Below are 56,673 nucleotides of genomic sequence, written 5' to 3'. Positions count from 1 at the left end.
CCTGCCCGGTGCCGGAAGGTTAATTGATGGGGTTAGTTTTCGGACGAAGCTCTTGATCGAAGCCCCGGTAAACGGCGGCCGTAACTATAACGGTCCTAAGGTAGCGAAATTCCTTGTCGGGTAAGTTCCGACCTGCACGAATGGTGTAACCATGGCCACGCTGTCTCCACCCGAGACTCAGTGAAATTGAAATCGCAGTGAAGATGCTGTGTACCCGCGGCTAGACGGAAAGACCCCGTGAACCTTTACTACAGCTTGGCACTGAACATTGAACCTACATGTGTAGGATAGGTGGGAGGCTTTGAAGCAGAAACGCTAGTTTTTGTGGAGCCGTCCTTGAAATACCACCCTTGTAGTTTTGATGTTCTAACGTTGGCCCCTAATCGGGGTTACGGACAGTGCCTGGTGGGTAGTTTGACTGGGGCGGTCTCCTCCCAAAGAGTAACGGAGGAGCACGAAGGTTGGCTAAGTACGGTCGGACATCGTACGGTTAGTGTAATGGTAGAAGCCAGCTTAACTGCGAGACAGACACGTCGAGCAGGTACGAAAGTAGGTCATAGTGATCCGGTGGTTCTGAATGGAAGGGCCATCGCTCAACGGATAAAAGGTACTCCGGGGATAACAGGCTGATACCGCCCAAGAGTTCATATCGACGGCGGTGTTTGGCACCTCGATGTCGGCTCATCACATCCTGGGGCTGAAGTCGGTCCCAAGGGTATGGCTGTTCGCCATTTAAAGTGGTACGCGAGCTGGGTTTAGAACGTCGTGAGACAGTTCGGTCCCTATCTGCCGTGGGCGTTTGAGAATTGAGAGGGGTTGCTCCTAGTACGAGAGGACCGGAGTGAACGAACCGCTGGTGTTCGGGTTGTCATGCCAATGGCATTGCCCGGTAGCTACGTTCGGAACTGATAAGCGCTGAAAGCATCTAAGCGCGAAGCAGGCCTCGAGATGAGTTCTCACTAGACTTTTAAAGTCTCTGAAGGGCCGTTGAAGACTACAACGTTGATAGGCAGGATGTGGAAGTGGTGTGAGCCATTAAGCTAACCTGTACTAATTACCCGTGAGGCTTAACCATACAACGCCAAACGCGTTTTATGACAGCGTAACAGACAGAAGTTAAGTTACTAAAGTAGACATTTACTTGATATCAGAATTCCAAATTTTAGTTAATTGCTAGAGCGATTAACGAACCAAATTTGCTTGGTGACAATAGCGTTTTGGACCCACCTGACCCCATGCCGAACTCAGTAGTGAAACGAAACAGCGCCGATGATAGTGTAGCAGCTGCTATGTGAAAGTAGGTCATCGCCAGGCTCCAAATTAAAGAAAGCCCGATTCGAAAGAGTCGGGCTTTTTTGCGTCTGGGAGCTGTTAGCTTTCAGCCGTCAGACGTCAGCTGAACTGTGGGGTTGTTTGGTACAGAGTCATCCTCAGCATTCACCCTGTTCATTCTCCTGGTTGGGTAGAGCGGAGCGAAACCCAACATGAGTTAGCGAGTTTCTAGTTTGCAAGAGTAAAGTTGAACTGAGGGGTTGTTTATCACAGTGCCTCCCTCAGCAACAAACCCCGTAGGAGGCACTTCAGTGCCGAATCTAGACCAAAAAATATATTCATGGCTAAAGCCATTCCTACAAGTACACTTTGCCTAGAACCTAGAACCTAGAACCTAGAACCTAGAACCTAGAACCTAGAACCTAGAACCTAGAACCTAGAACCTAGAACCTAGAACCTAGAACCTAGAACCTAGAACCTAGTACTCTTTCACATATATTTTGATCAGTTGCCCCTACTTAAATTCAGGTAACTGATCTTTTTCAATCAATAATTCAATACTCCTGCTTTTTCCAGTAACTGATGTTATAAATTTCTTCTTTTTAAGAACTGAAATCATTGAATGAACACTTGAAGATGCGGTTCCAAAGTAGCGCTCAAAATCACTTTCAGCAGGCGCAATCCCATTCACTTTTGTGTAGTAATAAATAAATGCTAAATACTGACCTTGCTTTGCTGTAAACAGTGGCGACTCTTCTTTATTCATAATGAACTTTTACCCTAATCAACGATCCTTTAACTCATATAAACTTACTTAATATTGTTATGAACCGAAAGTATATTGTTGAATTATCGGAAGAAGAAAAACAAGAATTAATAGACTATTGCAAAAAAGGCATGGTCAATGTTCGAAAGTACAAGCGTGCTGCTATTTTATTAAAAGCTGACCGTTGTAGATATACAACAGAGCAAATATGTGAAGCAGTTCAAGTGAGCTCTTCTACCGTATTTCGAGTCAAACGCCAGTTTGTTGAAGAAAATCTAGCGGCAGCTTTGAATGAAGGTGCACGAAGTGGTGCAATGAGAAAAACTTCTGCGAAAGATGAAGCAACCTTAATCGCCACAGCTTGTACTAAGCCACCAACAGGTCACGCTAGATGGACATTATCTTTACTTGGAGAGCGATTAGTTACACTAACAGATTTAAATAGTATCTCGTATGAAACAATACGGAGGCGTCTTAAAGAGAATGCACTAAAACCATGGCAAAAAAAGATGTGGTGTGTGGCGACAATGGATGCCGAATATATCGCGCGGATGGAACATGTGCTCGAGTTGTATGCTGAGGCAGCAGACGAGTTAAGCCCCATAATCAACTTTGATGAGGCGATGAAACAACTTGTAGATGATACTCGACCGGCACAACCAATGAAGCAGGGGCAGACTAAGCGGTTAGATTATGAATATAAACGTGTAGGTGTGGCCAACTTATTTGTATTCTTCGATCGCCATCGAGGGTGGCGGCATGTTAAAGCAACAGAAAGAAAGACGAAAATTGACTTTGCTAATTGTATGAGGGATTTAGTTGATCTTCATTATCCACATGCGAACAAAATAAAAGTTGTGTTAGATAACTTATCAACTCATACAGAAGGAGCGTTATATAAAGCATTTTCTCCACAGGAAGCACGCCGGATTTTAAATAAACTAGAATTACATTACACACCAAAACACGCGAGTTGGTTGAATATGGTCGAGATAGAAATTGGTAATATGAATAAGCAATGTTTAGATAGACGTATAGCAAGTATGGAAGAACTAAAGACAGAACTCGCGGCCTGGGAATGGAGCAGGAATAAAGAAAGAACAAGTATAAACTGGATGTTTAATGTTGAATTAGCTCGTGAAAAACTTCAGAGGGCCTATGGTGCCCTCAACTAGTCAGAACTTGTGTGATGAAGTACTAGAACCTAGAACCTAGAACCTAGAACCTAGAACCTAGAACCTAGAACCTAGAACCTAGAACCTAGACCTCCGGCAAAGGGATACGTAGCACCAAACACACACACCGCGCGGCTGAACGCTGACGGCTGAAAGCTGAAAGCTGATAGCTCTGTGTTGGGTTTCGCTTCGCTCTACCCAACCTACGCCAGACTTGCAAACTTTACTCTTGCTAACTTTACTCTCGTAACTCACGAACTCGCTCAGCTACCGTTCATTAAATTAACTTTGCTTTGTTTATGGCTTTGATTTAGGATCAAATCAGTTTAAAAGCAAGAACTAATGGCCTGTGTCTAGATTACTTATTTGTTTATTATTATTTTTTTCGAGTGCTTCAACCTTTGCTGCTGAGGTGACTAATTTATATCAAGATACCCTTAAAGTTGCAGACAAATCACGTGATGCGCGTTTGGCAGCAAGCCGTGAAGCACTGCTAAATGTGCTAGTGAAAGTGAGTGGTGACACAAGCGCAGATCAAAACCCTGTTGCGAAGCAGCGCACTCGCGACATTTCAGATTACATGCTCAAATTTGAATATGACGAAAAAGCAGATGGCAGTTTAAATCTGGTTGTTAAGTTTGAAGCAAATAAGATTAATGCATTAATCAAAGATCTTGGTCTGCCATTATGGGGGACACGTCGTCCTTTAGTGGCTATCTGGTTAGGTATTGAAGATAACTGGCGCCGTGAACTGGTTACCCAAGAGTCTTACCCGCAGCTCGAACAGCTTATATACGACAAAGCAGGTCGCCGTGGTTTACCTGTGGTTGTGCCATTACTAGATTTACAAGACCGCGCCATTGTTGGTATCCCAGAAGTGTGGGGTAATTTCTCTGAGCCTGTAGAGCGAGCTTCAAGCCGTTATAGTGCAGAGCGCAGTATTACTGCAAGAATGTATCAACAAGCTGATTCAGAAACTTGGATCCTTGATTGGCGTTTTACTAATGCGGAATTATTCGATACCAATCGTTTGATGGGTGATAAGCAGCAAATTGTTGCAGATATGATTGACAGTTTAGCGGGTGGCTTAGCAGCAGAATATGCCATTGATCCAACGATGATTGGCCAACTTGCTACAGCTACTTTCTATCTTAAAGGTATCAATAACTTTGTTGATATTGAATTTGCTAAACGCCGTTTAGAAAGCTTAAGTGTTGTTACTCGCGCTGTGATATCTGTACGTACGCCTGATACCGTACAATTTATAGTTAATCATACTGGCAGCATGAACGACTTTAGAAAAGCGTTAGAACTTGATAGTGCCTTTAAAGCCTATCAAGACCCGCGTGATTTTTATCAAGTGGTCGATAGCGACGAACTTGAATATCAGTGGCAGGGGCTTTAATCGCAGTGCTAGAACCAATGCAAATGGCATTGCCAGTTACTTTGCCTGATGATGAAACATTTACTTCTTATTTTGGTGGCGAAAACTCTCTTGAAGTGAGTCACCTTAAAGATGCGTTCACAAAGCTCAGTAATAAATTTCAATATACCTACTTATGCGGTTTAGGTGATTCAGGTAAATCGCACTTATTGTACGCGACCTGTATTCACGCCCAAGAGCGCGGTTTATCAACCATGTTACTTTCAATGCGTGAAGTGATTGATTATGGTCCTGTGGTGCTTGAAGGCCTCGAAAATCTTGATGTGTTATGCATCGATGACGTGCACTTGGTGGCAGGGAACGATGCGTGGGAAAAAGGGTTATTTAACTTTTTCAATCGCTTTAATGAGCCGGGCAAATACCTTGTGGTCACAGCTGATTTATTACCTGACATGCTGCATATTAACTTACCGGATTTAGTATCGCGTTTGAAGTGGGGCACAACATTACAAATTCGCTCAATGAGTGATGATGATAAAGCAGAGGCCCTCGTACGTCGTGCTCACATGCGCGGCCTAGAACTGACCGATGAATGCGCGCGATTTTTATTAACGCGATTAAGCCGCGATATGCGTGCATTATTAGACGTTTTAGACAAACTTGACCATGCCTCAATGGCTGCGCAAAGAAAATTAACAATTCCTTTTATAAAATCAACGTTAAAGCTTTAGTAGGGCTAGAATCTAGTCCTTGCTTTCAGTTATCATTAGCTATTACAAAAATCCTTCTGTGAAAGACCAGGTACTCAATGAACTTAGAAAATATTTTAGCGCAAGCACTTGAGGCTGTTGCCAGTGCGAACGAAATCGCGCAATTAGAAGATATCAGGGTTAATTACCTTGGTAAAAAAGGTGAAATCACCAGCTTACTTAAAACGCTAGGCAAGATTGCCCCTGAAGAGCGTAAAGAAGCAGGTCAAGTGATTAACCAAGCAAAACAAGAAGTACAAACAGCCATTAACGAAAAGCGTGAGTTACTAGCAAGTAAGGCTCTTGAAGAGAAACTAGCTGCAGAAACGATCGACGTAACTTTACCGGGTCGTGTTATGCCAACAGGTGGCTTACACCCAGTAACTCGTACTATTGAACGTATTGAAAGCTTTTTTGGTGAGTTAGGTTTTGCGGTTAAATCAGGTCCTGAAGTTGAAGATGATTTTCATAACTTTGATGCGCTAAACATTCCTGAGCATCACCCGGCGCGTGCTGATCACGATACTTTCTATTTCAACCCTAAGCTTGTGTTACGTACACAAACGAGTGGTGTACAAATCCGCACCATGGAAACTGAGCAGCCACCACTGCGTATCATCTCTCCAGGTCGTGTTTATCGTAACGATTATGACCAAACACACACGCCGATGTTCCACCAAGTGGAAGGCTTAATGGTTGATACAGATGTAAGCTTCACTGAGTTAAAAGGTATTCTGCACGATTTCTTGCGTAACTTCTTTGAAGAAGATATGGAAATTCGTTTCCGTCCTTCTTACTTCCCATTTACTGAGCCTTCAGCTGAGGTTGATGTTATGGGTAAAAACGGCAAGTGGTTAGAGGTATTAGGCTGTGGCATGGTTCACCCTAACGTTCTTAAATCAGTGGGTATTGATCCAGAAAAATACACAGGCTTCGCATTCGGTATGGGTGTAGAGCGCTTAACTATGTTGCGTTACGGCGTAAACGACTTACGTGCATTTTTCGAAAACGATTTAAAATTCCTAAACCAGTTCCGTTAAGAGTGAAGATATAAAATGAAATTTAGTGAAAAGTGGTTAAGAGAGTGGGTTAACCCAGCAATCGACACACAGGCTCTTTCGGAACAGTTATCAATGGCTGGTCTTGAAGTTGACGGTGTTGAGCCTGCAGCAGCAGAGTTCACAGGCGTTGTAGTTGGTGAAGTGGTTGAGTGTGGTCAACACCCTGATGCTGACAAATTACGTGTAACTAAAGTAAACGTAGGTGGTGATGAGCTACTTGATATCGTGTGTGGTGCACCTAACTGTCGTCAAGGTTTAAAAGTAGCTGTTGCGACTGTTGGTGCTGTATTACCAGGCGACTTCAAAATCAAAAAAGCCAAACTTCGTGGTCAACCTTCACACGGTATGCTATGCGCATTCGTTGAGTTAGGTATCAGCGAAGAAGGCGATGGCATCATGGAATTACCAACTGATGCACCAATCGGTACTGATTTACGTGAATACTTAAGCTTAGACGACAACATCATTGATGTTGACTTAACACCAAACCGTGGTGATTGTTTAGGTATTAAAGGTCTAGCGCGTGAAGTGGGCGTACTTAACAGTGTTGATGTTAATACACTTGAAATCGCACCAGTTGCTGCAACGATTGAAGACAAAGTATCAATTGAGCTTGTAAATGATGAAGCGTGTCCCCGTTATTTAGGTCGTGTAATCAAAGGTATTAACCTTGATGCAGAAACACCTCTTTGGATGGTAGAAAAGCTGCGTCGCAGTGGTATTCGCTCAATTGACCCTGTTGTTGATGTAACAAACTACGTGTTATTAGAGCTAGGTCACCCAATGCACGCATTTGATTTAAATGCGATTGAAGGTGGTATTAAAGTACGTAGCGCAAACGCGGGTGAAGAGTTAGTTCTGTTAGATGGCAACACAGCGAAACTAAACGAGTCTACGCTTGTTATTGCTGATCACAACAAAGCGCTTGCTATTGCAGGTATTTTTGGTGGTGAAAAATCAGGTGTAACTGAAGAAACTTCAGATATCTTATTAGAAAGTGCGTTCTTTAACCCTGTCGCTATTGCGGGTCAAGCACGTAGCTACGGTCTGCACACTGATGCGTCACACCGTTACGAGCGTGGTGTCGATTTTGCACTGCAAAAAGATGCGATGGAACGTGCAACAGCATTACTTCTTGAGATTGTTGGCGGTGAAGCAGGCCCTGTTGTTGAAGCAGTAGCAACTGACAAATTACCAAAAGTAACAGAAGTGCGTTTACGTCGTGAGCGCTTAGACCGTGTAATTGGCCACCACATTGATGATGCAAAAGTAACTGATATCCTAACGCGTTTAGGTTTAGACGTGAAAATTGTTGATGGTGTATGGAGTGCTGACGTACCTAGCTATCGCTTTGATATTCGTATCGAAGAAGATTTAATTGAAGAAGTTGCGCGTGTTTACGGCTATAACAGCATTCCTAACGTTGCACCAACTGCTAAATTAAAAATGACTAACCATGACGAGTCGCATGTTGCGGTCACTAAATTCCGCAATACGCTTGTAACTCGTGGTTATCAAGAAGCAATTACTTACAGCTTTGTTGATCCAAAAGCACAAGCAATTTTACACCCGCAAAGTGATGCGCTTGTATTGCCACACCCAATTTCGGTTGAAATGTCGGCAATGCGCGTGAGCTTGATGCCGGGTCTATTAGCGTCATTAGTTTACAATCAAAACCGTCAGCAACCACGTGTACGTTTATTTGAGCACGGCTTAAAATTCTTAAGTGACGAAAATGCTGAAAACGGTGTAAACCAAGTTGCTGTCATTGGTGGTGTAATCTCAGGTCTTGCACACGGTGAACATTGGGTTCAAGAAAAGCGTAGCGTTGATTTCTATGACTTAAAAGGTGATGTTGAAGCACTTTTAGCGATTAGCAATGATTCATCACGTTTTGAGATAAAAGCAGAGCAGTCTGATGGCTTACACCCAGGCCAATCAGCCGTTATTTATGTTGATGGTAAAAAAGTAGGTTTCTTTGGTGCCGTGCACCCACAAGTGCAAAAGTCACTAGATATCAACAACACAGCATTTGTGTTTGAAATCGAAATGTCTGCACTAGAAAAAAGAAAATTACCAGAAGCAGTAGCAGTGTCGAAATTCCCGTCAAACCGCCGTGATATCGCGATTTTAGTGGAAGATCACGTAAAATCTGGCGATATTTTAAATGTCATAGAAAAAGTTGGCGGAAATCAATTGGTTGACCTAAACTTATTCGATGTGTATAAGGGCAAAGGTATTGAGCCAAATTATAAGAGTTTGGCGATTGCTCTAACACTGCAAGCGGTTGATAGAACGCTCGAAGAGAAAGATATCAATCAAGTAGTTGATAATGTGGTGGCCGCACTGGCCGAACAATTTAACGCATCGTTGAGGGACTAGATATGGCGCTTACTAAAGCCGACATAGCTGAACACCTATTTGAAAAACTCGGGATCAATAAAAAAGATGCCAAAGATTTAGTTGAAGCGTTTTTTGAAGAAATCCGCTCAGCGCTAGAAAAAGGCGAGCAGGTTAAGCTCTCTGGATTTGGTAACTTTGATCTTCGAGACAAGAAAGAACGTCCAGGCCGCAATCCGAAAACAGGTGAAGATATTCCTATTTCGGCGCGCCGAGTTGTGACTTTTAGACCAGGTCAGAAGCTAAAAACTCGTGTAGAAGTTGGCACAAGCAAAGCAAAATAAGAAAAGGCAGCGTTAGCTGCCTTTTTTATTTGTTTAAGCATTTTACTTGCGAGTTGTTAAAAGCTAAAACCCGCGTGGTGATACGAAGCTTCCTTCTTGGATACTGTCGTAAGTTTTTTGTGCTAAATCATCTAAGCTGTCCAGGCTTTTGCCTGCGGCAGCGAGTTGATGCTCGATAGGTAAAATATCGACATCTTCATACCCTGATAATTGTGCTACACGTGCAAAGGTGTAGGCATGCTTATACTTTTCATGTTTGTAGAATAAGCTAACAAGAGTAGGGTAGATCTCAGGGTTGGGTGCTTCACCTGCTTTGTTTAGCTCTAGCGTTTTGTATAGCAAATCAATGGTTTTTTCATCATCAAACTTCACGTAGTAGCTTGCTAAGAAAAACTGCATTTCGGCATCTTCAGTTACGCGTTTATCTTGTTTTTCTTCAAGAGCGAGTAACTTAGTTAACGCTGATTGGTCGTTATTACGTGACCAATGGTAATACAACAAACCTGGGTGGTCAGTGTTTTTGGTATCTTGAAAAATTCGTGTCATTTCTTTGATGCTTGTTAAATGACCTTCAACACGTGACGTGGTTTTTTCTTTTAGTTTTATGTGCTCAATCTTGGCGGCAAGCGACACACATTGATCGTATTTCTCAAAGTCTTTTAATAATTGGTATTTGTTTTCGTCTGTTGGTGACTTATATTCAACATAACGTTGAATGATAACCTCGGCACGTTGCTCTTTACAGTGACTATCTTTATTTAAATCACTGCAGAAGCCAGGTGTTTCGTCGCACACTTTCGCAAGTGTAAGCGGATCTTCACAACCTGCTAATGCCAATAAACCAAGCAACACGCTTGCTCTTAATAACATTCCTTAACCTCTACTTAATTTGTACTACTTTATTCTAGCGCAATGATTTGTTCTGTAACAGTGGAGAATCGTTCGAGTTTAAATTAGAATACCCCTGCCTGAGATGTGTTGCTCTCAAATCACAACACATTTTTTAAGGCTATCCGTTCAAAATTGTTTAATTAGGTAAAAAAAATGACCTCATCTCACGAGTTAGAATACACAAGCAGCTGGCAAGAACGTCAAGATTACGCAGAAAGTATGCAACCAATTATTGGTAGACTTTACCGTAATCGTGGAATCGAAATCGCTGTATATGGCCGTCCTCTCGTTAATGCCAGTACAATCGATATCATCAAAGCGCACAAAACAGTTGCTCAGTTTGAAGGTACAAAACTACGTTTACGTGAAAGCTTCCCTTTCTTAGAAGCAATTAGCAAAATGGATTTAAACTCAGCGCGTATCGATATTGGTAAACTAGCGTATGGTTATTTGTTTAACGATGCTGCGAAAGGTCGTTCAGTTGAAGAATACTTAACTGACGAATTAGCAGAAATCGCAAACTCAGAGCGCAAAGAACCACGTGATGTTGTGTTATACGGTTTTGGTCGTATCGGTCGTTTATTAGCACGTCTTTTAATCGAAAAGTCAGGTCCATACGCAGACCTACGTTTACGTGCAATTGTTGTACGTGGTGGTAAAGATGGCGACCTAGAAAAGCGTGCAAGCTTACTTCGTCGTGACTCTATCCACGGTCCATTCAATGGCTCAATCACAATTGATAAAGAGCGTAATGCGATTAAAGCTAACGGTAGCTACATTCAAGTTATCTATGCTAATTCACCAAGCGAAGTTGATTACACAGCTTACGGCATCGAGAATGCGCTTGTTGTTGATAACACTGGTATCTGGAAAGACGAAGCAGGCCTTGGTCAGCATTTAGAAGCAAAAGGCGCAGCAAAAGTATTATTAACTGCACCAGCTAAAGGCAACATCAAAAACATCGTATACGGTGTAAACAATCAAGATATCAAATCTGAAGATAAGATTGTGTGTGCAGCAAGCTGTACAACCAATGCTATTACCCCTACGTTAAAAGCACTTAACGATAAGTTTGGTATCAAAAACGGTCACGTTGAAACAGTTCACTCGTACACAAATGACCAAAACTTAATTGATAACTACCACAAAGCTGAGCGTCGTGGCCGTGCTGCTGCACTTAACATGGTTATTACTTCAACGGGCGCTGCAAAAGCGGTTTCTAAAGCTTTACCTGAGCTTGAAGGTAAACTAACTGGTAACGCTATCCGTGTTCCTACACCAAACGTATCAATGGCTATCTTGAACTTAAATCTTGAAAAAGGTACAACTGTTGAAGAACTAAATGCGTTCTTACGTGAAACAGCACTTCATTCAGACCTTCGTGATCAAATCGATTACACAGCGTCTACTGAAATCGTATCGACTGACTTAGTAGGTAGCCGTTACGCAGGTGTTGTTGATTCACAAGCGACAATCGTAGATGACAACCGCGTTGTACTTTACGTTTGGTACGATAATGAGTTTGGCTATAGCTGTCAGGTAGTACGCTGTATGCGTGATATGGCTGAAGTAACTTTCCCAAGCTTACCTCGCTAATACCTAAGTTATAAAGAATCTAGAAGCCAGCATTATGCTGGCTTTTTTAGTCGTGAAAGTTTTTGCAAATTTTCAGCATGTGATAGGCTGTTAAGGGTCTACACCATATTACTAACAAAACGTTCTAACTACAGAGCGTTGACTTAATTCTTAACTAACAAGCGAATAGCTAAGAATTATTTTTAACCAATAGGTTTATAGAATGAAAATCACCAGCAATTTTGACAGTGGTAATATCAAGGTTATTGAAGCCGTTGATCCACTGAATATTCAATTAGAAATCAATAAAGACAATCAGTCTGATTTTTTCCAGTGGTTTCACTTTCGTCTTGAAACAACTGCGTTTCAAAACCATAAATTACACATTAATAATCTAGAGAACTCAGCATACCCTGATGGCTGGGAAGGTTATCATGCGGTTGCATCATACGACCGTCAAACTTGGTTCCGTGTCCCATCTGAGTACGCAAACGGCACACTATCATTTGAAGTAGAGCCTGAGTGTAGCAGCATGTACTTTGCTTACTTTGCGCCTTACAGCTATGACCGCCACTTAGATTTATTAGCATGGGCACAAAGTCAGCATGCTTGTGAATTAGAAACATTAGGCGAAACCCTTGATGGTCGCGACATGAGTGTTTTACGTGTGGGCATTCCTAGCAGTGAGAAGAAAAAAATCTGGATCACGGCGCGCCAGCACCCAGGCGAAACTATGGCTGAGTGGTATGTTGAAGGTTTACTTCATAAATTACTTGATGATGAAGACCCACATGCAGCGGCATTATTATCTAAAGCTGTATTCTACATCGTGCCAAATATGAACCCAGATGGCAGTGTGCGTGGTCACCTACGTACTAACGCGAAAGGCGTTAACTTGAACCGTGAATGGCAAACACCGAGCATGGAAAATAGCCCTGAAGTTTTCTTAGTGCTTAACAAAATGCGTGAAACGGGCCTTGATATGCACTTAGATATTCATGGTGACGAAGCAATTCCTTATAACTTTGTTGCGGGTAGTGAAGGTATTCCAGGCTACGATGATCGCTTAAAAGAGTTAGAAGACAGCTTTAAAGCTGCGCTTTTAACTGTGACGCCTGAGTTCCAAGACGAACATGGTTATCCAAAAGATGAGCCGGGCCAGGCTAACCTGACTGTCGGTTCTTCTGCTGTCGCGCATGAATTTAATGCATTAGCGTATACGGTAGAGATGCCATTTAAAGATAACGATGATTTACCAGATCCAGATTACGGCTGGTCAGATCGTCGCTCGTATCAATTTGGTCAAGATACGTTAGCGGCAATCGTTAACGTGGTTGATAAATTAAGATAACAAACCTTACGGGCATCAGCAAAACTGATGCCCGTAATTGTATCTGGGAACAAATAAACCAATCGGTGTAGTGCAGGATTTATAAAATGATAATTTTGTAGGTACATTTGTCATATTGAAAATTAACTGTTAACAAACTTGGTGGGTTTAAGTTAATATCCAATATGTTCAGCTGTGAAGTAACAAAATCTCATTTTTATTTCTCACAGTCATCGTGATGCATTCTCACAAGCTCACGCTGAAACAATAAAAAATATAATCATAGAGGATATATCCATGGAAGCTTTAGTAAGCGCCGTTAACGACATAATTTGGAGTAGTGCACTCATTTATTTATGTCTAGGTGCAGGTCTGTTTTATTCTATTTTAACCCGATTCGCACAAGTTAGACATTTTAAAGAAATGTGTAAGTTATTGCTTAGCTCTAATAATTCAGATACGGGTATTTCTTCGTTCCAAGCACTTGCTGTATCGTTATCAGGCCGTGTTGGTGTAGGTAATATTGCCGGTGTTGCTGCAGCAATCGGCTTTGGTGGCCCGGGTGCGATTTTCTGGATGTGGATAGTTGCGTTTTTAGGCGCAAGTACTGCGTATGCCGAGTCAACACTCGGTCAAATTTATAAATCAGAAGAAGACGGCCAGTATCGTGGTGGCCCAGCATTTTACTTCGACCGTTGCTTACAGCAAAAGTGGCTAGCCGTATTATTTGCAGTATCAGCGATTATTGCTTGTGGCGTGTTTCTTCCGGGCGTTCAAGCAAATGCGGTAGGTAATGCATTCACACAAGTCTTTGGTGAAGGCACATTAGTAAGCACTAGCTTTGGCGAAGTAGGTAGCTTCAAGCTAGTTGCGCTTGCAATTATCTTAATTGTGCTAGCATTTATCATCTTTGGCGGCATTAAACGTATCGCAAACTTCACACAAATAGTGGTGCCATTTATGGCGCTAGGCTACATTGTACTAGCTTTAATCGTGGTGTTCTTAAACCTAGATAAAGTGCCAGGTATTTTCTCAATGATCTTATCTGATGCATTCACAGCGCAAGCCGGCTTTGGTGCTGCTATTGGTTGGGGTGTTAAACGTGGTATTTATTCAAACGAAGCAGGCCAAGGTACGGGCCCGCATGCAGCTGCTGCAGCTGAAGTTGATCACCCAGCTCAACAAGGCTTAGTGCAAGCTTTCTCTGTTTATGTTGATACAATTTTTGTTTGTACAGCAACCGCGTTAATGATTTTAATCACAAAACAGTACAATATTGTGGGTGAATTACCTGCAGGTCAATTCATTGTGCAAAACGTTGATGCTGCAACTGAAGTTGGCTCTGCTGCTTTTACTCAAATGGCATTATTTAGCGTATTTGGTGGCTTTGGTGAAGCATTCGTTGGTATTGCTTTATTCTTCTTCGCATTTACCACAATTCTTGCTTATTACTATATTGCTGAAACTAACGTTGCTTATTTAAACCGTTATTTCAAAGGCAATATTCCACTGGTTATTGTTAAGCTTGTCATCATGTTTATGGTGGCTTACGGTATGGTAAACAGCTCAGGTTATATCTGGAATATTGGTGATATTGGCGTAGGCTTAATGGCGTGGATCAACATTGTGGGTATTTTGGCTATTTTCTTTGTCGCAAAACCTGCTCTTAACTGCTTACGTGATTACGAAGATCAAAAGAAAGCCGGTGGCGAAATCACTTTTGATCCCGTTAAATTAGGCATTAAAAATGCGACTTTCTGGGAAAAGCGTCTAGCTGAAAAGGCGAAACAGAAACAATAAATCAGGTTTTTGAGTTTTTGTAGTGAATTTAGTTGTGCAGGTTTTCGAATCTTCACAAATGAATGAAATTCAAATAAGACATCGACTCATAAAACAAGTACAATAAAGGGCGCCTAAAGGCGCCTTTTTTATGCGTAGTATGGAGAAAGATATGGCGATTATTAGTTGCCCGCAGTGTGCAAAATCAATATCTGACAAACATAAGCAATGCCCGCATTGTGAATGCCAAGTCACCGATCTAAGCAATGAGCAATTGCAGCAAATGCAAAATGAAACGCGTATTCGTAGACAACAAAAGTTTATGAATCAGTCTTTCCTCGCACTGATTTTATTTTTAGGGGGCTTTTTCTGTTATTACTTTATGCACCCCGAAGCAAAGTCTCTTGAGTGGTATGCCTATACATCAGCAATGGCAGTAGGTTTTGTGTGGTATCTTGTAAGCCGCATCTATTTAGTTGTTTTAAAAAAGAAAAAGTAACATGAATATTGATCACATCGTTAAAAATATCACCCCAGAAGTATTTGAACGTCTTCAGTATGGTGCCTCAACGGGTAAGTGGCCTGACGGCACTCCTTTGTCTGAAGAACAAAAACAACAAACCGTTCAACTCGTGATGCTTTATCAAGCTAAAGTTTCGCAAAGCAATGAGCAGTTTACCATTGGCGCAAATGGTGAAATGGTGCAAAAGAGCAAAGCTCAATTGCAAAAAGAATTCGCATCAGAAAATGAAATAGCTAGGTTTAGTGAAAATGATCTTTAAACACCTGTTTACTCCAAAATGGAAGCACCCTAAAAACCAAGTGCGTTTGGCTGCGGTTGAACGTCTTGATACAGAGCGTGACCTTAGCATCTTAAATAGCATTGCCCTTGAAGACAGCTCAGCTGAGATCCGCAAAAAAGCATTAAACAAAGTCAACGATATTGTTTTATGGTGGCAAGCATACAAGCAAGACCAAGCACTTAAAGACGTTGCAGAACAGCATATTAACCAAGCGGTTTTAAATACCGACAGCCAACTAGATGCAAATATCAAAAATGAGTTTATTGAGCGTTATGCACCTGTAAAAACGCTTGAGAAACTCGCCTTTGCAGAAAAAGAACTTCAAGTTCGCGTTAAGTTATTAAAGCGTTTAGCTAACCCAAGCCTAATTGATAAAGCGTTTAAAGAAGGCCGTGAAGAGCTGCAATTGCAACTTGTTGAGCTTGTGATTAATCATCAACTTGCTAAATCACTATTAAAGCATGCAAAAGGTGAAGCGCATACTCAACTGGCTACTCATCTTGACAATGAACGCTTAGCGATAGAAATGCCTGCCAAAGTAGAAGCTGATACACGTGTGGTATTAGCAAAGCTTAATGCGCTTCGTGATAAAAATGACTTTCAGTTAGTGTCGATGCAACATGCTGAGTTATTACAGCAGTGGCAAGCTATCGAGCTAAAATGGCTGAGCGATGAGCAAGTAAGCACACTAGATAAAAAATATTCAGCGATTACGCAAAAGCTTGAGTCTCATATTGCAATTCTAAGTAAAGAGCATGAAGCAGCCCAGCAAGCGTTAGCTGAGCAACAACGTCAGGTATTGGCACTGGCAAGCCTTGAAGCAATTGGCGAAGAAATTGAAAATGCATTGCAATTAGGCTTAGAAACGCCAGAGCAAATTCAGCAAGATTGGCTCGAGGCAAAAGTTGCAGAGGCAAAAGATACGTTAGCAGAGGCGGACTTAGCTGATAACAAAACTGTGCGTGATGTAAAGCAACATTTAACAAATTTATTTAACCAAGTTGAGCAGTTACCGCAACTGGTTAGTGCTATTGCTGAGTTTAAAGAGGCATTTGATCAATTAAATATCGTTGCGACAACTGAAGACGAAAGCGAGTTTGACGAGCTAAAACAGCAGTTTGAGCAACAGCAAAAATTAGCACGTAAAAAGCTGGCAAGTATTCCTAGTCGTTTACAAGGTCGCTTTAAAGCTAATTTAGCTGAAGCAGTAAACAGCTGGCAGCAAGCGATGGCACCGCTGACTAATAAGTTTGAGAAAAACCAGCAAACAGCGAAGCGCAAAGCCCGTGATGTAAAACGTTTAATTGACCAAGGTCGCTTTAATGTTGCCTTTGGTGTATTCAAAGGTTTTGAAGAGCTATACGCAACACTTACAGACTATTACAAGCAGCCATTAAATAGCCTTAAAGCTGATTTAGAAGCACAATTAGCAGAAGCTAAAGATTGGCAAAAATACGCATCGGCACCAAAACGTGATGCATTACTTGTTGAAGTAAATGAACTTGTAGCAACCGAGTGTACTGACCCCAAACAACGCGCAGAGCAAGTTAAACAGTTCCGTCGTCGTTGGAATGAGTTAGGGCGTTTAGATACTGATGCAGAAAAGCAACAAGGCGAGTTATTCGATCAACAAATTGAATTACTGTTTGCGCCGTGTCGGGAGTATTTCGCAGAGCAAGAGCAACAACGTGAGCAAGCTAAAGCACAGCGCGTTGATTTAATCTCGCAAATGCAGCAGTTAACAGACCTTGATAGCTCTTCTGATGAGTTTGATTGGAAGCAGTTTGAAAGCAAGTTCAACCGTACCGCGAAAGCGTGGCGCTCTGCAGGTAATGTCGATCCTAAAACATACCGTGAACTACAAGCGCAATTCAAAGCTGCACAATCACAAGTTCAAGCTCAACTTGCTGCATTTCATAAAGCAAACGCTGAGCAAAAAGCGGCACTTGTTGAGCAAGCAACACAGTTATCGCAAAGTGATGATTTAGCTTCTGCGTGCCAAGAGCTAAAAGTGCTTCAACAAACTTGGCAAACTATTGGCTTTGCAGGAATGAAAGCTGAAAACACCTTATGGCAGCAATTCAGACGTGTTAATGACGACACCTTTGCTAAGCGCAGTGCCGAGTTTGAACAGCAAAAGCAAGTTCAGCAACAAAATGACGAAGTTATCGCAGAGCAGTTAAGTGAGCTTGAGTCTGCACTTGAGACCGTGGTGCATCTTGCACAGCTTAAAGATTTAACAGTGAAGCTAGCAGAGCTTGAATACTCAAAAGCATTATCGGCACGCGTGACCCAGTTAGAGGCAGCGATTAGCGCAAAAACAGCGCAAATCAGCAAACAAGCAGAGCAGTCTAAGTTAACGGCTTTATTTGCAGCTCTTGAGAGCAACAGTGAACTGCCTTCGCAGTTCCAAGCTTCATTAACAACTAAGCTAAACGCTGCGCAATTGTTAACTCGTATCGAAATTCTGGCAGGCGTAGAATCGGCTGATAGCCAGTTACGCATGACAGAGCAAGTTGCGATGTTAGATGATAAACACCGTGGTGAACATGCAGATGTTTATTACTACTTAAAGCAATTACTTGCAGTCAGTGAGGGTTCAGTTTCAGCTGACACACTAGCAAGGCTTAAAGCAATATTTGCAATTTAACGAATAAAACCGCTTTTTACAGCGGTTTTTTTCCGTGTGTTTTTGAGGAAAACAATGAGAATTTTATTACTACTTACCTGTTTATTTTTAGGGGCATGTAAAACGACAGATCAAGGGATGTCTGTTTACTCGTTTACTAATTCTGAAATTGAAGCAGCCCTTGCTAATCAATTACCAAAACTAAGTGAACAGATTAAGCTGATGGGCTTACCTGTTGATTTTGCAGTAAACGACCTGAGTGTCAATGTTGGCCCAGATAAGCGTGATGTGGTGGTTTTAGGGGCCGATTCTAGTGCTGTCATCAAAGCTTTCGCGCTTAAGTATCCAGTACGCTTAAGGCTTCAAATTGAAGGTAGCCCATTTTATGACAGCGAGAAAAAAGCGGTCTTTTTACGTAATGTTAAACTGGTTGATACAACAATCGACACTGCGGGTTTTAAGGGCAGCTTAAACTTATTAGATGACCAAGCAATGCAAGTGATTAACGGTTTTTTAGCGGTTAACCCTGTCTATAAGCTAAATATGAATGATCCTAAAGTTGCACTGTTGAGCAAACTACCATTAGATATGAAAGTATCTCAGGGTGAAATTATATTAGTGCCAACACTGTAAAACTATTTGATATTTTAAAGCGGCTTCTAGCCGCTTTTTTTGTAATTGCTTGTTAAGCATGTTCAACCTTGTCATAATTGCTCGTGATATTTCGCGAATTGAGTGGTGGCTATGATCAAGGAATTTTTAAACGACCCCACATTACTGCTAAATGCCGTTGGTGAAGGTATTTATGGCTTCGATTTATCGGGTAATGCGGTTTTTGTAAACCCTGCTGCGGAGCGCATGACAGGCTGGAAAGCAGACGAACTCCTTGGTAAAAAAATACACCAATATCATCACCATACTCGTAAAGATGGCTCACCATATCCCGCAGATGAATGCCAAATATATTGCACTATGTTCGATGGCAAACACCGTCATGTAAACGATGAAGTATTCTGGCGTAAAGATGGAAGTTATTTTGCTGTTGAATATACATCAACACCCGTTTACAAAAACGGCGCTTTGATTGGGGCTGTCGCGATTTTTCGCGATGTATCAAAACAGCAGCAAACAGAAGCGGCGTTGCGTGATGCCTTAGCACAAGTTCAGCACCTATCTGAGCAGCTTCAAGCTGAAAATGCTTACCTTATTTCAGAGTTAAATGAAGATTGGCAAGATTCTGGTTTAGTTGGGCAAAGTCATTCATTTCAAAGTATGCTCGAGCAAATTACCTTGGTAAGCCAAACCAATAGTACTGTTTTGATTTTAGGTGAAAACGGCACGGGTAAAGAGCTGGTGGCACGAAACCTTCATCGTTTGAGCAATCGTGCTGAGCAACCTTTCATAAAAGTTAACTGCGCGGCGTTTTCAGCCAACTTAATTGAGTCAGAGTTATTTGGTCATGAGAAAGGAGCGTTCACCGGCGCTAATGAACGCAGAAAAGGGCGTTTTGAACTGGCTGATAAAGGCACTTTATTTTTAGATGAAGTGGCAGAGCTGCCATTAGAGGCGCAAAGTAAATTACTGCGCGTGTTACAAGAGCAAGAGTTCGAGCGCGTAGGGGGCAGCCAAACCATAAAAGTCGATATCCGAGTGTTAGCTGCAACAAATCGTAATTTGTGGCAAATGGTTGAGCAGGGCAGCTTTCGAATGGACTTGTATTATCGCTTAAATGTGTTTCCTATTCGTGTGCCTGCGCTTCGTGAACGAAAAGAAGATATTCCACTACTCGCAGCAAATATTATTACGCAGCTGAATAAGCGCTTAGGTAAACAGTTAAAAGGGCTAAGCAAAGCAACACTCACCAAACTGGCTAATTATGATTGGCCAGGCAATATTCGTGAGCTACAAAATATCCTTGAGCGTGAAGCTATTTTGTCTAAGCAAACGGTACTGCAGCTTTCAGCACCTTTGAGTAACGAGCAATCAAATGAGCAGGTGGTTTCTCTTGATGCAGTACAAAAGCAGCATATTTGTGAGGTGCTAAAGCGCTGTAACGGGCAAATATCAGGTGAAAATGGTGCCGCAACCTTGCTGGGCCTGCCAGAAAGTACTCTGAGATCAAAAATGAAAAAGCTAGCGATAAAGCGCTAATTCGTGATATATCGCGAGTGTTCGTGATATATCGTGCTTTTGACCGTTTAAATGTAAATTTAATCATTTAATATCAATGGCTTATTTTTTATTTGTGTTGGCCTGATTGTTGCTCTTTCAGGCTATTACCGACACAAAAGTAAGTAGCAAAATGAAATTTGATATTAAAGAGCAAGACTTAATCATCAAGCCCTACAACCAAGAAGGGCCAATTTATATTCGTGAGCAAAAGGGGTATTTCCAACGTATCCGCCGTTACTTAGGCTGGGTGCTAATGCTGACGTTCATCGCCATTCCGTGGATCCCCTATGATGGCCGTCAAGCTGTATTACTCGACGTAGCCAGCCAAAAATTTACTTTGTTTGGCTTAACGCTATTACCACAAGATTTTATGATCTTAGCCATGTTATTTATGACAGGGGCGTTTGCTTTGTTTTTCGTCACTAATTGGTTAGGGCGTGTTTGGTGTGGTTACACTTGCCCACAAACAATTTGGATGCTGATGTTTACTTGGGTCGAACATAAAGTGGAAGGTAACCGTAATCAGCGTATTAAACTTGATAAAGCTGATTGGTCAGTAAGTAAATGGCAAAAGAAAATCACTAAGCATGCAGCTTGGCTGGTGATTTCTTTGCTTACATCTATGTCATTTATGGCTTATTTTATCCCTGCTAAGTCTCTATACATGAGCTTATTTACTCTAGAAATGTCTGGGATCGTAAGCTTTTGGGTATTTCTGTTCGCTTTTTGTACCTATGGCAATGCGGGATTCTTACGTGAAAAAATGTGTACTGTCGCATGCCCTTATTCACGTTTTCAATCAGTGATGTTTGATAAAGACACGTTAGTTGTTACCTACGATCAAGCGCGAGGGGAGTCTCGTGGTGCGCGTAAGCGTAAAGCCGATCCTAAAGAGTTAGGCTTAGGTGACTGCGTAGACTGTAACCTATGTGTTGAAGTATGTCCGGCCGGTATCGATATTCGTAATGGCCTGCAGTATGAATGCATAAACTGTGGCTTATGTATTGATGCGTGCGATAGCACTATGGAAAAATTCAACTATCAAAAAGGCCTGATCAAGTACGCCTCAGAAAAACAAATGGAAGGCAAAACGACCAATCCATTTAGACTAAAACTGCTTGGTTATGGTGGTTTAACGGCGCTGTTTGTCGTTGGCATGGTTGTGTGGATGGCAATGCGTACACCTATTGAGGCATCTGTCATTCGTGACCGTAATGCCCTGTATCGTGTTAATTTTGAAGGCTTAGTAGAAAACCCATATACCTTATCAATTATCAACAAAACACAGCATAGCTTGAGCTATTCAATCGGTATCAGTGGTATTGAAGAAGCAAGCTTACAGGTGCCTGAGACTATTACAGTTGAGGCTGGGCAGATGAAGCGTGTGCCTGTCACTGTGGTTGCAGATGGCTACGATTTAAAGTCAAAAGTAACGCCTATCAGTTTTCACATTCAAGCATTAGAAGCTGCTGATATCGCAATAACTAAAGAAACTAAGTTTTACCGAGATTAACCTCAATCACGGCTTCAGAAACGAAAATGGCTTGTTTTCAACAAGCCATTTCTGCAAATTCGAGCTGCTTAAGCACATAAGCCTTAGCGCTGTCTAAATCATCAAATAAACAGTCCATTATTTGAATCGGTGATTGTGCTTGTGCAATGATGCGTTTCATCTGATTAAGCACAATAGACGAGCTGAACATATAAGCGGTGGCTATACAGTTAGTGCCTTGCAGAGCACGAAATAAATGCGTGAAACCACGCTCCGCATCAGGGGTGGTAGCAAGTAATTGGCTAGAATGACTAATATATGCCCACGGCTTTCCAGCTAAAGCAGAAATATGCTTTTTTAAATCGACTGCAAAGTCATTGACTAAACGTGCGTTAATATTACCTGAAAATTGTCCAATAATAATTGGACCATCAGTGATGATACTGACACTGCCATAGTGATTCTTAAATTCCAATTTGCTTCCCTTTTGAATTAAAAAGAGCGCGAATTTTATACAATTCTATGTATGTGTCTAGTTATTTAGTATACAAATTTCAAAAAACATAACTTTTTCATTAAATTTATTTGTGTGTAAATTTTATCTAGTTATTTAGGTTTGGGGTGGATAAATAATCCACCCCTAATTTAAAATGCAACTAACTATTTGTTAACAATATAGTTCAATGCACCGGTAATTGAGGCTACTTGTGCATCAATACAAATGTCATCATTTGCCTGTGGGCTATCAGGGTAAACCTCTGTTGTTGTGACATATTCTGCATCGGTTAAGCCCATACATAACCCCAGCTTTTTCGCTTGATAATTAATCACACCAAACTGAGTTTGTGGTACACCAATCAACTGGTTATTCTCATCACTTGGCGCGATGTGGGTTACTTTCTCAACTGATTTGATAATCGCTGTTTGAAATGCATCATGCGGACGCTCACTATCAGCGACAAGATAAAAGCCATCAGGGATATTCCAGTTGTCGTGGGTCGTTGCATCACGAGCTGCTAGAGCAGGGCGAAATTCACTATTATCAGTGTCTGTAGTTTCATGCAGATCAATATGCACATGAGGTGCAATAGCGTTGTCGGCTAAATACTGCATGATTGCTGCAGACTCTTCAGCTGGGCTATCTGCATAGAAAGAGCGATTTGGATCCGTGGCATTTGGATTCCAGCGGTTAATCGTTTCATAACCCCATGGGCTGATACACGGAGCCACTAAAATATTAAAATCAGCAAAGTAGTCTTTGGCACTTCTCTTAGCAAACGCTAAAGCACCATGCACGCCACTTGTTTCATAACCATGAACACCACCGGTAACCAGCACAATAGGTTTATCAGCTTGCCATTGCTTGCTCTTTAAAATGTAAAGTGGGTATTTGTCGCTGTCGTAACTTAATGCGCCATATTGCTCAATATTGAAATCGCTTGATAAAGAGTCTAGTTGCGATACAACATCATCTAAATAGCTACGCTTTACCGACTGTAATTCAAACCATGCTTTCTTATCTTCTTCGTTCCACGGTTTACCTGGGGTTCCAATAGGGTAACTCATAAAATACCTTGTTGTGACTTGCTGCAAAACGCCAAGCTTATCTAAGCTGTTAAGCTGCTGCAACTAGATAAGCTCAGTAGTAAAGTTACCTTGCTCGTACAGCTTTGCATGATGGTGCTTATGGGTCTCAAATAAGTATTTACGAAGTGCATCTTCACCTTGGCACACTTTTACTATTTTTCCAGCAATTCCTTTGCTGGTCGTTCGTATTGGCTTTACGCTAAGGATTACGTGTTCTTCACTTGGTAAATTAAATGCCAACAGTATCTCTTTATTAAGATCTGGTGATTGACGCTTTGGCTTGAGTAATACGCCTGTGCTTGATAAAGACAATATTTGAAATTGTTCGGTGTGTATTTCAAGATCAGGCGTACGCCAGCTGCGCTCAATACCTTTGGTATCTATTACTTCTGGTGCGCTAAGTACAGGGATCAGCTGGCCATTCTCGTCCTTGGTAAATTCAAGCGGAAACCACAACTGGTAAATCCCTACTTCAGCAAGTAGTGTTAGTTTGGCATTGGTAAGTAAGCCGTTTAATTTATCAGGCAAATTGAGCCTAACAGACATTTTTGTGTCGGTTGGATCGCTATTATTTTGTTCAGCCTCGAATAAACGGTTGAAGAAAGTGAGTTCTTGTTCAGATAAATGTGCCATATAAAGCTCCTTTTAAAGCACGCTTACTTATATGTATCATAAATTGTTCAAATTATGCACGTATAATGAGCATTAATTGTGCCAGCTGCTTTGTGATTTCTTTTGCGGCGTATTTCACTTACACTGATAAAAAAACTAACAAGGATTTTATTTTGTCGAGCCTGACTGGTGTAAATAAAAGTTTAGTGATATTTGCTGCTTTAGTCGTTGTTTTAGCGGGTATTAAAGCTGCAAGTGTGATTGTTATCCCATTTGTGTTGGCAGCCTTTATTGCCATTATTTGTAATCCCTTAATTCGTTTCTTTGCTAAATACGGTATCCCTAAAGGGATTGCCGTTGTGTTTGTGATGTTGATGATTGTTGGTGTAGGGATAAGCCTTGCCGGGTTGGTTGGGCAATCGATGACCGATTTTTCTGAAAAACTGCCTGAGTACAAAGCTCAACTAAAAGAAGAGTTTGTCTGGGTGGTTAATGTTGCAGCAAGTTATAACATCCTGATTGATAAAGAGCAGATTATTTCTTTATTTGATCCGGGCAAAATGATCGATGTTGCAACCAACATGCTCACTGGCCTCGGTGGCGTGATGGCGAACCTGTTTTTAATCATCCTAACCGTGGTGTTCATGCTGTTTGAAGGACCTATGCTGAGCAAAAAAGTGCATTTAGCACTGGACGATCCTGAAATGAAAATGCAGCAGGTTGATCGCTTTTTAGATTCAATTAATTCATATCTAGCAATTAAAACGCTGGTTAGCTTAGGCACAGGTATGCTTGCCGGCTTTATGCTTTGGGCACTTGATGTTGATTACTTTATACTTTGGGCTGTAGTGGCCTTTATGCTTAACTATATTCCTAATATTGGCTCTATCATCGCTGCTGTACCTCCTGTGTTACTTGCTTTGATAACCCAAGGCCCATTGGTCGCAGGATTTATTGCTGGTGGCTATTTAGTTATAAACACAGTGATGGGTAATATCGTCGAGCCGCGTTTTATGGGGAAAGGGCTGGGTTTATCGACCCTGGTGGTGTTTTTATCCTTGATTTTCTGGGGCTGGCTGATGGGGACCGTGGGCATGTTGTTGTCAGTTCCATTGACCATGATAGTTAAAATAGCCTTAGAAACTAGTCAAGAAGGGCGATGGCTTGCTACCTTGCTTGGCAATGGTGAAGAACTAAAACTTGAAGATTAAAAAAGGCGCTTAAGCGCCTTTTTACTTCTCAAACTGTGTGAGTTGCTATCACTTTAGAGGTCGCTGTAAAACCTGCACATGGTTTTTCAGGATCTCAATTTCACATTGCTTGTAGGCAATAGCGGCTTTTGTACCATTTGGCATTTTTTGTAAATAACGCCAACGACAGCTGTCTTCTAAATAACGCTCCTGGTTTTTGATACTGCGATTAAAAATCGGTAGCAATTGGCTGTTACCGGTATCTTCTTTAATTTTCTCAAGATCCATAGTGAGCTTATTAATCCACATCTTTTGGTCACGCTGAATATCGGCGATAACTTGATCAAGACATTGAATATAGCGTTTTGTGTCATCGGTATTGTTGCTCGCAAGCTCACACGTTTGCTCTGCTTGAGCATGCGATGTGCTTGCAATTAAAGCTAAAAAGCTGCACTTAACGAGAATTGATGTTTTATTTTTTATCATGGTAATTAAACTCTAATATAAACTCAGCACCGGCTAGTTTCTCTGCATCTTTAATGGTTAATGTGCCATTATACGAGTTGACTAAATCCGACACGATAGCCATGCCGACACCGTGGCCGCTTTCGTAGGTATCGAGTCTGGTACCGCGAGTTAGTAATGATTCACGCTTATGCTCAGGAACACCAGGGCCATCATCACTTATACTGAGCGTTAACTTTTTGTTCTGCTTAACCTTTATATCGACCTGTGAACGGCAAGCTTTACAGGCATTATCGATTAAATTACCAAGTAGTTCCATCAAATCTGTTTTATCACCCAAGAAATAGTCTTTTTCACTAACCTCTGAGGTAAAAATAATATCTTTGTCGCGATAAACCTTGCTCATCGCGCTTAGGATCGAATCAATAACAGGCTTGATATGAGTTTGTTTCTTCCAAGTGTCAGACGCACCTGTTGCAGCGCGCTTTAACTGGTGCTCGATCATCACATTAATTCGGTCTAGCTGCTCTTGTGCATCCGCATCATTGGCCAATGGGCTCGATTTAAGCACTGCCAATGGTGTTTTTAATGCATGAGCAAGGTCGCTTAACGATGCGCGATAACGCTCTTTTTGGCGCTGCTGCGATTCAAGCAATAAGTTTAAATCGGCTTTAATGGTTTGCAATTCAACCGGGTAAAGACCTTTAATTTGTTGGTTATCACCCGACTCAATGGCTTTAATTTCTTTATCGAGTCGTTGCAGTGGCCTTGCACTCCAAACAAAACCAATCGCCATAAGCGCAGCAATGGCCACACCCATGACATACATCCAATTTACGAGTGTTTGCTTAAAGCCATCCATCAGCCTCAGTAGGGCATCATTACGCTTTAATAGAATAAAACGTGCATGCTCTGATTGGTCAATGTTTTCTAAAATAACAGTAAGCGTTAATTGCCAGTAAACAGTATTGTTGTATTCAACACGGCGAAAATCCGCAGAGCCTGCAGGGGCTTCAAAGTTATCAGGAATAAAGTTGATATTGGTCGCCGATTCAGAGTACCAAACCGGCAAGTCACCGCGATAAACCATTGCATAGGTATCTGAATTTAGTCGGTTTAGCTCTGGCGTTAAGATAGTACTTGGCATAACGATGCCGCGTTCAGTGAAATCAACTTCAGAGATTAATGAATACAAGTGAGCTTCGAGGGTTTTTTCGGTCGCTTCGACCAAAGAGGCGTAGTAAGCCTTACCAATTGAGAAAAACAGAATTGGTAGGGCGACTAATAAAACAAAGACAAGGATAAATCCTTGCCTTACTTTAAGCGGTATTTGCGATGCTACCACTGACTTTTAAGCCTATAACCACGGCCGCGTAATGTTTCTACTGGGTTAAGGGTACCATCAGGGTCAAGCTTTTTACGTAAACGCAATACGAAAACTTCGATTACGTTTGAATCAAGGTCGAAGTCTTGGTCGTAAATGTGCTCTGTTAGTTCAGATTTAGAAATTACCTTTTGTGGGTTTACCATTAGGTATTCTAAAACTTTGTATTCGTATGCTGTTAAGCTAAGTTCTTTATCGTTAACCCATACTTGCTGTGAGCGAGTATGAATTTTAATAGGGCCAGCTGTCATTTCTGGGTTTGCTTTACCTGCGCTGCGGCGGATAAGCGCATTACAGCGGGCAATTAGCTCTTCAACGTGGAAAGGTTTAGTCAGGTAGTCATCTGCACCTGCATCTAAGCCTTCTACTTTATCTTGCCAACGGTCACGTGCCGTTAAAATCAAAATAGGAATGGTAATACCTTGTGCACGTGCTTTGGTAATTAATTCAATACCATCAACTTTTGGTAAGCCTAAATCTACTACCGCCATATCTAACGGGTATTCGGTAATATGGAATAAACCAGCTTCACCATCGTGACAAAGGTCAACGCTGTAACGCTCTTTTTCTAGCGCATTACGAAGGTTATCTGCTAAGTGTAAATCATCTTCAATAACTAAAATTCGCATTCTTAATCCTTTTTCACTTCGCCAGTCTTTTTGTTCACATGGACATCAACCACATGGCCGTTCGTTTTTAAAATTCTTACGGTAAATACTTTATCTTGCTCTGTGATTTTCAGGGTTCGGCCGTCTTCAGATTTTTTGGCGATCGTCACAGCCTGCTTTTTAGTCACTTCTTGGGCTTGTTTCTTATTGGCATCAGCATGAAAGCTAGATAATGCAAATAAAAGACTAAAACTGAAGGCTAATAATATGCGCATGACGGGGAACTCCTAAACCAGACCCATTTAGTTTAATTAACCAATTAACTAAAATTCAAGTAATTACGTTAAATTCTGTAATTCAATAGCCAAATCTTAGTTAATAAGCCGTGAACAAACACTGAATTATTGATTCAGTTAAGTTCAGAGGTTAACCAAATACTTTTTTAAATGGTTTTACGACTGAGTTGTCGTAAACACCCGCAGCAATATATGGGTCGTTTGCTGCCCATTCGCGTGCTGCTTCTAACGACTCAAACTCAGCAACCACTAATGAACCAGTAAAACCAGCGTCAGCCGGATCTTCACTATCAATGGCTGGCAATGGGCCTGCCGTAAATAAACGGTTTTGATCGTCTAATTCTTGAAGGCGTGCTAAGTGAGCAGGGCGTGCAGATTTGCGAGCTTCTAAACTATTTTCAACATCAGTTGAATAAATCATATACAGCATGGTGAGTTCTCAATGTAATTTTTAAAAAATAGTAGCATATTCTTAGCAATAGACGAGAGATTATTCGCGTAATAATCTTTACACAAACCCATATAACTTTAACTTATAAAGCTTGAAATACGCGGTGTAACACTGGTAGAGTCGCTGGGTTGAGAAAATAATAATAAGGTTTTTAAATGAGCGAAAAACGCGAGCATTTTAGCTCCCGCCTCGGTTTTATTTTAGCGGCAGCCGGTTCTGCTGTAGGTATCGGAAACTTAGTAGGTTTTCCGGTTTCAGCTACAAAAAACGGCGGTGGTGCTTTCCTTTTAGTCTATGCATTGTTTGTCATTTTTATCTGTTTGCCAGTGATGATGGCTGAAATGGCTATGGGTCGTAAAGCGCAAAAAGATCCACTTGGTTCATACAAATTTTTAGCGGGCAATGATCCTAAATGGAACTTTGCTGGTTTTTTAGCCGTATTAACGCCATTTATGATTGCTGTTTTTTATATGGTGATCACAGTATGGATTTTCGGTTATTTATCGCAAACCGCATTGGGGAATCTAGATGCCTTGGCCCAGCCAGATAATTTTGGCACCTTCATCAATAGCTATACCGTGTTTGGTTATATGGCCGTGGTTGCCATCATCGTTAACTTGATTTTAGTGGGCGGTGTTAAAGAAGGTATTGAAAAAGCGGCTAAGTTTATGATGCCAGCTTTATTTGTACTACTCACCGCGTTGGTTGTATACGTACTAACTCTTGATAACGCAATGGCCGGTGTTAAGTACTATGTTGTGCCTGACTTTTCAAAAATGGATGCCAGCGTATTAAATGGTGCATTAGCTCAAGCGTTTTTCTCGTTGTCACTGGGTATGGGTATCTTAATGACCTATGCATCTTATATTTCTAAGAAAGACGACATTGTTGGTAGTGCAAAAATGGTTGCAGTCACTGATTCATTGGTTGCGTTTATTGCTGGTCTAATGGTGCTTCCAGCTATTTTCAGTTTTAACCCAGATACCGACCCAAGTACTTTATCTGACTCGTCAGTATCGATGATTTTTGTATACCTACCAAAAATTTTATTAGCATTACAAGCTGATATTGGCTATGTGGGTGCATCAATTGTTGCGTTTGTATTCTTTTTACTTGTCTTTTTTGCTGCAATTACGTCACTTGTATCAATTGTAGAAGTACCAACAGCAACATTAAGTGACCGCAAAGGTATCAGCCGTAAAAAAGCTCTGGCAATCTTAACTTTATCTACAGGTGTATTAACTGTGCTGTGTACCATGTCATTTGGTATGGTTGACTCGCTTACAAAGTTTGTTAGCTATGGCGGTGCAGATAAGAGCTTATTTGATATTGTTTATGATGTGTTTTACGACACAATTTTACCGCTTAATGGTTTAATGGTGTGTTTATTCGTTATGTATCGTTGGAAAAAAGCAAACTTATCGGCAGAGCTAAGCCAGGGCTGTGAAGGCTATATTGGTAGCTTCACAGAGAAGTATGTCAACTTCTCGCTATCAACGTTTATCCCTGCCATTTTATTACTAATCTTTGTAAATACGGTGGCGACTAAGTTTTTTGCATTTAGTATTTTCGGATTTTAAAAACCAGTTCAATACTTAGCCGCGCACTTTGCGCGGCTTTTTTATGCCTACCTTTATTATTTTAAAAGGCTCCGGCATCGAGCACATCACCCAAGCCAAGGGTAAACATCCAAAGCCCCCATAAGCTGTGTTCAATCACACACACGAAGGTTGAGCGGCTTTGCGCGTAAGTATAAGAAAACAACAGCCCACCTAAAAATGCCAACAATACGGCCAATACATTCGCATAGACAATATGAGCCAACGCAAACACTGATGCGCTGACAATAATACGCACTGTTTTACTTGGCATAATGCGTTTATAGCGATGGAAAAAGTAGGTTCTAAAAATAAGCTCTTGTGGCATCACCGATAAGATAGGGTAGAGCAATAACAACATTAGCCAATCGTTAAATGAGTTTCGTGGCAGTGAAAACCAGTTTTCTTGATTCATGATGCCGTAAAACATTCCAGAAAATAGCGCCCCTAAAAAGAAGAAACTAAATAAGCGGCGTTTTACTGCACTAAATTGCCCAAGGCTAGTTAAACGAAAGCGTTTAAAATGGGGGTCAGACAAAAGCAACATGCCGCACACGGTCATTAAAATAATAAGGGCAGGAATAAGCCAGTTAGCAAGGTAGGCACGAAGAAAAAAGCCTAATAGCGGCAGAGAAACAAATATGAGGGTAAATTCAAGCCAGCGGTATTGGTTAGCGTTCAATGTCGTCTCAGCGTGTTTTTTGTTTACGCTAACAAGCTAAGACGACAGATTTATGACATTAAGATTGCTTTGGATCTTTCTCTTCGTCATCTTCAGGTAAGTATTTGAATAGGGTGATGATCGTTGCTAACACGCAAACAAAGGTAATGCCCATTAAGCCAAACACTTTAAAGTTAACCCAAAAATCGAGCGAGAAGTTATAGGCAATGTAGATATTCAGCGCTGAGATACCTGCAGTCACCGCAACCCAAAATAGGTTAAGCTTATTCCAGAGCGCTTCAGGTACGTTGATTTCTTGTTTACTCTCAGAGGCATTTTCTAAAATCGAGCTAAGTGCTTTTTTCACTAGGTTTTTGCCAAGTACATAGCGGCTTACTAACAAACTAACACTGAAAATGGCATACACAATGGTGGCTTTCCATTTCACAAACTGCTCGTCGTGGAACACTAAGGTGAGGGTACCTAACACCACCGCTATAGCAAAAAACACCCAGTGACGGGTTGGCACTTTACCATCTTTAAAATAACAGTAAGCAACTTGAATTAAGGTGGTCAGCATCAGCAAGGCTGTTGCCCAATAAATATCAACTAGCTTGAAAACCGCAAAAAACAGGATCAGCGGAATGTATTCAATAATCGCATGCATAAATTTATAAATGCTCTAATTTAAAAAGATACTGGGTTGTATCAAGTTATCGCGCAAGATACAAGGTTGACTTAGCAGCCCTGAAAGCTTAGCCTCCCGAGCCAATCTGGCCTAAACCTGCGCTTAGGTTGTTTTACCTTATCTTTTTCCGCTTAACCTCAGATGATTAAGCGGCGTATTTTGGAGCACTTTTTATGAATAAAGCCGCGTTAGTATCGCAAATGGCTGCCCACAGTGAATTAACAAAAAAAGACACACAAGCTGCCTTAACCAGCATGTTAAATGCTATCGAAAAGTCTCTTTCTGAGGGCGACCAAGTGCAAATTAATGGCTTTGGTACGTTTGCCTTAAGTTATTATCCTGCACGCAAAGGGCGCAACCCACAAACCGGTGAAGAAATTGAAATAGAAGGTGCTAACAAGCCAGTTTTTAAACCTGCTAAAGCACTCAAAGACGGTTTGTAAGCAGGATTTGCAAAGCGGTTGTAGTATTTACAGAGCATAAATAGAATACCTGAAAATTTATTCAATACTTTCAATCTATTAAGTTTGGCATGTTGTCTGCTGTTAATTGTTTAGGTTTACCTAAATAAGGAGATAACATGTCAAATTTAAACAGCCAACTTAATGGTAAAAAGATTGCCATTCTTGCAACCAATGGTTTTGAGCAAAGCGAGCTTTTGTCACCACGAAGCGCATTATTAGAAGCTGGTGCACTTGTTGAAGTTGTGTCACTTGAGCGCGGCGATATTACCGCATGGGATGAAAACCAATGGGGTGAGCGAGTCAGTGTTGACCGTGTAGTAAACGAAGCAGACTCTGCAGAGTATGATGCGTTACTTCTGCCTGGTGGCTTATTCAACCCAGATACGTTACGTCAAAATAGTGAAGCAAAAGCCTTTGTTGATGGTTTTTTCAGTGCCGGTAAAAATAAACCCATCGCTGCGATTTGCCACGGCCCATGGCTATTAGCCGAAATTAACAAACTACGCGATCGCAAAGTAACGTCATATCCAAGTATCAAAACGGATTTGATCAATGCAGGGGCTAATTGGGTTGATCAAGAGGTTTGTGTAGATGAGGGCATAGTTACAAGCCGAAGCCCAGCCGACCTTGAGGCTTTTAATCGTAAGTTTATCGAAGAGATTAAAGAGGGTATTCACCGCCATCATTAATCATAAATAGTTAGACACAAAAAAGGGCCTTTATGGCCCTTTTTAAAGTAATAAAACAAACTTACTTTGTAGCTACTTTCATACTGGCTACAAACTCTTTTAAACCAGTTAGCATTGCTGCTTGATCATCAAGGTTTGCCTCGATGATTTTAACAACCGCAGAGCCTGAAATCGCACCAGCGGCCCCTGAATCAAGTGCTGATTTAACATCTTCCGGCGTTGATACGCCAAAGCCTAATAATGCCGGTGCAGCATGGTAATCTTTTAGTTTTTTAACTAATGAATCTGCTGGCATTTGTGCCTTGGTTTCTGTGCCTGTCACACCTGCGCGTGAAAGAAGGTATGTGTAACCACGGCCATATGACGCACACTCTCGTAAAGTGTCATCATCAGCATTCGGTGTAGCAATAAAAATTGGGTCAATACCATTTTTCATCGCTGTTTGGCGAAATAGCTTTGATTCATGTAGCGGCACGTCAGCCACTAAAATTGAATCGACACCTGCTTCTTTAGCATCTTGATAAAACTTATCGATGCCACGTTTAAACACTAAGTTTGAATACAATAACAGGCCAATTGGAATATCGGCATTGTACTGGCGCACTTGTTTAATGATATCAAAGCAATCTTGGGTATTGATGTTTTCATCAAGTGCACGAATGTTGGCCGCTTGGATCACCGGGCCATCTGCAATCGGATCAGAAAAAGGAATACCTAGCTCAAGGGCATCAGCGCCGCCATCAATTAAGCTTTTGATGATTTCTACACTCAGTGCTTTATTAGGGTCGCCAATAGTAACAAAGGGTACAAAGGCACCTTGGTTGGTTTCATTTAATGTGGCGAACAGTTGTCCGTAACGGTTAGTCTGGCTCATAGTGCGCCTCCTTCAGATAAAACACTGTGTACGTGAGCCAAATCTTTATCGCCTCGGCCGCTTAGGTTAACCACTAAAATAGTGTCTTCGGTTTGTTGCTCGGCATATTTAAGGGCATATGCGAGGGCATGGCTTGATTCAAGCGCTGGAATGATCCCTTCGTTTTTAGCCAGTAGTTGGAATGCTTCAAGCGCTTCAGTATCGCTAATTCCAACGTACTCAGCACGGCCAGTTTCATGTAAGTGCGCATGTTGTGGACCAACAGCAGGGTAATCAAGACCTGCTGATACAGAGTAAGACTCTTCAATTTGACCATCATCATCTTGCATAATATAGGTATAGGTACCGTGTAAAATGCCTTTTGTGCCTTTACATAAGGTTGCACCATGCTGGTGGGTATCTAAGCCTTTACCAGCTGGCTCTACACCAATTAATTTTACGCTTGGCTCATCAATGAAGTCTGTGAACATACCAATGGCGTTTGAGCCACCACCCACACAAGCAAGCACCGCATCAGGTAAGCGACCTTCTGCTTTAAGCACTTGTTGTTTTGCTTCTTCACCAATCATTTTTTGGAACTCACGTACCATGGTTGGGAATGGGTGAGGGCCTGCTGCAGTGCCTAGTAAATAGTGAGCATCTTTGTAATTAGCTGACCAATCGCGTAGTGCTTCGTTTACTGCATCCTTTAAGGTACCAGAGCCTGCTGTGACAGGAATAACCTCTGCGCCCATTAGTTTCATACGAAATACATTTGGTTGCTGACGTTCAACGTCTTTTGCACCCATGTAAACGCGGCATTTTAAGCCAAGTAGGGCACAGGCAAGGGCCGTTGCAACACCGTGTTGGCCGGCACCTGTTTCTGCAATCACTTCTTTTTTACCCATGCGTTTGGTAAGGAGTGCTTGACCAAGTACTTGATTGGTTTTGTGCGCACCACCGTGCAGTAAATCTTCACGCTTTAAATACAGTTTTACCTTAGGATTTTTAACTAAGTTACGTGTCAGTGTTAATGGTGTAGGGCGACCTGCGTATTCATTTAATAGTTTTTCAAACTCAGCCTGAAAAGCTGGATCGTTTTGTGATTTATTAAATTCTGCTTCTAGTTGCTTGAGAGCTGGCACAAGCAGCTGTGGTACAAACATACCACCGAATTCACCGAAATAAGCTGGATTTTGCATTCTAACCTCAATAATTTCTGATATGCGAAAACGCATTTTGTAATTTTGTTTGGCACTTTTTACCCGCTGACGCTTCAACGCCAGAATTTAGGTCAAGGCCATTGGCACCGCGATAAAGCGCTGCATGAATATTTTCTGGGTTTAAACCACCGGCTAACATAAACGGCACGGTTGCCGTCTCTAGCACTGACCAATCAAATGCTTCGCCTGTGCCGCCTTTTTGGCTTTTGCTGTAAGTATCGTATAAATGGCGATCAACCCCTTCAAGCGGTTTAGGTAATTCACCTTTAACGGCTTGGGCTTTCCAAATTTCACAGCCAAGTGGTAATTGCTTTCTGAGACTTTGAATATATTCGCTATTCTCATCGCCATGTAATTGCACTGCAGCTAATTTTAAGCTTTGTGCATAATCGACCACTTGTTCAAGCGGTGCATTGACAAACACACCCACATACGCGAGCGGGGCACTTTGCGTAACTTGTTTGGCACAGTCGATATCGACATAGCGCGGTGACTTAGGATAAAAAATTAAGCCACCATACACAGCACCACTGGCGTAGGCTGCCATCGCATCTTGTGAACGGGTTAAACCGCACACTTTGTTCTCACCTAAAATCACTTTACGACATGCGGCTTCTAAGTCGCGCTCGGCCATCAGTGAGCTGCCAATTAAAAAGCCATCACACAATGGCGCAAGGCGTTTTACATCTTTATGGGTATAAATGCCAGACTCTGAAATCACCACTTTGTCATTTGGGATAAGCTGACGTAAGCGCTCAGTTGTTGCAAGATCAGTACTTAAGTCACGAAGGTCGCGGTTATTAATACCGATAAGGCTGGCATTAAGTGAAAGAGCACGGCTTACTTCTTGCTCATTACTAACTTCAGTGAGTACCGACATGTTTAAAGAGTCAGCCACTTTGTGAAGCGCTAAATATTGTTCGTCATCAAGGACAGAGAGCATTAATAAAATGGCATCACCACCCGATAAGCGTGCTAAATAAACTTGGTACTCATCAATAAAGAAGTCTTTACAAATTAGCGGCTGTTCAACTTGGCTGCGCACATACTCAAGGTACTGATAACTGCCTTGGAAATATTTTTCATCTGTTAGTACGCTCATACAGGTTGCGTACTTTTTATAAACCGATGTAATTTCGTCTAAATTGAATGGTTCGCGAATAAGCCCCTTTGATGGTGAGGCTTTTTTACATTCTAAAATAAACTGCGTGCCGGTTGCTGCTAATGCGCCTTCAAAGTCTCGTTTGGTTGGCACAACCTCGCTAATGAAAGATTCAAGCGGGCGCTGTACTTTTCTTTGTTCTAATTCAATGCGTTTGTCGGCAACAATTTTGTCTAACACGTTAGCCATGACTTACCTCAATAATTGCGTTCAATGTGTCCATCGCTTTGCCTGATGCTAATAGTTCGCTTACTTGATCTGCGGCTGCTTTTAAATCACTTGCTTTATCGGTTAAATAAAGAAGGGCGGCAACGTTGGCTATAATGGCTGCGTTATGCGCCATTTCACCTTGACCTTGTAAAATCGCTAAGCTGGCTTTTGCGTTATATTCTGGGCCTTGGCCTGCTAGTTGTTCAAGTGAATAGTTTGCAAGACCAAAATCGCTTGCTGTTAGTGTGTATTCGCTCAGCTCACCGTTATTAAGCTCAACCACTTTGGTTGTCCCGTGTAAGGCAATTTCGTCAGTGCCTGCACCGTGAACCACCATAGCGCGTTTTGTGCCAAGGGTTTTTAAGGTTTCGGCCATTGGTAAACACAGCGAAGCGTCATAAACACCAAGCAATTGCACCTCAGGGGCTGCGGGGTTGGCCAGTGGCCCTAAGATATTAAAAATCGTGCGGCTTTTAAGGGCCGTACGTACGCCCATCGCATGGCGTACGCCACTGTGATAATGCGGCGCAAATAAAAATGTAAAGCCGGTATTTTCTAAACAATGAGCAGCTTGCTCAGGGCTCATATCAATATTGATACCCAAAGCTTTTAGTAAATCCGCAGAGCCAGAATTACTCGACACACTGCGATTACCATGTTTGACCATGTTGATACCCGCAGCGGCGGCAACAATGGCAGCCGTGGTACTAATATTAATGGTGTTTGAGCCATCACCACCGGTACCACAGCTATCGGCAAGCAAGGTTTTGCTGGTTTTAAATGGCACTGCATTGGCGCGCATTGATGCCGCAGCACCAGCGATTTCATCACTTGTTTCGCCTTTTAGTTTTAGGGCGATAAGTGCAGCAGTTAATTCAATATCATTAAGCTTGCCATTCATGATGGCGTCAAACAATGCAGTTGCTTGCGAAAACGATAAATCTTGCTTTGCTAATAATTGGTTTAACTGGGTTTGAGTTGTTGCTTCCATGTTATTCCTCTACTGCACGCGTGCGGTTAAAAATTCAATGCTTTGCTGTAATAGCAATGCGCCATTTGGCGTTAAAATTGACTCAGGATGAAACTGATAGCCAAGGGCATTATCTTGTTGATGGTAAATTGCCATCGGAATATTCTCATAACAAGCAATTACTTCAACGTCATCAGGGACTTTGGTTGCCATTAATGAATGATAACGAGCAACTGGCATTTTATCGCCCATTCCTGCAAATACTGGGTGCTCAGTCAACGTAATAATTGATGACTTGCCATGCACAGTTTCACCTGCATGACCAATAACCCCACCGTAGCTTTGTGTTAGTGCTTGCTGGCCTAAACAGATGCCCAGCATCGGGAAGCGGCCTTTACACAGTTCAATGAGTTCCATTAAACAACCCGCATCCGATGGTGCGCCGGGGCCGGGTGAAAGTACTAATAACACAGGTACGGTTTCTTGGCACATTTTGTCAAAGATGCTTTGTGCACTGATGTTATTACGGTATACCACTAACTGGCACCCTAACATAGAAAGTTCATCGACTAAGTTATAACTAAATGAATCAAAGTTATCTAAGAAGTAGATTTTATAGGCTGATGTTGTCGTCATTATTGTGCCTCGTAAGTCGATTGAATCGCAGTGATCACAGCTTGTGCTTTAGCACGGGTTTCATTGGCTTCAGATTGTGGATCTGAATCAAACACCACACCTGCACCTGCTTGCACGTAGGCCGTGCCGTTTTTAACAAAGGCAGAGCGAATAACAATACAGCTATCCATGGCGCCATCGCCCGTTAAATAACCCACTGCACCTCCATAGCTGCCGCGGCGTTTCTTTTCGGTTTGACGAACTAACTCAGCAGCGCGTACTTTTGGTGCACCCACTAAGGTGCCCATGTTCATACAAGCTTGGTAAGCATGTAGCGCATCGAGTTCAGGTTTTAAAGTACCCACCACGCGTGAAACTAAATGCATCACTTGTGAGTAGCGGTCTACTTTTAATAACTCTTTAGCGTGACGAGTGCCTGGTACGCTAATACGGGCTACATCATTTCGTGCTAAATCAACTAACATAAGGTGCTCGGCACGTTCTTTTTGGTCGTTGCGAAGTTCAAGCTCAATGCGGCTGTCTAGGTCTGGATTAATTTGCCCGTTAGCAAACTTGCCACGAGGGCGAGTACCAGCAATTGGGTATACCTCAACTTGTTTACTCTCTGCGCAATATTTGAGGGCTGACTCGGGTGATGCGCCAAATAACACAAATTCTTCATCGCGCATGTAAAACATATATGGGCTTGGGTTTTGTTGTTTTAGTTGGCTGTAAGCATGAAGTGAGTCAGGGCAGGCGAGAGAAAAAGTACGTGATGGAACAACTTGGAAAATATCGCCATCAACGATGTTGTTTTTTAACTTGATCACATGTTCGCAGTATTGCTCGTCGCTAACATCAACAGAAATTGGGTTTGAGCCGGTTTGCTTTTGCCCTTGGTAGCTTTGTGCATTGTCACATACGGCATTTAAACGCTCTAACTGTTGACCAACCTCAAAGCAATTAGCATGAACTTCTGGGCCGTTAAATACATTGCCAATTAGCTCGGTTGTTTTTGCTTGATGGTCGATGACAACTAACGTTTCGGCTAGGTAGAAAACATAATCTGGGCAGCTGTTTTCGCCGTCAGGCACATCAGAAAGAGTTTCGAAATTAGCAACCATATCGTAGGCAAATACACCGCCTAAGAACACGGAAAATGGGTTATCTGTGGTGCTTTTAATACTATTAATACAGCTACGTAGCGCACTAAAAGCGTTATCTGCTACTAATTTACTGGCTTCATCAATGTCGCTTGCTACCTCGTTGTAGGTTAACGTTAATGTGTCTTCTACAAGCTCAGCAGAGCAGTTTTGCACATGAGTTTGTAAATAAGGCAGTAATTGTTTGCCGTTATTTGACTGTGCAGTGAGTGTGACCTGTTTGCCTTGGCAAACAATACGTAGCGCTGAGTCAACCAAAATTAGACTTTTTACACTGTCTTTAGAATCAATTTCAGCAGACTCTAACAATAGTGAATTAGGTTTATCGAGTAAACTGTATAACGCAAGTGGGCTACTGATGTAGTCGCGCACTTGAGTGATACTGGTTACTTCACCCGGTGTCGTTGTTATATGACTAAAAATCAAACCTCATTCTCCCTCATTCCCAAAAACTCTTTAAAAAACAAAACCCCGCGAAGCTATGCTTGGCGGGGTTCGTATAAAGATGCCTATAAATTAGATAGACCCTTACCGTCCCGCTAAGCCAGGCGCCACCACCAATGATGTGTAAGAGTTGCTATGTAATTCATTATAAAACCTTAAAATTTAGATATAAAAAAACCCGCTACATGAGCGGGTTTTGAAATCGTTAGACACGACAATTCGTCACCCGCTAGTTACGAGTGCCACCACCAAATTGTGATTTGAATTGTTTTGTTCATTGTTATTTCTTATTTAGCGTGTCTGAAAGTGCATACAGTAAAGCGTACCTAAGCCGATACTGTCAAGCATTAATTTACATATTAATACGTGTTCGGCATTTACCCATCGCAATTGCCCATTTATGTGGGTATATATGTCTAACCTAAAAAGATAATCACGCCCTGGCACTAAATTTTTGTTATACTCACATCATTGATTCAAGAACTTACGTAAAGCAGTCTTTCCCATTGATAAAATACGATTTACATAGCCACACCACATACTCAGATGGTCAGCTATCAGTCGAGCAATTGTTACACCGCGCGGTTGAGAAAAACATAGATGTGTTTGCAATTACCGATCACGACACGTTAAGTGCGATAAAACCAGCTCGCCAAGTCATTGCAGATGATAATTTACCGCTTAAATTAATTGCTGGCGTTGAAGTATCAACAAAATGGGAAAGCTTTGAAATTCATATTGTTGGTTTAAATGTTGATGATGAAAATGACGCGCTGTTGTCATTGTTACAGGCGCAACAAGCCAAGCGTGAAGAGCGTGCTTTAGAGATCGGTCGTCGCCTTGCGAAAAATGGTTTTGAAGGCATTTACGAGCAAGCAAAAACATTTGCTGAAAACGCACAGATCACACGGGCGCATTTTGCCCGAGCGCTGATTGAGCGTGGTGTTGCTAAAAACTTTCCTGGGGTATTTAAAAAGTACTTAGGGCGAGGAAAAACAGGCTATGTACCAAGTAGTTGGTGTGATATGCAAACCGCAATTGCTGCCATTCACCAGGCCGGTGGGGTTGCCGTTCTTGCTCATCCTGGGCGTTATCAAATGTCTAACAAATGGCTACGTAAGTTAATTATTGAATTTAAAGACGCAGGTGGCGATGCGATGGAAGTTGCACAACCACAGCAAGCACCCAGTGAGCGCCAGTTTTTAGGTGAACTGAGTCGTGAATATGGCTTATTTGCGTCACAAGGGTCAGATTTTCATTTTCCGACCAGTTGGTTGGAGTTAGGTAAAAATTTATACTTACCAAAAGATTGCCAAGGGGTTTGGCAAGCATGGGAAGGGCAATAGGAGCGTGTAATGAGTCAGTTTTTTCATATTCATCCAGATAATCCGCAACCACGCTTAATCAGCCAAGCGGTTGATATTATCAAGCAGGGCGGTGTTATCGTATACCCAACCGATTCGGGTTATGCACTTGGCTGTAACATTGGTAATAAGCAAGCAAAAGAGCGCATCGAACGTATTCGTGGTATTGAAAAACACCATAACTTTACTTTGGTCTGTCGTGACTTATCAGAGCTATCTACCTATGCTCGCGTCGATAACCAGCTATTCAGATTAATAAAAAATAACACCCCTGGGCCTTATACTTTCATCTTTAAAGGCACTAAAGAAGTACCAAAGCGTTTATTAAACGAAAAGAAAAAAACCATTGGTATTCGTGTTATCGAACACCCAATCACCTGTGCTTTATTGGCTGAACTAGGTGAGCCGTTAATGTCGTGCTCTTTAATTTTACCGGGTGAGCAATATACCGAGGCTGATCCTGATGAAATTCGCGATCGCATTGAAAAGCAAGTTGATTTAATTATTCATGGTGGTTATCTTCCTGAACAGGCAACCACAGTAATTGACTTGTCGGATGATGATATCGAAATCTTACGTGTGGGTTGTGGTGATACTAAACCATTTGAGTAGAGACTTCATTGACTAGCCCAGAGCTTGACGCGCCAGATAATTTACAAGAGCCAGTACAGCAAAAGCTGCCACTGGCTTTTTTGCATGGCAAAGCGGTGGTCGATAAACCTGAAGATTTATATATTCCACCCGATGCGCTAGAGATCATTTTAGAAACCTTTGAAGGTCCTCTCGATTTACTTCTGTATTTAATCAAAAAACATAAACTCGATGTACTAGAACTCTCTATTTTTAGTATTACAGAGCAATACGTTAGTTATGTTGAAATGATGAGCGAGTTTCAGCTTGAACTGGCTGGTGAATACCTTGTGATGGCGGCGTTATTAGCACAAATTAAATCACGATTATTACTACCAAAACATGAAGAGCTTGAAGAGGAAGAAGACCCTCGAGCTGAGCTTGTAAGACGTTTACAAGAATACGAACAATTTAAAAAAGCCGCAGAAAATCTTGATGAGATCCCTCGCGAAGGCCGCGATATCTTTGTTGCTGAAGCGCTGGTGCCAGAATTGAGTGAGCGTGAGGTACTGTTACCTGACGTTGACATGAAAGACTTGTTAGTTGCGCTAAGCGACGTTATGGCTCGAGCTAAAACATTTGAACACCATCATATTACCGCAGAAGCCTTATCGACCCGTGAACGCATGAGCTTAATCTTAGATAAACTCTCAGAAGCGCAATCACAGTTGCCTTTTAGTACCCTTTTTACGGTGGAAGAGGGCAGAAGTGGTGTTGTCGTTAGCTTTATCGCCATGTTAGAGCTTGTGAAAGAAAACCTGATCAGCTGCTTTCAGGTAGATGCCAATAGCCAGATTTATGTTGGTTTGGTGGAAGAAAGCGAATAGCTGGAAGTTTTAAGCTTTAAGCGGTAAGTTTTAAAGGCAGTAGATCAATTATTAAAACTGCGTCATTACTAGTTGAAGGCCTGATAAATATATCAGGGCGCCTGCAATTTTCGACTACCCAGTTCTTGTCGTTATGTTCCGACTCGTTCTAAAAGGATATTTATGTCAAAAGTAACGTTGAAAGGGTTTATTTTAGTTCCTGAGTCTGACTTAGAGAACGTTAAATCTGAGTTGGTGACTCATAGGCGTCTTACCCTAGAAGAGCCTGGTTGCATTACTTTCAGTGTTACTGAACATACAGAAAACCCACTTCGCTTTGATGTATACGAAGAGTTTATAGATAAATCGGCATTTGAATATCATCAGCAAAGAGTTAAAAACTCTTTATGGGGTAAAGTAACAACTTGTGTTGAGCGACATTACGAGATCTTTGAGTCATCACCAGTCAAGAAGTAGCTCGTAACGAAAGTTTGCTTCATATGCGAATAAAAACACTTAACTTACAGAGTGTTAAACAATTGCACCAAGTCTCAGTACCTGATAAGTAGGCTTTCCCCATTTTGGGGTAAGCCTACTATTAAGGAAAATATAATGAAAAAGTTAGGAATGGTACTGTTATCTCTCGCTGCATTTGGTGCCTCAGCTGCAGAAAATTTGCAATTAGACCTTAACCTTTATTTGAATAATCAACTTGTAAAAACGTACGTTGTTAAAACTGAAGAAGACAAAAATCAAACAGTGACTGCAGATGATATTCTTAAATTTGATGTAACCCCTACATTGGACGACCAAACTGTGACACTAACATCAGCACTCTATAAATTTGAAAATGGCTCTTACAATAAATTTCAAGAACCTAAGTTAATGGTAAACCTTAATGAACCTGCAACGATTGAGGTTGGTACTGAGGGTGTTGAAGTGTACAGGATTGAAATAACAGCAAGTAAAATATAATTGCTAACTACCTACTCAGGTGTTTATTGAAAATACTAAACACCGAGTAGTGCAAGAAATCATTAAAAAGACTAAGTAGTGAACTAATAAAAAATAGATTTCAATAAACAAGATAAAAAGTACCTAAAATGCTTGATTTGAATATTTTAAGGGCATTAGCTCCTAGGGGAGAAAATGAATACACTAGAAGAATTGAAAGCTCACTCACCAAATTGTTTTTCGAATTTCGTATTAAAGAGTTTAGATCTACCACAACTTCAACTTGATGAGCTATTTGTGAGCAAAGCTGTTCATTGTAAATGCGGGCACGATGCTTATTCTGTTTTAGGTCACAAAGAAGTTGAAGTTAAGGGTTTCTTTCGCAAACGAGAAAATGTCAACATTCTACCTCCGATATACCTTGAATGTTTAAATTGTGGTTCTGTGCAATTAATTTTTGACCCAGAAAAATATGGGTGGGATGGTATCAATGGCGATAACGCAAATGTTGTCGGTAAAGGAAAGCCTGTCCCTCTTGGTTTCGAAGGCAAGGTTGCTATTTTATACAGCTATCAAGGTCTAGAAAATTACGAGGATATTTCCTCGGAATTTAGTAGAGATATGTTCGATACTTTTGGTTTGTATATTTATAACCATAATAAGCTAGAGCCTATTATTAATTGTGAATGCGCATAATTTGCGATTCAGATTTGAATCAATCTACTTAGATAGTGCGATTTTAGTATTATTTAATTCACTGATTAGCAAACGGAAATTTTAAGGAAATCAGATGCAGAGTAAACACTTTACAATCAAAACCATGACCAAGAGGGAAGTCGAGCTCATGATTGATTGGGCTGCAGCAGAAGGCTGGAATCCAGGCCTTAATGATGCAGATTGTTATTTTGCTGCTGATCCTGAAGGATTTCTTGTTGGTTTTCTTGAAGATGAGCCTATTGCTACAATTTCAGCCATTAATTACCACGATGCATTTGGCTTTATCGGCTTTTACATTGTTAAACCTGATTACCGCGGCAAAGGTTACGGAATGCAAATTTGGAATGCTGCGTTAAAGCGCCTTAAAGGGTTGAATATTGGCCTTGATGGTGTGGTAGAACAGCAAGAAAACTACAAAAAGTCTGGTTTTAACCTGGCTTATCGCAATATTCGTTTTGCAGGAGTCGGTGGTGGTAGTTCACCGCAAAATGCAGACATTGTTGATCTTAATACTGTGCCATTCGAAATTATTGACGCATACGAACAGGCTTTTTTCCCTGCGAATAGAGCAAACTTTACTAAAGTATGGTTAAGCCAGCCCCAGAGCGAGGCTTTGGGCGTAATGCACAATGGGAAATTGGCTGGATACGGGGTAATTCGCAAATGTCAGAATGGCTTTAAAATAGGCCCTTTATTTGCCGACTCACCAGAATTGGCCGAACCTTTGTTCCTTGCTTTAAAATCTAATGCGAGTGCATCCGACGTTATTTTCCTTGATACGCCAGAAATCAACCAAGCTGCTGTTGCTTTAGCACAGAAGTACAACATGCAGGTGTCGTTCGAAACCGCCAGAATGTATACCGGCGAATGTCCGAGCTTGCCATTAAATCGTATTTTTGGTGTGACTTCTTTTGAAATCGGCTGAGTTAAATCTTATAGCTATTCAATTTCACGAGATATTCAAAGCTCGATTAAACGCTGGCAAGGGCTTGTTGAAATAAGCCCTGACATTCATCCAAGGACGTATTTTGGAAATTAGAAAACTGAACTCACTGCGAGCTTTAGCTACGCTCATTGTCTTCTTCACTCATTTTAGCGACATAACTAATTGGCTTGGTGGCGTGTTAGGAGGGGGCTCAGGGGCATATGGGGTGATGCTTTTCTTTCTTCTTAGTGGCTTTTTGATGTCTTATCTATATATAGAAAAAGGCTTTAACAAAGATAATATTGTCCACTATTTTTCTGCTCGCTTTGCTAGAGTTATTCCTCTGTATTTAGTGGTTGTTCTTGCTTCTTACTTGTTATCGAATAAGGGTAGTTCAGTTCTTTATAACATTCCTGATACCGAGACCTTAATAGCCCATTTACTGTTTATTTATGGCGAAAGTGTTCTGTGGTCAATACCGCCAGAAATACACTTTTATTTTATATTTACACTTTTTTGGGCAATGTCGAAAAATAGAACAGGGTATATTTATCTTTCAATTTTAGCTGTAATGCTATTGTTGTTCTTTACAAATTATCCACGTATTTATGGTGATATAAATGGTGTTCCATACAGTCTGTTTAGTGTATTGAGGACATTACCCTTCTTTTTTGTCGGGGTTATGTTGGGTATGAACTATCGTTCATTAACTATTCCATATTACTTGCGAAAACATTGGTTTGTATTAACGCTTGGTTTTATTCCTTTGCTGTACCCAGCATTTTCTCCCATAAATTCTGCTGATAAGGTAAGAATGTGGCTGAGTTATGAAGTTCTGCTTGTAATGAGCTCTGTTTTCTTTTGTGTTGTTTTCCTCGTGCCAGACAATAATGTATTGCTCGCTAATCGATTTGGTGATTTTATCGGAAAAATATCGTACTCGCTTTACTTGCTTCATATGCCAATAATCGCAAAAGTGAACCAATTAGATGCCTCAATTGAGCTAAAACTCTTACTATCTCTACTGCTGAGTGTCATTGCAGCAGCTATTTCATATCAATTTTTTGAAAAGCCAGTAGCAAATTTAATTCGCAAAAAAGTATCTAATCGGTCAAATTCAGCCACCAGCCCAGCTTAGCGGAACTACATTCGTTTTTTACTGAAGATACATTTTTACGTTACGGTAATAAGCTCTCCATAATCTGCTAGCACCTAGCACCTAGCACCTAGCACCTAGCACCTAGCACCTAGCACCTAGCACCTAGCACCTTTTTCTCTTTCCCCTTTCCCCTTACAACTTTACCCTTTCCCCTAAGATGTGCATATACGCACAGAAGCTGTTCGTTTTACGCTATTTTCATTATATAAATCCTAAGCTAAGCTGTACTTAGTTTCGTAATTCTCATGGGAAATGAGTATGTTAAAGAATTCAAAGGCAAGTTATGGCTGGGTGGCCATCTTATTGCACTGGTTAATGGCACTTGGGGTGTTTGGTTTGTTTGGCTTAGGCGTGTATATGGTTGAGCTAACCTATTACGACGCTTGGTACAAAGGCTCTTTGGACTTACATAAAAGCGTGGGCATTACCTTAGCGGCATTATTGTTGTTTCGTTTTAGTTGGCGCTTATTAGGCACCCAACCTGAGCCTGTTGCAGGTAGTTCAAAAGCAATGAATCGAGTTGCACACTCAGTCCATAAACTAATTTATTTAGCTTTAATCGTCATTGTGACATCAGGCTATTTAATCTCTACGGCTGATGGTCGTGCAATTGAAGTATTTAATTTATTTGCTGTACCGGCACTACCAGAGTCGGTCGCAAACCAAGAAGATATTGCAGGTAAAATTCACTTTTATGCCGCGTATGGGCTAATAGCTGTGGTTGTTTTACATGCTTTAGGGGCACTAAAACATCATTTTATCGATAAAGATAAAACCTTAATTAGAATGATCAAACCATTGAAGGATGATTAACATGAAAAAATTACTATTAGGCACAGCACTAAGTGCTGCACTTTTCTCAACAGCTAACGCAAATGCAGCTGACTACGTTATTGATACAGATGGTGCGCACGCATTTGTAACTTTTAAAATTAAGCACTTAGGTTACAGCTGGTTACATGGTCGTTTTAATACTTTCTCAGGTGATTTTAGCTATGACGATAAAGCGCCTAATGCTTCTAAAATCAATGTAACGATTGATACTAAAAGCATCGACTCAAACCATGCTGAGCGTGACAAGCACTTACGCGGAAAAGACTTCTTAAATGTTGATAAATACCCAACTGCGTCATTTAAAAGTACTTCAATCAAGTTTGATGAAGACGGTGACGAAGCAGATGTAACTGGTGAATTTACCTTAAATGGTGTAACAAAAACCATTACTTTTGAAATTGACAAAATTGGTGAAGGTAAAGATCCTTGGGGTGGTTACCGTGTTGGTTTTGAAGGTGAAACAAGCCTAAAACTAGCTGACTATGGTATCGACTACAACCTTGGCCCTGCTTCTACTCATGTTGATATTGGTTTATTCATTGAAGGTGTGCGTAAGTAAGCATCGTTAATACGACCAATACGATTAATTATCGGATTGGTCAATTTAAAAGTGCCGCTCAATGAGCGGCACTTTCGTTTCTATCTTTTAATCTCTTTTCTAAAATGGGTTGCAAATTATTGGGGAGCCAGCGTACTAAAACATCATGAAAAGCATCTGTATGAGCTATTATCTCAAGGGCTTCATCTAATAACTTTGCTGTTTCTTGACCTTGTTCGTTGTTTGTACAACCTATGTAACCGACACTTAATGCGGGTGCTTCGGTGAGTGTCAGTTGGGTCAATTCATCTTCAAAGCCCATAGAGTGCGCCAAATAGTAATGCTCGCTTGGGTAGCCAAGTAATATATCAATACGCTTTTTTTGTAGCATATAAGTCAAGCTTGCTAGGGTGTCTCTACCAGGGCGTGAGATGATATTTGAATCATGGCTTTCGTTAATCACGCTATCTAAATCGGCGCCAAAAGAGCGGCTCATTGATACCCCTAATGCCAAGTGTTTATCGTCTAATAAAGATTTTAAAGACACAGGTTTTGTGACATCTAACTCAAGTTTTGCGGCTAACTCTTTGCGTATGGCAATGGAGGGTGATAATCCGACTGTTGATGAGTGTTTCGTAAACTGAATATGCTGCTTACGGTGCTCGTTTTGATACAACGACAACATACAGTAATTGTTGTGCGGGTTTGATAGTTCATGTACGGCTCGGCTGGCGGGTAATAAAGTGCGTTTAAATGACACTTCAGGGAGTGCTTTTTCTAGTAATTTGATCACACTTTCATCACGACCGCTGCCTTCGTACTTGTCATTCATGATGTAGTAGGGGGCAAAATCAACCATGATCCACTCAATGGACTTCGGTTGCTTGGTTGCAGCAACGGGTAGGCAAAAAAGTAATAGTAAAATAGACCACACACTACGCATAGTTACTACCTATTTAGGAACTAAAATATAAGTGTAGCAGGAATATAGGCTTATGCTGGCTGGTGGTGAAAACTAAAACGCCAGCGTGTTGGCTGGCGTTTATCGGTAGGGTTTAGTTAGCTTTTAACCACTTCACAAATTGGCGTGCATCACTAGCCTTTTGGAAGATGGCATTTTTTAAGCCCTGCGTGTCACTAAAAATTACACGCTGTTTATTTACCGAGATTGATTGCACTGGATGTGCGATCTGGATCAAAGATCCGTTGTATTTATATGACATAATAAAACTCACTTTTTCTTTTGTCTGTGTCTGTAGAGCTTTAATAGGCATTTAAAAAATACAGACCGACATTTGTTGTCTTGCTAACAGTGTTGACTAAGTTTGTGACAGTTTGGTGATAATTTGAAAATTCATCAAAATGTTATTTAGCGAACAAGCTGCAAGTATTTATACGAATATGCGGGAATTACTGGATCAAGGTAAGGGGTTAACCGCGTGGTTTCTAAAAACCAGACAATCAGAATACTTTAAGAATCAATTAAGCGCAAGGTTTATTTTTTAAACATCAAAAATAATCTCTGGATGTTTAACAGAAACAGGCGTATTGTGATTAGGCACAAAATAACAATAAGAAGTATGCTTATGAATTACCTTTTGGTATCAGATATATTCGGTAAAACAGCGCATTTATCGCTGCTTGCTCAGCAGCTTCGCGGTAAAGTGAGTCTTTGTGACCCTTACATGGGGGAAATTCAGCTTCCCATAAATGAGCAGTTTCAATATCAACATTTTATGGCTCAATGCGGCCATGACAGTTATTTTGAGCTTGTGCATTTAAAAATGGCTACGATTCGTCAGCCAACCACGATTATTGCATTTAGTGCAGGCGCTGCCGCTGTGTGGCGTGCCCAAGCAGAATTAAAAAATTCTTTCATTAAAAAAATCATTGCCTTTTATCCGTCACAAGTTAGACATCATCTTGAGCTTGAGGCTAACGTTCCTTGTCGATTTATTTTTCCTCACAGTGAAGAGCATTTTGATATAAAGCCTGTGATTGCAACATTAAAAAGTAAAGCCACGGTGATCTGTGAAATAGCCGACTATGGTCATGGGTTTATGAACCCGCTATCTGAGAATTTTAATCAGCTCGGCTATCAGCAATTTACCGAACAGCTATTAAAAGAGTGTTGCAACTCAGAACTTGTCCCCAACGATTAAAAAACTGGTCTATAGTCATTACTAAACAACAATATAAGTAATGACTATGACGGACCAAACAAATTACAGCCACTTCTTATCTAACCCGGTTGCTAAACCACCTTGTCGAATGATCAACGCGCAAATGTATGGTTTTTTTGTTGCTGGGTGTGAGCAAAAAATGCAGCGGTATGTTGATGCAACTTTAAACTTACTAGCAACCGAATCAACCTCGTTTAATGTGTTAGGGAGTACTTGTTTACTTACTTTCACTGATATCGAAAAAATTTCTTCATTAACGCCACCGTTTTCAGAGCATGGCTGGATGCAAGAAACCGATATTATTATTTGGCTGCCGGTAGCAAAAATGCAAGATGGTGATATTAGCCATTTATATTGGTATCCGGCATTTATTAGCGTTAATAACATTTATGCCTTAATTAATGGTCGAGAAGCCTGGGGCTACAATAAATACCTCTGTGAATACCAAATGCCAACTGCTGTGAGTGATGCGGGCGCCTTTAGTATCTCTTTAGAATGTTTTGATGTGTTTAACCCAGAGTCTAAATTAGCGATGCATGAGCTATTAACCATTGAGCAAACACAGGCAAGTACCAAGGAAAACTTACTCGATAACTTATCGCAATTTTCTAAACACGTTACAGATTTGTTTGATGCGCAAATTAATGGCATTGATTTATCGCTTCTTAAACAATTATTAGACGGGTTTATTCACCCGCAGATGGATCAGATTTTGTTTAAACAATTTCCCGATGGCCAAGGAGATAAAGCCGTTTATCAAAGCGTGGTTCACTCACCATCGCTAATCAAAAAAATTCATCAATTAAAACTGTTACACAATGATTTTAGCTTGGATGTAAAAGCTCTTGCGAGCTTTCCTTTGAATGACATGTTTGGCATCGCACTTGGCAAACAAGCGGTTCATTTACCTTTTTACGTCAATATGGACTTTGACCAGCTTGGCGCAACACAACTGTTACCAACACAGGGGTAACCATGGGAAAAGAAAAAATCACCATTGTTGGTGGCGGTGTTGCAGCGATGACTGCGGCAGTGTATTTGACCGAGCAAACTAATTGGCAAAGCCAGCGCGAAATTACCGTTTATCAACAGGGTTGGCGCCTTGGCGGTAAAGGGGCGAGTGGCCGAAACGCCCATTTTGGACAGCGAATCGAAGAGCATGGTTTACATGTTTGGTTTGGCGCCTATGTGAATAGCTTTCGCACCTTAGAAGGGGTGTATAACTCACTCAATCGACCTGCTAGTTGTTCATTGGCTACTTGGCAGCAGGCATTTAAACCACACAGTTTTATTGCCTTACAAGAGTTTATTGATAACGAATGGCAAACTTGGCCAATTGATTTTCCTACTGTAGAAGGTAACCCCGCTGATGGCAGCCTAGATATAACAGTGTGGGACTTTGTCACCATGACATTAGCATGGCTAAAAAAATGGACCGAAGGCATTGAGCATGTTTGTCAGCAGCAAGATGCTAAAACCACTTTAGTGACTAAAAAGCCTCGGGATCAATCGTTACTCAAACACATGTATCAAGAAATCAAAGCAGATATTGATACCCATTTAAATGGCGCAAAGCAGTTTATTGATGATATTGAAGCAGGTGCAACTGAAATTGCCTCGAACCCACGAACATTGATAACTCATTTGCTGCAGTTCACCGAAAAGCAGGCCACCCATACAGATAAACAGGCCGATCGACTGGTGATTTGGTATATCGTCAGAAAGTTAAAACGCTGGTTTAAAGATCAAGTTATTGATTTACTGGATGACAACCCAGAGCTACGCAGACTTTATATTTGTGCCGATCTTGCGATTGCAATGCTCACAGGACTGATTAAAGACAAAGTATATCGCGAAGGTTTTGGTGTCATTAACTGCTACGATTTTCGTCAGTGGCTCGAAAAAAATGGTGCTAACAAAACTTACAGTGTCGATTCAGCGCCTGTGCGTGGCTTTTATGATTTGGTGTTCGCTTACCCGAAAGGTGACTTTAGTAAACCCAATGTTGAAGCCGGCGTTGCCGCCCTTGCCATGTTACGTATAGGCCTTTGCTATAAAGGCGGCGTGATGTGGAAAATGCAAGCAGGCATGGGCGATGTCATTTTCGGGCCAATTTATGAGCTTTTAAAGCAGCGCGGCGTTAAGTTTAAGTTTTTCCATCAGTTAACTAACTTATCTGCTGGGCAAACTGACCAAGGTGAGCCGCTGGTAAGTGAGATTGAGCTTCGCCAACAGGTCAGTTTAGTTGGTCAAGATTATGATCCGCTCATTGATGTAAAGCAACTGCCATGCTGGCCAAGTGAACCCCTGTATGAGCAAATCAGCCCTGAACAAGCGCACTTATTACAAGAATATCAGATTAATTTAGAGTCATTTTGGAGTAATTGGCCCGAGGTGTACCAAGAGCATTTTAGTACCCCATTGCCAACAGTGACGCTTCGCCATGGTATTGACTTTGATACGCTTATTTTAGGTGTATCGGTTGCCTCACTTGAACACGTTGCCTCTGAACTTTTAGCTGTAGATTACGCGCTATCCCAACAAGCAATAAAAGTGCAAAGTGTGGCGACTCAGGCTTGCCAAGTATGGTTGAATAAAACCGACCCACAACTTGGCTTTACGCATACTAATGCTGCTCACGAAGGGCCAATTTTAAGTGGCTTTGTCGAGCCGTTTGATACCTGGGCCGCAATGGGCAACTTGCTCGATAAAGAAGATTGGCCAAGTGACAACTCACCAGTTAATGTTGCCTATTTTTGCAGTGCGTTTAGCTGCGAAAAATACCCTCCTGCCAGTGCACATCAATTCCCAGAGCAAATGAAAGCCGAAGTAAAATTGAATATGCATAATTTGTTTAGCTCAGATATGCGGCCACTTTGGCCTGAAGCCTATATTGATAACAAGTTTGATTGGCAGGTTTTTTACAGTGATCCGCATAGCATTTTACCTGTACTAGAACAGCAATATTGGCGCGTAAATGTCGATCCCAGTGAGCGCTATGTCCTATCTGTAGTTGATTCGAGTAGATACCGCCTTGCTACAGATGGCAGTCAGTTTGTTAATTTGCGCATTACTGGTGACTGGATAAAAACAGGGGTTAATGCAGGCTGTGTTGAGGCTGCTGTGATGGCCGGTATGCAAACAGCCCGGGCACTATGTGGTTGGCCAAACGAAATCAGCGGAGAGCATGCATTCGAAAAAGGTTAGTGTGAGCAAAGTTGTAAATAAGTATGCGTATAAGCCATGAATTTTCATGATTTATATGCGACTTTAATCTATTGTTTGGTCTATACTTACCACTAAATTACAACAATTTAACAAGTTTCCCTCTTTTAAGGTCTAAAAGCCAATGAAGCGTCCTTTTCTTAAAGATCCAAAGTTTATGATGTTGTCGAGCTCAAGCTTGGCGGCATGTGTAATGGCAAGCGCTGTTGCACAAGGAGCTGAGACTGATAAAGACATGGAAGTTATTAGCGTTTATGCACAAAAGCGTCCGCAAGCAATTGAAGACGTAAGTGTAGCGGTAAGCCAAGTGGATGGCGAAATTTTAAAAGCTCAGCATTTTAAAGATTCAACTGAAATTGGTTTGTTTGCGCCAAACGTTAAAATTACCCAAAACGCCGCAGAAGGGACGCCTCCGGCTGTGAGTATTCGCGGGGTGGGGTTACTTGATTATAATACGGCGAACACTTCACCTGTTGCCATGTATCTTGATGGCGTTGCGGTGGGGTCTGCCAATAATCAAATTGTTAACTTGTACGATATTGAACAACTCGATATTTTACGCGGCCCGCAGGGTACCTTGTTTGGTCGTAATTCTACCGGTGGTGCAATACTTATACGCTCAAATCGCCCTGAGTTTGATAGCTATGGCTCGCTAACATTAGGTGCTGCCAATAACAACGCCACCAGCATCGATGGTATGTGGAACCAGCAACTCTCAGACTCCAGCGCAATGCGTATTGCTGTTAACTATCAAGACTACGAATATTCAACAAAAAATACTTATGCAGACTCACCAACAGCAGGCATGGAGCAAAAAAATGCCCGTGTGTCTTTTTTGTCTGAGTGGGATGACGTTGATCTTTACCTGCAAGCACATATTGAAGATTGGGATGGTATTGCCCAGCCAGTTGGCAGTATTGGTATTGTCGCGAACCCTTTAACGGGTGAGCTGTGTTCACCAGCAGATGCGGGCTCAACACACTGTTTTGATAACTTTGGTTTTAATGATGGCAGTGATGACTTCTTTGCTGTGAGCGTCAATAACGACTCACCTCATAAATCTGATGGTTATGGCTTTATTGCTGAAGTGAATTGGCATTTAAACGAGCAAAGTACTTTTACCTCGCTTTCGAGCTTTAACGACTTAGAAAGAAGCCATGCTTTTAACTGCGATGGCTCGCCAGCTCGTTTGTGCGAAGGAGTATTAGGGTTAGATACCCAACTATTCAGCCAAGAATTCAGGTTATTAAATGAACTTGCTGATTACACACTAACCAGTGGTGTTTATTTTGCAGATGAGACGATTGAGCAAGATAATTTAAATGATATTTTGCGTGATTTCCGGGGTATTTTACCGACAAATTTAACCGCGACCTTTATCTACGATAACGAAATCAAGATGCAAAATTTGGCTGTATTTAGCCAAATTGAAGTGCCTGTCGCAGATAGATGGATGATCACAGCCGGTCTTAGATATGACTATGAGTCACTTGAGTATGACTCAATCGCCACGTTAAATGCGGTGGTTGATGTGAATGACTTAGACGGAGTGCTTGTACCATTTTATCGCGTTACCGATGAGCAATCAGACAATGGCTTTACTGGCCAATTTGCAGTTAATTATCGCTATTCAGATGCAAGCAATCTTTATTATCGTTTTGCTAATGGTAGTAAAAGTGGCGGTTATAACGGCGGCTTTTTGTCATCTGAAGAACAAGCAATCTTAGCAAACTACGGCAAAGAGCGCTTAAATGCCCATGAAGCTGGCTTAAAGTCGTTCTGGCCTGGGAAGCAACTTAGAATGAATTGGGCGGCGTTTTACTATGACTATAACGACCAACAAGTGTTTATGAACCAAGCGTCAGAAACACCGCAAATGCCACCTGTACAATTACTTGAAAATGTTGCTGATTCAACTATTTACGGTCTTGAAACTGAAATCAATTACCAAGCAACTAAGCAATTATCCATGCTACTTTCAGTTGGCTATATCCCTCATGCTGAGTTTGAAGAATACGTTGACCCACTTGGCAATAGTATTACCGATAACCAACTACCATTTACCTCTAAATGGAATGTATCAGCGGGGTTAAAATACGATACCAGCTTGGCGTCGTATCCGTTATCGGCCAATATTATTTACGATTACCAGTCTGAGTTTTATTTTGATCAGAACATGAACCCTTATGCCCGCCAAGACGGCTTTAGCATTGTTAATGCGCATCTAAAATATGATGTTGATAATTGGTCATTTACTTTATGGGGCAAAAATTTATTTGATACTGAATATAGCCAGTTAAAGTTCGATTTAAGTTCGTTCCTAGGCATGCTTGAAGACTTTAAAGGGGAAGGGCGTCGCTATGGTTTTGATGTTTCACTGCAATTCTAGTCGTTGCCATCTCCAAAATGGTACAGGGGTTTTGTGAATGCGGTTAAAGCTGTATTTAAGTACTCTGCTGTTTTTATTGCTATTAAGTGTTGCGGCAAATGCACAAGATACGTTTGTCTACACTGATGCTGTTGCTGATCAAAACCTTCATGATGTCGGAGAAGTGTTTACGGCAAACGATAATATGTTTCCGCAATCGGTGGCTGCGATTGATGCTTGGCGAGCCAACAAAAAACCGCAATCTCGAATAAGTTCTGTCGGCGGTAGTTATTGGTTAATTGTTGAAATTGAAAATCAAAGTGATATCGAAGATTTAGTGCTCTATCCGTATAACACCTTGGTTTCGAAAATAGAAAGCCGCATTTACGATATAACTGACCCAACAGCCCCCATACAGCACTTTGTAACAGGTGGGGTCGAGCCAAATCAATTTGCTTTTCACTATGGTAATCGCTTATCTCTTGAAAAAGGTAAGCACTATACGCTTATTACTTATTTTGAGAGTGATTACTTTTATACTCCTGCAAAGCTGGTATTAACGCCTTATCAAGATTATTTTCAGAACATAACCGTCGAAAATATGATCATGATGCTCTGCTTTGGGGTGGGTATTGCACTTGGTTTGTATAACTTATTGATTTACTTGGTTTCTCGTGATGTCACACACCTGTATTACGCATTGTTTACTGCATCTTGGGTGTTTGCTTGGAGCCACTTTTTCCATATTTCGGATCAGCTGTTTGGTTACTATAATCCTCATCTTCATTGGCTCGGCTTTGCGCTCACACCTTTAACCAATATTCTGTTTTACAACAACTTACTTAAACTCAAAGAAACATTTCCGAAACTGGCGCAATTATCTCTGACGGTGGGTGTAATCGCCACTTTGGGTATTCCGTTTTGTATTTTATGGCCAAGCTTTGGTTTTTATTGGTCAACGTTAGTGACGGGTGTTGCTTTATGTTTAGGCTTATACATAGGTATTCGCTGTATGCTCATTGGCTTTAAGCCAGCACGCTATTTTGTGCTGGCTTACATTGCCATGATGCTCCCGAATATGGTGGGTAATTTAACTAATTTAGGTTTACTGCCAGCTACCTCCATTAATTTATATTTATTGGGTTTGATAGGCACAGCCATGGACGCTATGTTGTTGGCTTTTGCTGTTGCCGATAAGTTTAGGTTGCTTCACGATGACAACGTAGAGCTCAACAAAAATCTAGAAGAAAAAGTCCATCTAAGAACGTTGGAGCTTGAAGAACTCGCCTCTGAGCTTCGCGATGCTAATGAAGCTAAAAGCCGCTTTTTAGCGAATATCAGTCATGAAATTCGTACCCCAATGACATCAATCATTGGCTATGCAGATGGCATTATGCTCGGGGATATTAAGCCTCACGAGCGCAACCATGGGATTGGGGTTATTTTGCAAAATAGCCGCCATGTACTGGGACTAATTAACGATATACTCGATATGTCGAAAATTGAAGCCAACAAGCTAGAGATTGATTTAGTCGAAACAGATTTGTTTGCTACGATTGCCAATATTGAGTCACTTATTGGCAAGCAAATCCGTGATAAAGGCTTAAAGTTCAGTGTTGACTATCAGTTCCCATTGCCAGACTACGTTATTACCGATCCGAGTCGTTTAAGGCAAATCTTATTAAACCTAACAACCAACGCCCTCAAATTCACCCAAGTCGGGCGTATAACTTTAACGGTGAGCTGTCATAACGATAAGTTGTCGATAAGCGTTAAAGACACAGGTATTGGCATGACAGATAAAGAGCAACAAGCCTTGTTTAGTGCGTTTTATCAAGCGGATTCAAGTATTTCTCGCCAGTATGGCGGTACCGG

At 41.3% G+C, this 56,673-nt stretch carries 53 protein-coding genes and 2 rRNA genes (2 of these 55 cut by a window edge); 36 read left to right on the top strand and 19 right to left on the bottom strand.

Features of this window, described 5'->3' with window-relative positions; all coding sequences use genetic code 11:
- Together KQP93_RS10990 and rrf are read left to right on the top strand one after the other, a co-directional pair.
- Positions 1 to 1,075 (top strand): 23S ribosomal RNA (locus tag KQP93_RS10990); it begins 1,808 nt to the left of the window's first position.
- Positions 1,076 to 1,199: 124 nt separating this feature from the next.
- Positions 1,200 to 1,314: ribosomal RNA gene (rrf, locus tag KQP93_RS10985) — 5S ribosomal RNA — on the top strand.
- A gap of 472 nt (positions 1,315 to 1,786) precedes the next feature.
- On the opposite strand, the gene KQP93_RS10980 is transcribed toward rrf, so the two are convergent.
- Positions 1,787 to 2,038 carry a LexA family protein gene (locus tag KQP93_RS10980; protein ID WP_175081208.1) on the bottom strand — a complete coding sequence of 84 codons (252 nt, stop codon included), beginning with the start codon at positions 2,036 to 2,038 and terminating at the stop codon, positions 1,787 to 1,789.
- 59 nt (positions 2,039 to 2,097) lie between these two features.
- Between KQP93_RS10980 and KQP93_RS10975 the strand changes: the two genes are divergently transcribed.
- The 6 genes from KQP93_RS10975 (at position 2,098) to ihfA (ending at position 9,091) form a co-directional block, all read left to right on the top strand.
- Complete coding sequence (locus tag KQP93_RS10975; RefSeq protein ID WP_217874411.1) at positions 2,098 to 3,213, top strand: IS630 family transposase; 1,116 nt, start codon at positions 2,098 to 2,100, stop codon at positions 3,211 to 3,213.
- A gap of 349 nt (positions 3,214 to 3,562) precedes the next feature.
- Positions 3,563 to 4,618, top strand: coding sequence for a DUF2066 domain-containing protein (locus KQP93_RS10970; RefSeq protein WP_217874410.1), 1,056 nt, complete (start codon positions 3,563 to 3,565; stop codon positions 4,616 to 4,618).
- Positions 4,618 to 5,328 (top strand): DnaA regulatory inactivator Hda, encoded by a 711-nt coding sequence (hda, locus tag KQP93_RS10965; RefSeq protein ID WP_201024581.1) that lies wholly within the window; start codon positions 4,618 to 4,620, stop codon positions 5,326 to 5,328. The genes KQP93_RS10970 and hda overlap by 1 nt, the downstream gene beginning before the upstream one ends.
- A 77-nt stretch (positions 5,329 to 5,405) precedes the next feature.
- Positions 5,406 to 6,386 (top strand): phenylalanine--tRNA ligase subunit alpha, encoded by a 981-nt coding sequence (gene pheS / locus KQP93_RS10960; RefSeq protein WP_054552893.1) that lies wholly within the window; start codon positions 5,406 to 5,408, stop codon positions 6,384 to 6,386.
- A 15-nt stretch (positions 6,387 to 6,401) separates the two neighbouring features.
- On the top strand, positions 6,402 to 8,789 hold the full coding sequence (gene pheT / locus KQP93_RS10955; RefSeq protein WP_217874409.1) for a phenylalanine--tRNA ligase subunit beta: 2,388 nt from the start codon (positions 6,402 to 6,404) through the stop codon (positions 8,787 to 8,789).
- Positions 8,790 to 8,791: 2 nt separating this feature from the next.
- The gene (gene ihfA / locus KQP93_RS10950) at positions 8,792 to 9,091 is read left to right on the top strand and encodes an integration host factor subunit alpha (RefSeq protein WP_002960690.1); all 300 of its coding nucleotides are present in this window, start codon (positions 8,792 to 8,794) and stop codon (positions 9,089 to 9,091) included.
- 63 nt (positions 9,092 to 9,154) lie between these two features.
- Here ihfA and KQP93_RS10945 read toward each other — a convergent pair whose 3' ends face one another.
- Positions 9,155 to 9,961 (bottom strand): DUF2989 domain-containing protein, encoded by an 807-nt coding sequence (locus tag KQP93_RS10945; protein WP_055021158.1) that lies wholly within the window; start codon positions 9,959 to 9,961, stop codon positions 9,155 to 9,157.
- A gap of 174 nt (positions 9,962 to 10,135) precedes the next feature.
- Between KQP93_RS10945 and KQP93_RS10940 the strand changes: the two genes are divergently transcribed.
- The 9 genes from KQP93_RS10940 to ccoG all read left to right on the top strand — a co-directional run bounded on the left by KQP93_RS10940 (position 10,136) and on the right by ccoG (position 21,783).
- Positions 10,136 to 11,578: a glyceraldehyde-3-phosphate dehydrogenase gene (locus KQP93_RS10940; protein WP_054561210.1), complete on the top strand. Its 1,443-nt coding sequence runs from the start codon at positions 10,136 to 10,138 to the stop codon at positions 11,576 to 11,578.
- A gap of 202 nt (positions 11,579 to 11,780) precedes the next feature.
- Entirely contained in the window at positions 11,781 to 12,908 is a 1,128-nt protein-coding gene (locus tag KQP93_RS10935; protein WP_054561211.1) for a M14 family metallopeptidase, read from the top strand.
- Positions 12,909 to 13,184: 276 nt separating this feature from the next.
- A complete protein-coding gene (locus KQP93_RS10930) occupies positions 13,185 to 14,687 on the top strand; it encodes an alanine/glycine:cation symporter family protein (RefSeq protein WP_217874408.1) in 1,503 nt (500 codons plus the stop codon).
- Between the two features lie 151 nt (positions 14,688 to 14,838).
- The gene (locus KQP93_RS10925) at positions 14,839 to 15,165 is read left to right on the top strand and encodes a hypothetical protein (protein ID WP_217876776.1); all 327 of its coding nucleotides are present in this window, start codon (positions 14,839 to 14,841) and stop codon (positions 15,163 to 15,165) included.
- Between the two features lies 1 nt (position 15,166).
- Complete coding sequence (locus tag KQP93_RS10920; RefSeq protein WP_054561213.1) at positions 15,167 to 15,448, top strand: YeaC family protein; 282 nt, start codon at positions 15,167 to 15,169, stop codon at positions 15,446 to 15,448.
- The gene (locus tag KQP93_RS10915) at positions 15,438 to 18,119 is read left to right on the top strand and encodes a DUF349 domain-containing protein (RefSeq protein ID WP_217874406.1); all 2,682 of its coding nucleotides are present in this window, start codon (positions 15,438 to 15,440) and stop codon (positions 18,117 to 18,119) included. Before KQP93_RS10920 ends, KQP93_RS10915 begins: the two co-directional genes overlap by 11 nt.
- Positions 18,120 to 18,173: 54 nt before the next feature.
- Positions 18,174 to 18,731, top strand: coding sequence for a DUF1439 domain-containing protein (locus tag KQP93_RS10910; RefSeq protein WP_217874404.1), 558 nt, complete (start codon positions 18,174 to 18,176; stop codon positions 18,729 to 18,731).
- Positions 18,732 to 18,842: 111 nt separating this feature from the next.
- On the top strand, positions 18,843 to 20,249 hold the full coding sequence (locus tag KQP93_RS10905; protein WP_217874403.1) for a sigma-54 interaction domain-containing protein: 1,407 nt from the start codon (positions 18,843 to 18,845) through the stop codon (positions 20,247 to 20,249).
- Positions 20,250 to 20,400: 151 nt separating this feature from the next.
- Positions 20,401 to 21,783 carry a cytochrome c oxidase accessory protein CcoG gene (gene ccoG / locus KQP93_RS10900; RefSeq protein WP_217874401.1) on the top strand — a complete coding sequence of 461 codons (1,383 nt, stop codon included), beginning with the start codon at positions 20,401 to 20,403 and terminating at the stop codon, positions 21,781 to 21,783.
- 37 nt (positions 21,784 to 21,820) lie between these two features.
- On the opposite strand, the gene KQP93_RS10895 is transcribed toward ccoG, so the two are convergent.
- The 3 genes from KQP93_RS10895 to KQP93_RS10885 all read right to left on the bottom strand — a co-directional run bounded on the left by KQP93_RS10895 (position 21,821) and on the right by KQP93_RS10885 (position 23,982).
- Complete coding sequence (locus KQP93_RS10895; protein ID WP_217874399.1) at positions 21,821 to 22,237, bottom strand: hypothetical protein; 417 nt, start codon at positions 22,235 to 22,237, stop codon at positions 21,821 to 21,823.
- 185 nt (positions 22,238 to 22,422) lie between these two features.
- A complete protein-coding gene (locus tag KQP93_RS10890) occupies positions 22,423 to 23,328 on the bottom strand; it encodes a M14 family metallopeptidase (protein WP_217874398.1) in 906 nt (301 codons plus the stop codon).
- A 63-nt stretch (positions 23,329 to 23,391) separates the two neighbouring features.
- On the bottom strand, positions 23,392 to 23,982 hold the full coding sequence (locus KQP93_RS10885) for a hypothetical protein (protein WP_217874397.1): 591 nt from the start codon (positions 23,980 to 23,982) through the stop codon (positions 23,392 to 23,394).
- A 152-nt stretch (positions 23,983 to 24,134) separates the two neighbouring features.
- On the opposite strand from KQP93_RS10885, the gene KQP93_RS10880 reads away from it, so the two are divergent.
- On the top strand, positions 24,135 to 25,172 hold the full coding sequence (locus tag KQP93_RS10880) for an AI-2E family transporter (RefSeq protein WP_058584824.1): 1,038 nt from the start codon (positions 24,135 to 24,137) through the stop codon (positions 25,170 to 25,172).
- Positions 25,173 to 25,220: 48 nt separating this feature from the next.
- Here the strand turns inward: KQP93_RS10880 and KQP93_RS10875 are convergent, their stop codons facing one another.
- The 5 genes from KQP93_RS10875 to KQP93_RS10855 form a co-directional block, all read right to left on the bottom strand.
- A complete protein-coding gene (locus tag KQP93_RS10875) occupies positions 25,221 to 25,637 on the bottom strand; it encodes a hypothetical protein (protein ID WP_217874395.1) in 417 nt (138 codons plus the stop codon).
- Positions 25,624 to 26,961, bottom strand: a complete 1,338-nt coding sequence (locus tag KQP93_RS10870; protein ID WP_058584761.1) for an ATP-binding protein — start codon at positions 26,959 to 26,961, stop codon at positions 25,624 to 25,626. Before KQP93_RS10870 ends, KQP93_RS10875 begins: the two co-directional genes overlap by 14 nt.
- Entirely contained in the window at positions 26,955 to 27,629 is a 675-nt protein-coding gene (locus KQP93_RS10865; RefSeq protein WP_054552907.1) for a response regulator transcription factor, read from the bottom strand. Before KQP93_RS10865 ends, KQP93_RS10870 begins: the two co-directional genes overlap by 7 nt.
- 2 nt (positions 27,630 to 27,631) lie before the next feature.
- The gene (locus KQP93_RS10860; RefSeq protein WP_054552908.1) at positions 27,632 to 27,883 is read right to left on the bottom strand and encodes a PepSY domain-containing protein; all 252 of its coding nucleotides are present in this window, start codon (positions 27,881 to 27,883) and stop codon (positions 27,632 to 27,634) included.
- A 151-nt stretch (positions 27,884 to 28,034) separates the two neighbouring features.
- Positions 28,035 to 28,334 carry a YciI family protein gene (locus tag KQP93_RS10855; protein ID WP_054552909.1) on the bottom strand — a complete coding sequence of 100 codons (300 nt, stop codon included), beginning with the start codon at positions 28,332 to 28,334 and terminating at the stop codon, positions 28,035 to 28,037.
- A gap of 176 nt (positions 28,335 to 28,510) precedes the next feature.
- Here KQP93_RS10855 and KQP93_RS10850 point away from each other — a divergent pair, with 176 nt between their 5' ends.
- Positions 28,511 to 29,935, top strand: coding sequence for a sodium-dependent transporter (locus KQP93_RS10850; RefSeq protein WP_217874393.1), 1,425 nt, complete (start codon positions 28,511 to 28,513; stop codon positions 29,933 to 29,935).
- A gap of 61 nt (positions 29,936 to 29,996) precedes the next feature.
- Here the strand turns inward: KQP93_RS10850 and KQP93_RS10845 are convergent, their stop codons facing one another.
- Positions 29,997 to 30,635 (bottom strand): CPBP family glutamic-type intramembrane protease, encoded by a 639-nt coding sequence (locus KQP93_RS10845; protein WP_217874392.1) that lies wholly within the window; start codon positions 30,633 to 30,635, stop codon positions 29,997 to 29,999.
- Positions 30,636 to 30,693: 58 nt separating this feature from the next.
- Positions 30,694 to 31,281, bottom strand: coding sequence for an inner membrane-spanning protein YciB (locus KQP93_RS10840; RefSeq protein ID WP_217874390.1), 588 nt, complete (start codon positions 31,279 to 31,281; stop codon positions 30,694 to 30,696).
- 194 nt (positions 31,282 to 31,475) lie between these two features.
- Between KQP93_RS10840 and KQP93_RS10835 the strand changes: the two genes are divergently transcribed.
- Together KQP93_RS10835 and KQP93_RS10830 are read left to right on the top strand one after the other, a co-directional pair.
- Entirely contained in the window at positions 31,476 to 31,745 is a 270-nt protein-coding gene (locus tag KQP93_RS10835; protein WP_054561225.1) for an HU family DNA-binding protein, read from the top strand.
- A 137-nt stretch (positions 31,746 to 31,882) separates the two neighbouring features.
- Positions 31,883 to 32,455 (top strand): type 1 glutamine amidotransferase domain-containing protein, encoded by a 573-nt coding sequence (locus KQP93_RS10830; protein ID WP_217874389.1) that lies wholly within the window; start codon positions 31,883 to 31,885, stop codon positions 32,453 to 32,455.
- Between the two features lie 61 nt (positions 32,456 to 32,516).
- Here the strand turns inward: KQP93_RS10830 and trpA are convergent, their stop codons facing one another.
- Genes trpA through KQP93_RS10800 form a run of 6 tightly spaced genes read right to left on the bottom strand, consistent with a single transcriptional unit; the run spans position 32,517 to position 39,077 of the window.
- Entirely contained in the window at positions 32,517 to 33,329 is an 813-nt protein-coding gene (trpA, locus tag KQP93_RS10825) for a tryptophan synthase subunit alpha (RefSeq protein ID WP_217874387.1), read from the bottom strand.
- Positions 33,326 to 34,510, bottom strand: a complete 1,185-nt coding sequence (gene trpB / locus KQP93_RS10820; RefSeq protein ID WP_055198741.1) for a tryptophan synthase subunit beta — start codon at positions 34,508 to 34,510, stop codon at positions 33,326 to 33,328. The genes trpA and trpB overlap by 4 nt, the downstream gene beginning before the upstream one ends.
- A gap of 7 nt (positions 34,511 to 34,517) precedes the next feature.
- A complete protein-coding gene (trpCF, locus tag KQP93_RS10815) occupies positions 34,518 to 35,882 on the bottom strand; it encodes a bifunctional indole-3-glycerol-phosphate synthase TrpC/phosphoribosylanthranilate isomerase TrpF (RefSeq protein WP_217874386.1) in 1,365 nt (454 codons plus the stop codon).
- A complete protein-coding gene (gene trpD, locus KQP93_RS10810) occupies positions 35,875 to 36,894 on the bottom strand; it encodes an anthranilate phosphoribosyltransferase (protein WP_217874384.1) in 1,020 nt (339 codons plus the stop codon). The genes trpCF and trpD overlap by 8 nt, the downstream gene beginning before the upstream one ends.
- Before the next feature lie 9 nt (positions 36,895 to 36,903).
- Complete coding sequence (locus KQP93_RS10805) at positions 36,904 to 37,509, bottom strand: aminodeoxychorismate/anthranilate synthase component II (RefSeq protein WP_062565123.1); 606 nt, start codon at positions 37,507 to 37,509, stop codon at positions 36,904 to 36,906.
- Positions 37,509 to 39,077, bottom strand: coding sequence for an anthranilate synthase component 1 (locus KQP93_RS10800; RefSeq protein ID WP_217874383.1), 1,569 nt, complete (start codon positions 39,075 to 39,077; stop codon positions 37,509 to 37,511). Before KQP93_RS10800 ends, KQP93_RS10805 begins: the two co-directional genes overlap by 1 nt.
- Positions 39,078 to 39,601: 524 nt before the next feature.
- On the opposite strand from KQP93_RS10800, the gene rnm reads away from it, so the two are divergent.
- The 10 genes from rnm (at position 39,602) to KQP93_RS10750 (ending at position 47,043) form a co-directional block, all read left to right on the top strand.
- A complete protein-coding gene (rnm, locus tag KQP93_RS10795) occupies positions 39,602 to 40,441 on the top strand; it encodes an RNase RNM (protein ID WP_217874381.1) in 840 nt (279 codons plus the stop codon).
- A gap of 9 nt (positions 40,442 to 40,450) precedes the next feature.
- Positions 40,451 to 41,071, top strand: a complete 621-nt coding sequence (locus tag KQP93_RS10790) for an L-threonylcarbamoyladenylate synthase (protein WP_055021149.1) — start codon at positions 40,451 to 40,453, stop codon at positions 41,069 to 41,071.
- Positions 41,072 to 41,079: 8 nt separating this feature from the next.
- Positions 41,080 to 41,916 carry a segregation and condensation protein A gene (locus tag KQP93_RS10785; protein WP_055198728.1) on the top strand — a complete coding sequence of 279 codons (837 nt, stop codon included), beginning with the start codon at positions 41,080 to 41,082 and terminating at the stop codon, positions 41,914 to 41,916.
- Positions 41,917 to 42,078: 162 nt separating this feature from the next.
- Complete coding sequence (locus tag KQP93_RS10780) at positions 42,079 to 42,372, top strand: putative quinol monooxygenase (RefSeq protein WP_063529282.1); 294 nt, start codon at positions 42,079 to 42,081, stop codon at positions 42,370 to 42,372.
- A gap of 135 nt (positions 42,373 to 42,507) precedes the next feature.
- Complete coding sequence (locus KQP93_RS10775) at positions 42,508 to 42,870, top strand: hypothetical protein (RefSeq protein ID WP_217874380.1); 363 nt, start codon at positions 42,508 to 42,510, stop codon at positions 42,868 to 42,870.
- Positions 42,871 to 43,044: 174 nt separating this feature from the next.
- Positions 43,045 to 43,545 (top strand): hypothetical protein, encoded by a 501-nt coding sequence (locus KQP93_RS10770; protein ID WP_217874379.1) that lies wholly within the window; start codon positions 43,045 to 43,047, stop codon positions 43,543 to 43,545.
- Between the two features lie 148 nt (positions 43,546 to 43,693).
- Positions 43,694 to 44,491, top strand: a complete 798-nt coding sequence (locus KQP93_RS10765; RefSeq protein ID WP_254907665.1) for a GNAT family N-acetyltransferase — start codon at positions 43,694 to 43,696, stop codon at positions 44,489 to 44,491.
- A gap of 103 nt (positions 44,492 to 44,594) precedes the next feature.
- Positions 44,595 to 45,629 carry an acyltransferase family protein gene (locus KQP93_RS10760; protein ID WP_217874374.1) on the top strand — a complete coding sequence of 345 codons (1,035 nt, stop codon included), beginning with the start codon at positions 44,595 to 44,597 and terminating at the stop codon, positions 45,627 to 45,629.
- A 279-nt stretch (positions 45,630 to 45,908) separates the two neighbouring features.
- On the top strand, positions 45,909 to 46,463 hold the full coding sequence (locus tag KQP93_RS10755; protein ID WP_217874372.1) for a cytochrome b: 555 nt from the start codon (positions 45,909 to 45,911) through the stop codon (positions 46,461 to 46,463).
- Between the two features lies 1 nt (position 46,464).
- Positions 46,465 to 47,043 (top strand): YceI family protein, encoded by a 579-nt coding sequence (locus KQP93_RS10750; protein ID WP_217874370.1) that lies wholly within the window; start codon positions 46,465 to 46,467, stop codon positions 47,041 to 47,043.
- Positions 47,044 to 47,101: 58 nt separating this feature from the next.
- Here the strand turns inward: KQP93_RS10750 and KQP93_RS10745 are convergent, their stop codons facing one another.
- Positions 47,102 to 47,965, bottom strand: a complete 864-nt coding sequence (locus KQP93_RS10745; RefSeq protein ID WP_217874368.1) for a hypothetical protein — start codon at positions 47,963 to 47,965, stop codon at positions 47,102 to 47,104.
- A gap of 643 nt (positions 47,966 to 48,608) precedes the next feature.
- Between KQP93_RS10745 and KQP93_RS10740 the strand changes: the two genes are divergently transcribed.
- From KQP93_RS10740 to KQP93_RS10720, 5 genes are all read left to right on the top strand, one after another.
- A complete protein-coding gene (locus KQP93_RS10740) occupies positions 48,609 to 49,184 on the top strand; it encodes a hypothetical protein (protein ID WP_217874367.1) in 576 nt (191 codons plus the stop codon).
- A 46-nt stretch (positions 49,185 to 49,230) separates the two neighbouring features.
- On the top strand, positions 49,231 to 50,178 hold the full coding sequence (locus KQP93_RS10735) for an acetoacetate decarboxylase (RefSeq protein ID WP_217874366.1): 948 nt from the start codon (positions 49,231 to 49,233) through the stop codon (positions 50,176 to 50,178).
- A gap of 2 nt (positions 50,179 to 50,180) precedes the next feature.
- Positions 50,181 to 52,412 (top strand): NAD(P)-binding protein, encoded by a 2,232-nt coding sequence (locus KQP93_RS10730; RefSeq protein WP_217874364.1) that lies wholly within the window; start codon positions 50,181 to 50,183, stop codon positions 52,410 to 52,412.
- A gap of 142 nt (positions 52,413 to 52,554) precedes the next feature.
- Positions 52,555 to 54,819, top strand: a complete 2,265-nt coding sequence (locus KQP93_RS10725) for a TonB-dependent receptor (RefSeq protein ID WP_254907664.1) — start codon at positions 52,555 to 52,557, stop codon at positions 54,817 to 54,819.
- Positions 54,820 to 54,856: 37 nt separating this feature from the next.
- A protein-coding gene (locus KQP93_RS10720) for a 7TM diverse intracellular signaling domain-containing protein (protein WP_217874362.1) crosses the window boundary here: on the top strand, positions 54,857 to 56,673 show its 5' portion. Its footprint extends 865 nt past the window's final position; the window shows 1,817 of its 2,682 coding nt (coding positions 1-1,817); it begins with the start codon at positions 54,857 to 54,859; its stop codon lies off the right edge, out of view.

The organism is Pseudoalteromonas shioyasakiensis (assembly GCF_019134595.1).
Classification (GTDB): domain Bacteria; phylum Pseudomonadota; class Gammaproteobacteria; order Enterobacterales; family Alteromonadaceae; genus Pseudoalteromonas; species Pseudoalteromonas shioyasakiensis_A.
The sequence above is the reverse complement of the archived record's forward strand: the minus strand, read 5'-3'. Positions and strand labels throughout refer to the sequence as shown.

What these genes read in the sequence shown, in the direction of transcription:
- KQP93_RS10765 (WP_254907665.1), top strand. Translation starts at nt 43,694, where the DNA reads ATGATTGATTGGGCTGCAGCAGAAGGCTGGAATCCAGGCCTTAATGAT.
- KQP93_RS10840 (WP_217874390.1), bottom strand. Translation starts at nt 31,281, where the DNA reads ATGCATGCGATTATTGAATACATTCCGCTGATCCTGTTTTTTGCGGTT.
- trpA (WP_217874387.1), bottom strand. Translation starts at nt 33,329, where the DNA reads ATGAGCCAGACTAACCGTTACGGACAACTGTTCGCCACATTAAATGAA.
- KQP93_RS10890 (WP_217874398.1), bottom strand. Translation starts at nt 23,328, where the DNA reads ATGAGTTACCCTATTGGAACCCCAGGTAAACCGTGGAACGAAGAAGAT.
- pheS (WP_054552893.1), top strand. Translation starts at nt 5,406, where the DNA reads ATGAACTTAGAAAATATTTTAGCGCAAGCACTTGAGGCTGTTGCCAGT.
- KQP93_RS10850 (WP_217874393.1), top strand. Translation starts at nt 28,511, where the DNA reads ATGAGCGAAAAACGCGAGCATTTTAGCTCCCGCCTCGGTTTTATTTTA.
- KQP93_RS10855 (WP_054552909.1), bottom strand. Translation starts at nt 28,334, where the DNA reads ATGCTGTATATGATTTATTCAACTGATGTTGAAAATAGTTTAGAAGCT.
- KQP93_RS10730 (WP_217874364.1), top strand. Translation starts at nt 50,181, where the DNA reads ATGGGAAAAGAAAAAATCACCATTGTTGGTGGCGGTGTTGCAGCGATG.
- KQP93_RS10910 (WP_217874404.1), top strand. Translation starts at nt 18,174, where the DNA reads ATGAGAATTTTATTACTACTTACCTGTTTATTTTTAGGGGCATGTAAA.
- KQP93_RS10940 (WP_054561210.1), top strand. Translation starts at nt 10,136, where the DNA reads ATGACCTCATCTCACGAGTTAGAATACACAAGCAGCTGGCAAGAACGT.
- pheT (WP_217874409.1), top strand. Translation starts at nt 6,402, where the DNA reads ATGAAATTTAGTGAAAAGTGGTTAAGAGAGTGGGTTAACCCAGCAATC.
- KQP93_RS10805 (WP_062565123.1), bottom strand. Translation starts at nt 37,509, where the DNA reads ATGACGACAACATCAGCCTATAAAATCTACTTCTTAGATAACTTTGAT.
- KQP93_RS10860 (WP_054552908.1), bottom strand. Translation starts at nt 27,883, where the DNA reads ATGCGCATATTATTAGCCTTCAGTTTTAGTCTTTTATTTGCATTATCT.
- KQP93_RS10745 (WP_217874368.1), bottom strand. Translation starts at nt 47,965, where the DNA reads ATGCGTAGTGTGTGGTCTATTTTACTATTACTTTTTTGCCTACCCGTT.
- KQP93_RS10885 (WP_217874397.1), bottom strand. Translation starts at nt 23,982, where the DNA reads ATGGCACATTTATCTGAACAAGAACTCACTTTCTTCAACCGTTTATTC.
- KQP93_RS10725 (WP_254907664.1), top strand. Translation starts at nt 52,555, where the DNA reads ATGAAGCGTCCTTTTCTTAAAGATCCAAAGTTTATGATGTTGTCGAGC.
- KQP93_RS10735 (WP_217874366.1), top strand. Translation starts at nt 49,231, where the DNA reads ATGACGGACCAAACAAATTACAGCCACTTCTTATCTAACCCGGTTGCT.
- KQP93_RS10920 (WP_054561213.1), top strand. Translation starts at nt 15,167, where the DNA reads ATGAATATTGATCACATCGTTAAAAATATCACCCCAGAAGTATTTGAA.
- KQP93_RS10865 (WP_054552907.1), bottom strand. Translation starts at nt 27,629, where the DNA reads ATGCGAATTTTAGTTATTGAAGATGATTTACACTTAGCAGATAACCTT.
- KQP93_RS10770 (WP_217874379.1), top strand. Translation starts at nt 43,045, where the DNA reads ATGAATACACTAGAAGAATTGAAAGCTCACTCACCAAATTGTTTTTCG.
- KQP93_RS10975 (WP_217874411.1), top strand. Translation starts at nt 2,098, where the DNA reads ATGAACCGAAAGTATATTGTTGAATTATCGGAAGAAGAAAAACAAGAA.
- KQP93_RS10925 (WP_217876776.1), top strand. Translation starts at nt 14,839, where the DNA reads ATGGCGATTATTAGTTGCCCGCAGTGTGCAAAATCAATATCTGACAAA.
- KQP93_RS10835 (WP_054561225.1), top strand. Translation starts at nt 31,476, where the DNA reads ATGAATAAAGCCGCGTTAGTATCGCAAATGGCTGCCCACAGTGAATTA.
- ihfA (WP_002960690.1), top strand. Translation starts at nt 8,792, where the DNA reads ATGGCGCTTACTAAAGCCGACATAGCTGAACACCTATTTGAAAAACTC.
- ccoG (WP_217874401.1), top strand. Translation starts at nt 20,401, where the DNA reads ATGAAATTTGATATTAAAGAGCAAGACTTAATCATCAAGCCCTACAAC.
- KQP93_RS10980 (WP_175081208.1), bottom strand. Translation starts at nt 2,038, where the DNA reads ATGAATAAAGAAGAGTCGCCACTGTTTACAGCAAAGCAAGGTCAGTAT.
- trpB (WP_055198741.1), bottom strand. Translation starts at nt 34,510, where the DNA reads ATGCAAAATCCAGCTTATTTCGGTGAATTCGGTGGTATGTTTGTACCA.
- KQP93_RS10775 (WP_217874380.1), top strand. Translation starts at nt 42,508, where the DNA reads ATGAAAAAGTTAGGAATGGTACTGTTATCTCTCGCTGCATTTGGTGCC.
- KQP93_RS10935 (WP_054561211.1), top strand. Translation starts at nt 11,781, where the DNA reads ATGAAAATCACCAGCAATTTTGACAGTGGTAATATCAAGGTTATTGAA.
- KQP93_RS10755 (WP_217874372.1), top strand. Translation starts at nt 45,909, where the DNA reads ATGTTAAAGAATTCAAAGGCAAGTTATGGCTGGGTGGCCATCTTATTG.
- KQP93_RS10790 (WP_055021149.1), top strand. Translation starts at nt 40,451, where the DNA reads ATGAGTCAGTTTTTTCATATTCATCCAGATAATCCGCAACCACGCTTA.
- KQP93_RS10915 (WP_217874406.1), top strand. Translation starts at nt 15,438, where the DNA reads ATGATCTTTAAACACCTGTTTACTCCAAAATGGAAGCACCCTAAAAAC.
- KQP93_RS10905 (WP_217874403.1), top strand. Translation starts at nt 18,843, where the DNA reads ATGATCAAGGAATTTTTAAACGACCCCACATTACTGCTAAATGCCGTT.
- KQP93_RS10740 (WP_217874367.1), top strand. Translation starts at nt 48,609, where the DNA reads ATGAATTACCTTTTGGTATCAGATATATTCGGTAAAACAGCGCATTTA.
- KQP93_RS10930 (WP_217874408.1), top strand. Translation starts at nt 13,185, where the DNA reads ATGGAAGCTTTAGTAAGCGCCGTTAACGACATAATTTGGAGTAGTGCA.
- trpD (WP_217874384.1), bottom strand. Translation starts at nt 36,894, where the DNA reads ATGGAAGCAACAACTCAAACCCAGTTAAACCAATTATTAGCAAAGCAA.
- trpCF (WP_217874386.1), bottom strand. Translation starts at nt 35,882, where the DNA reads ATGGCTAACGTGTTAGACAAAATTGTTGCCGACAAACGCATTGAATTA.
- KQP93_RS10750 (WP_217874370.1), top strand. Translation starts at nt 46,465, where the DNA reads ATGAAAAAATTACTATTAGGCACAGCACTAAGTGCTGCACTTTTCTCA.
- KQP93_RS10875 (WP_217874395.1), bottom strand. Translation starts at nt 25,637, where the DNA reads ATGATAAAAAATAAAACATCAATTCTCGTTAAGTGCAGCTTTTTAGCT.
- KQP93_RS10945 (WP_055021158.1), bottom strand. Translation starts at nt 9,961, where the DNA reads ATGTTATTAAGAGCAAGCGTGTTGCTTGGTTTATTGGCATTAGCAGGT.
- KQP93_RS10830 (WP_217874389.1), top strand. Translation starts at nt 31,883, where the DNA reads ATGTCAAATTTAAACAGCCAACTTAATGGTAAAAAGATTGCCATTCTT.
- KQP93_RS10780 (WP_063529282.1), top strand. Translation starts at nt 42,079, where the DNA reads ATGTCAAAAGTAACGTTGAAAGGGTTTATTTTAGTTCCTGAGTCTGAC.